Source organism: Actinoplanes sp. NPDC051470 (assembly GCF_040682035.1).
Taxonomy (GTDB): Bacteria; Actinomycetota; Actinomycetes; order Mycobacteriales; family Micromonosporaceae; genus Actinoplanes.
The window spans coordinates 257,734-303,929 of sequence record NZ_JBFBAA010000009.1 but is presented as its reverse complement, the minus strand read 5'-3'; the positions used below and the strand labels follow the sequence as shown (position 1 = coordinate 303,929).

Sequence of the window (46,196 nt, the reverse complement as noted above, 5' to 3'; positions counted from 1 at the left end):
TCCTGTGGGGTACGCGCGTCCCGGCCGCCGACATTCACCGACAGGTCGGGCCGGGGCAACGCCGCCTTGTCGAGCTTGCCGTTGACGGTCAACGGAAGCTGCTCCAGAACCATCACCGCGGCCGGAACCATGTGCTCGGGCAACCGCTCCCGAAGATACGCCCGCAGAACGCTGACAACCTGACCACCGGCCCGCGTACGCAACGGATTGTTCGCCCCCCGATGACGTCCCGGCCGATAAGCGCCAACCGCCACGCCCCCGAACACCGCATCGAACGCGCCGCTGTCGTCATCACCGGTCCAGGTCAGCACCGCACGACCGGCCAGCTCGAACGGATCCACACCATCACCGTGCAACCGGGCGTTACGAATGCCTCGAACCCGGGTTCGTTCCGGCCAGACCAAACCCGGATACCAGTCCACCACCGGCAGATCCCCGCACTCCGTGACCGCATCGCGGTGCAGCACCACGTCATACCGATACGCCGACAACTCATTGACGTAACCACCCGGCTTCAACCTGATCTCCACACCACCCGCGAACCCGGCGAAGAAATCAGGATCGAGCAACAACTCCTTCTCCACCGCCACGGCCTGATCCACCGCCCGCCGCAACCGATCACCCGACAACCGCCGCGACAACACACCCTCATGGAAATGCCGCAGCAACCGAAGATTCCGCACATCACCGACGAAAATCCGGCCACCCGGAGCGAGCAACGTCAGGGCCTGCCGGAGCACCCGGCTCAGATAGGCCGCGTCGGGGAAGTACTGCACCACCGAGTTCAGCACGACCGTGTCGAAGTGGCCTGACGGCAGACCGGTCACGTCGTCGGCCGGCTGCGCGCGAAGCTGGACACGATCGCCGACCTGGGCGCGCAACCGCTCGATGACCACCGAGGACAGGTCGGTCGCCCAGTACTCGTCGGCCTTGTCCACCAGCCTCGACATCAGAAGACCGGAACCGACACCGATCTCCAGCACCTTCCCGCCACCGAACTCCACCACAGCGGCCACCGCATCGTCACGCCACTGCCGCATCTGATCCAGGTCGATCGGCTCACCCGTGAAACTGCTGTTCCACCCGGCGAAATCAGCCTCGTCACGCCCATACAACCGGTCGTAGATCTGCTGCCACTCACCGACCTGCTCGGCATCACCCCCGACGACCGCGCTCTCACCCACCACCACATACGCGTCCAACCGATCCTCACGCGCGACCACGACAGCCCGGTCGACCAGCGGATGACCCGCCAGCACCGACTCGATCTCCCCCGGCTCGATCCGGAACCCACGGATCTTCACCTGATCATCCGACCGGCCCGCGAACTCCAGCTGCCCGTCCCGGCCCCAGCGCACGATGTCGCCGGTGCGGTACATCCGCGCGCCGGGCTCGCCGTACGGGTCGGCCACAAAACGCTCGGCGCTCAGCCCAGGACGGCGGAGGTAGCCGCGGCCCACCCCGGCCCCGCCGATGTAGAGCTCACCCGCCACACCGGGCAGGGCCAGCCTGAGCCGGTCGTCGAGCACGTAGACCCGGCTCTCGATGACCGGCCGGCCGATCGGCACGCGGGTGCCGGCCGGGTCGAAGTCGGCCGAGAGGGTCGAGCAGGCGGTCGCCTCGGTGACGCCGTACGCGTTGACCATGTGGCGCCCGGGCGCCCAGCGGCGGACCAGTCCCGGTGGGCAGGCCTCGCCGCCCACGATCAGGGTCAGCAGGTCCGGCAGTGGCACCTCGGGCACGGTGGCCAGCACCGAGGGCGGGATCAGCGTGTGCGTGATCCGGGCCTGTTCGAGCAACGTGGCCAGCTCCTGACCGACCACCGGGCCGGCCGGCGCGACCACCAGCTCGGCACCCGCGCCGAAGGCCATCGTCAGCTCCATCACCATCGCGTCGAAGCTGGGTGACGAGAGTTGCAGCACCCGCGACGACGCGTCGATGCCGAACCGGCGGACCTGGGCGCCGGCCAGGGCGGCGAGCCCGGTGTGCGGCACCACGACCGCCTTGGGCCGGCCGGTCGACCCGGACGTGTAGATCACGTAGGCGGCCGAGAGGAGCGGCGCCCGCCGTCCCGGCAGCGGTTCGTCCGCCACCGGCAGGTCCCGGCCGTCCAGCACGGCGACCGGACGCGCGTCGGCGATCATCCACTCGCGGCGTTCGGCCGGATAGCCGGGATCCACCGGCAGGTACGCCGCGCCGGTCTTGAGCACGCCGAGCATGGCCACGACCAGCTCCAGCGAGCGCGGCCGGGACAGCGCGACCACGTCGCCGGGTCCGGCGCCCCGGCCGGCCAGCGCCGCGGCCACCCGCCCGGCCCAGCGGTCCACCTCGGCGTAGGTCAGGGAGCGGCCGTGGTCCGACAGTGCGGGCGCGTGCGGGGACTCCACGACCCACCGCTCGAACATCTCGAGGAACGTCACCTGCGGCGTGCGCGGATCAGTCATGTGTCAGCCCCCTATGGACCAGTCGAGAAGAAGTCGCCGGCGTTCGTGATCACTGAGCAGCTCGATGTCGGAGATCGGCCGGTCGGGCTGGTCGGCGACCGCCCGCAGGAGCAGGTGCCACCGCTCGGCGACGACGTCGATGCCGTCGCGGTCGAAGACGTCGGTGTTGAACTCGATGAAGCCGAGCAGATCCTGGCCGCGGCCGTCGGGCGCCGGGTCGGCCCGTACGCTGATCATCAGGTCGAAACGGGCCACCCCCGCGAAGACGGGCAGCTGCGCGATGGCCAGGCGCGGCAGGTCGAAGGTCATCCCGGGCGCGTTCTGCAGGGCCAGCGCGACCTGGAAGAGCGGGTGATGCGCGGCCGAGCGCGCCGGGTTGAGCACCTCGACCAGGTGCTCGAAGGGGACGTCCTGGTGGGCGTAGGCGGCCAGGTCGGTCTCCCGCACCCGGCCCAGCAGCTCGCGGAAGGTGGGGTCGCCGGAGACGTCGGTTCGCAGCACGAGCGTGTTGACGAAGAATCCGATCAGGTCGGTCAACGCGTCGTCGGTGCGGCCCGCGATCGGCGCGCCGATCGGGATGTCCGTGCCCGCGCCCAGGCGGGTGAGCAGTGCGGCCAGCCCGGCCTGCAACGCCATGAACAGGCTGACGTGACACTCGGCGGCCAGCGCGCTCAGGCGCCCGCAGAGGTCCTCGCCGAAGCGGAAGATCAGCGCATCGCCCCGGTACGAGGCCGCCGCCGGGCGGGGCCGGTCGAAGGGCAGGTCGATCAGCTCCGGCAGGCCGTCCAACGAGCGTGACCAGTAGTCCGTCTGCGTGTGGAAGAGGCTGCCGGTGTCGTCCGGGTCGCCGAGCAGTTGCCGCTGCCAGAGGGTGTAGTCGGCGTACTGCACGGGCAGCGGCGTCCACTCCGGGGCGTGCCCCGCGGTCCGCGCGGTGTACGCGGTCACCAGGTCCGTCGACAGCGGCCGCATCGACCAGCCGTCACCGGCGATGTGGTGCAGCAGCAGCATCAGAACGTGCTCGGCGTCGCCGGTCCGGATCAGCGTCGCCCGCAGCGGCGGCTCGGCGGTCAGGTCGAACCGGTAGCGGGCCAGCTCGCCCAGGTCCGTCCCGGAGCCGGCGACGGTCAGCTCCGGGAGATCGTCAAGGATGTGCTGGTGCGGCATCCCATGCTGTTCGGGGAAGACCGTGCGCAGGCTCTCGTGCCGCAGGGCCACGTCGCGGAGGGCGGCCCGGAGCGCGCCGACGTCCAGCTCGCCGGTGAGCCGGAGGGCCAGCGGGATGTTGTAGGTGGCGCTCGGGCCTTCGAGACGGTGCAGGAACCAGAGCCGGCGCTGCGCGAACGACAGCGGCACCACCTCGGGACGCGACCGCCCGGTCAGCGCCGGACGGGCCGGGCCGGCCCGGGACAGCTCGGCGGCGAGCGCGGCCACGGTCGGCGCCTCGAACAACGTACGGATCGGCATCTCCACGCCGAGGGTCGCCCGGACGCGGCCGGCCAGCCGCGTCGCCAGCAGGGAGTGCCCGCCCAGCGCGAAGAAGTCGTCGTCCACGCCCACCGTGGTCAGCCCGAGCACCTCGGCGAACAGTTCGGCCAGGATCTGCTCGTGCGGGGTTCGCGCGGACCGGGCCGTCACTCCGGTGGACAGCTCCGGTACGGGGAGCGCGCCCCGGTCCAGCTTCCCGTGCGCGGTGAGCGGCAACCGGTCCAGCGGCACGACGGCGGCCGGGATGAGGTACGCCGGTAGCCGTTCCCGCAGGCGCCGGACGAGGTCCGCCGGATCGGCCGTCCCGGTCACGTAGGCGACCAGGCGATCGTCGCGGGCGATGACCGCGGCCTGGTCGACCAACGGGTGCTCGGTCAGCGCCGCCTCGACCTCGCCGGGCTCGACCCGCAGACCGCGGATCTTCACCTGATCATCAGCCCGCCCCGCGAACTCGACCTGACCATCCGCCGCCCACCGCACCACATCACCGGTGCGATACATCCGAGCCCCAGCCGGACCAAACGGGTCGGCCACAAAACGCTCACCGGTCAGCCCCGGACGGTTCAGATACCCCAACGCCACACTCGCACCGCCGACATACAACTCGCCGGGGACGCCCGGGGGTACCCGCCGCAGACGCTCGTCCAGCACGTAGGCCCACGTACCGACGATCGGACGGCCGATCGGCACACCACCACCGACACTCAACCGGTCCGACAACGTCGTACACACCGTGGCCTCAGTCAACCCGTACCCATTGACCATCAACCTGCCCTCCGCCCACCGCTTCATCAACGCCGGCGGACAGGCCTCCCCACCGACCAGCAGAGTGCGCAGATGCGGCAGTTCCATTGCGGGCACGGTCGCCAGCACCGACGGCGGGATCAACGTGTGCGTGATCCCGGTGGCCAGCAACGAACCCAGCTCCGCGCCCACCACCGGACCAGCCGGTGCCACCACCAACTCGGCCCCCGCACCAAAGGCCATCATCAGCTCCATCATCATCGCGTCGAAACTCGGCGAGGAAAGCTGCAACACCCGCGACGACGAGTCCACGACCAGGCGCCGCGCGTTCGCCGCCGCCAACGCCGCCAGCCCCTGATGCGGAACCACCACACCCTTCGGCACACCCGTCGACCCCGACGTGTAGATCACGTAGGCGCCGCCGCGCGGGTCGATCTTCGCCAGGGGTGCGTCCGCCCGGCCCGCACCCGGGAACGGCTCCGTGACCGTCAGCGCCGCACCCGCGGTCATCAACGCCACCCGCTCGGCCGGAAGCTCCGGATCCACCGGCAAATACGCCGCACCGGCCTTCACCACACCCAGCAGCGCCACGATGAGGTCGACCGAACGCGGCAACATCAACGCCACCACGTCACCCGGCCGCACCCCGGACTCCACCAACGACCACGCCACGGCGTTGGCGGCCTCGTCGAGCCGCCGATAGGTCAGGCTCCGGCCGGGGTCCGACACCGCGATGCCGTCCGACCAGCGCCCGACGAGCTCCGGCAACGTCGCCGGGGGCACGTCGGCCCGTTCCGGGCGCTCCCATCCGGCGAGCCGGTCCCGTTCCCGCGGCAGGAGGATCTCGGCCGCGCCGATCCGCTGGTCGGGATCGGTCACCAACGCCTCGAGCAGCATCACGTAACGGGCCGTCAACGCCTCGACCGTGTCCGCGTCGAACAGGTCCGTCGCGTACTCGGCCGTCGCCTTCAGCCCGCCACCCCGGCGCTCGCCGACGAAGATCGAGAGGTCCATCCGGGACGTGCCCATGTGGATCGAGCCGAACTCGCATCGCATGCCCGGCAGGTCGACCTCGGCCGGCCCGCTGTTCTCGACGCTCAGCATCACCTGGAACAGCGGCTGGTGCGCGGTGGACCGGGCCGGGTTCAGCACCTCGACCAGGTGCTCGAAGGGCACGTCCTGATGGGCGTACGCGGCCAGATCGGTCTCCCGCACCCGGCCCAGCAACTGCCGGAACGACGGGTCCCCGGAAACGTCCGTGCGGAGCACCAGCGTGTTGATGAACAGCCCGACCAGGTCGTCCATCGCCTCGTCGGTGCGACCGGCGATCGGCGACCCGATCGGCAGGTCCGGGCCGGCGCCGAGACGGTGCAGCAGCGCCGCCAGCCCGGCCTGCAGCACCATGAACAGCGACGCGCCGTTCGCCCGCGCCACCTGCACCAACCGGGCGTGCAACCGCGCATCGATCTCGAACCCGACCGTGGCGCCCCGGTACGACGCGATCGCCGGACGCGGCCGGTCGAAGGGCAGCCGGATCTGCTCGGGGACACCGGAGAGCTTGTCCGTCCAGTACTTCACCTGGGTGGTGAGCAGGCTTTCGGCATCGGACCGGTCGCCCAGCAGATCCCGCTGCCACAGCGTGTAGTCGGCGTACTGCACCGGCAACGGCACCCACCTGGGCGCCGCCCCCGACACCCGGGCGCGGTAGGCCGTGGCCAGGTCGGCGGTCAGCGGGCGCAACGACCAGCCGTCCCCCGCGATGTGGTGCAGCAGCAGCATCAGCACGTATTCGTTCTCGGCGGCACGCACCAGCGTCGCCCGCAACGGCGGCTCGGCGGTCAGGTCGAACCGGTGCCCGGCCAGCTCCCGCAGGTCCACATCGGAGCCGACGATCGCCAGGTCCGGGATATCGTCGACAACGCGCTGATAGGGCACGCCGTCGTGGTCGAGGAAGACGGTGCGAAGGCTCTCGTGCCGGGCGGCCACGTCCCGCACGGCCGCGCGCAGGGCCGGCACGTCCGGCTCGCCGGTGATCCGCACGATCGCCGGCATGTTGTAGGTGGCGCTGGGTCCTTCCATCCGATGCAGGAACCAGAGCCGGCGCTGCGCGAACGACAACGGCACCACCTCGGGACGCGGCCCCCGGGTCAACGCCGGACGAGCATCCCGCGCCCGGCCCAGCTGCTCCGCGAGACGCTCCACCGTCGGCGCCTCGAACAACATCCGGATCGGCATCTCCACACCCAGCGTCGCCCGCACCCGGCTGGCCAGACGCGTCGCCAGCAACGAATGCCCGCCCAACGCGAAGAAATCGTCATCCACCCCGACCACGGAGAGCCCGAGCAGCTCGGCGAAGAGGTCGGCCAGGATCTGTTCGCGCGGGTCCCGGGCGGCGCGGCCGGAGGACATCGCGGTCAGGTCGGGCTGGGGCAGGGCCGCCCGGTCGAGTTTGCCGCTGAGGTTGAGCGGAAGCCGTTCGAGCGGCACGATCGCGGCCGGAACCATGTAGTCGGGCAGTCGCTCGCGCAGGTACGAGCGCAGCGCGGTGATGACCTGGCCGCCGGCGCGGACCCGGAGCGGGTTGCCGGCCAGCGGACGCCGGCGCCGTCCGGGCTGGTAGGCGCCGACCGCCGCGCCCCCGAACAGCGCATCGAAGGCACCTGAATCGTCATCACCGGTCCAGGTCAGCACCGCACGACCGGCCAGCTCGAACGGATCCACACCGTCACCATGCAACCGGGCGTTACGAATACCTCGAACCCGGGTTCGTTCCGGCCAGACCAAACCCGGATACCAGTCCACCACCGGCAGATCCCCGCACTCCGGGACCGCATCGCGGTGCAGGACCACGTCATACCGATACGCCGACAACTCGTTGACGTAACCACCCGGCTTCAACCTGATCTCCACACCGGCGGCCAACCCGGCGAAGAAATCGGGATCGAGCAGCAGCTCCTTCTCCACCGCCACGGCCTGATCCACCGCCCGCCGCAACCTGTCACCCGACAACCGCCGCGACAACACACCCTCATGGAAATGCCGCAGCAACCGAAGATTCCGCACGTCACCGACGAAAATCCGGCCACCCGGAGCGAGCAACGTCAGGGCCTGCCGGAGCACCCGGCTCAGATAGGCCGCGTCGGGGAAGTACTGCACCACCGAATTCAGCACGACCGTGTCGAAGTGACCTGACGGCAGACCGGTCACGTCGTCGGCCGGCTGCGCGCGAAGCCGGACGCGATCGCCGACCTTGGCGCGCAACCGCTCGATGACCACCGGCGACAGGTCGGTCGCCCAGTACTCGTCGGCCTTGTCCACCAGCCTCGACATCAGAAGACCGGAACCAACACCGATCTCCAGCACCCTCGCGCCACCGAACTCCACCACAGCGGCCACCGCATCGTCACGCCACTGCCGCATCTCGCCCAGGTCGATCGGCTCACCCGTGAAACTGCTGTTCCACCCGGCGAAATCAGCCTCGTCACGCCCGTACAACCGGTCGTAGATCTGCTGCCATTCGTCCACCTGCTCGCCGCCGCCACCGGATACCACCGCCTCATCCGGCACCACGTAGGCGACCAGCCGTCGATCACCGGGACGGTCCTCACGCACGACCACCGCTGTGTGCTCCACCAGCGGATGACCCGCCAGCACCGACTCGATCTCCCCCGGCTCGATCCGGAACCCACGGATCTTCACCTGATCATCCGACCGGCCCGCGAACTCCAGCTGCCCGTCCCGGCCCCAGCGCACGATGTCGCCGGTCCGGTACATCCGCGCGCCGGCCCCGTCGAACGGGTCCGCCACGAACCGCCCCGCACTCAACCCCGGCCGGTTCAGGTAGCCGCGCGCCACGCCCGTACCGCCGAGGTACAGCTCGCCCGGCACGCCCAGCGGGACCGGTCGCAGGTGGTCGTCCAGCACGTACGCGCGGGCGTGCGTGACCGGGGCGCCGATCGGGGGCAGCGGCGCCGTCTCCGGCCCGGCGAACCACGCGGTGGCGTAGACCGTCGCCTCGGTCGGGCCGTAGATGTTGGCGATGCGCGCGCCTGGCCAGGTCCCGCGGATGTCGTCGACCATGCGAGCGGTGAGCGCCTCCCCCGCGACCACCACGCCCTCGGTGCCGACCCGCAGGTCGCCGTCGTGGATCAGGCTGGCCAGGGCGGACGGGACGGCGCTGATCAGGGTGCCGGACCACGGACGCTCGGCCAGCGCGAGCAGGTCCTCGACCAGCTCGATCCGGCCGCCGCAGGTCAGCGGGGCGAACATCTCGAACACGGAGACGTCGAAGGTGAGCGAGGTGGCGGCCAGGACGTGCCGGAGCAGGTCCGCGCCGACCCGCTCGACCGCCCAGTCGAGCAGGTCGGTGACCCCGCGATGGGAGACCACCACACCCTTGGGCCGGCCGGTCGAGCCCGAGGTGTAGATGATGTAGGCGGCGTGCGCCGGCGTCAGTGGACCGCGGCGCTCGTGGTCCCGGATCGCGCCGGGATGCTGGGCCGCGGTCGCCGTCACCGTGCCGGGGTCGTCGAGGAACAACGCGTTCTCCCACCGGCCGCTCACCGAGCGGGTGGTCAGCACCAGGGCGGGCCGAGCATCCTCGACCAGGAAGGCCAGCCGGTCGGCCGGATAGTCGAGGTCGACCGGCAGGTAGGCGCCGCCCGCCTTGAGCACGGCCAGCAGCGCCGCGATCAGCTCGGCGTCCCGCGGCAACGCGACCGCGACGACGGTCTCCGGCCCGACGCCGAGGTCGATGAGCAGCCGGGCCCGCCGGTTCGACCGGGCGTCCAGATCGGCGTACGTGATGCCGGTGTCGCCGGCGGTCACCGCGAGCGCGTCCGGCGTGCGGGCGACCTGGGCGGCGAACCGGTCGAGGAAGACGGCTGGGGCGGCGTACGGGCGCCCGCCGTTGCCGAGAGCGAGCAGCGTCTCCGGCTCGCCCGGCCGCAGCAGGCCCAGCGCCGACACCCGCCGGCCCGGATCGGCGGCGGCCTGATCGAGCAGCAGACCGAGCCGGTCGGTCCAGGTGGCCACGGTCGTCTCGTCGTACAGGTCACTGTCGTAGTTCACGGTGACCGTGAGCCCGTCCGTCCCCGGGTTCTCGGCGACGCTGAAGGTCAGGTCGAACCGGGCCACTCCCGCGTCGACGAGCGAGCTCCGGACCGCGACGCCCGGCAGCTCGACCGGGGTGCGCGGGGTGTTCTGCAGGGCGAGCATGACCTGGAACAGCGGCTGGTGGGCGGTCGACCGGGCCGGGTTCAGCACCTCGACCAGGTGCTCGAAGGGCACGTCCTGATGGGCGTACGCGGCCAGATCGGTCTCCCGCACCCGGCCCAGCAACTCCCGGAACGACGGATCCCCGGAAACGTCGGTCCGCAGCACCAGCGTATTCACGAAGAACCCGACCAGATCATCGAGCGCCTCGTCGGTACGACCCGCGATCGGCGACCCGATCGGAATGTCCGGCCCCGCGCCCAGACGATGCAACAACACCGCCAACCCGGCCTGCAGAACCATGAACAGACTGACGCCGTACGCACGGGCCGTGCCGGCCAGGCACCGCTGCCGGTCGCCGCTCCAGGCCGAGGTGTGCAGGGCGCCGCGGTGCCGCGCCGTCGCCGGTCGGGGGCGGTCGGCGGGCAGGTCGAGGCGCTCGGGCAGGCCGCTCAGCGCCGCTTTCCAGAAGGCGATCTGCTCGCTGATCAGGCTGTCCGGGTCGTCCTCGGCCCCGAGCAGGTCCCGTTGCCAGAGGGTGTAGTCGGCGTACTGCACCGGCAGCGGCGGCCGGTCCGGCGGTTCGCCGGCGGCCCGGGCCCGGTACGCGGTCAGCAGGTCGCGGGTCAGCGGTCCCACCGACCAGCCGTCCCCGGCCACGTGGTGGAGGAGCAGCAGCAGCGTCTGCTCGCCGGGGGCGGTCCGGAACAACCGTGCGCGCAGCGGTGGCTCGGTGGCGAGGTCGAAGACCCGCCCGGCGTACGCCCGCAGCCGCTCCGCCAGCTCGGCGGCGGCTACGTCCTCGACGGTCAGATCCGGTACGGCGTCGAGGATCCGCTGACCGGGCACGCCGTCCGCGTCCGGCAGCACGGTCCGCAGGCTCTCGTGCCGCCCGGCCACGTCGCGCACCGCCGCGCGCAGGGCGTCCACGTCGACGCGACCGGTCAGGCGCAGAGCGAGCGGGATGTTGTAGGTGGCGCTCGGACCGTCGAGACGGTGCAGGAACCAGAGCCGGCGCTGGGCGAACGAGAGCGGCAGCGGATCGGGACGGCCGCGCGGTGTGAGGGCGGGGCGCCGCGCCCGTTCCTCGTCCAGGTGCCGGTCGAGCGCGGCGACCGTAGGCGCGGCGAACAGCGTCGCGATCGGCACCTCGGCGTCCAGGAAGGTCCGGATGCGCCCGATCAGCGTGGTGGCCGACAGGGAGTGACCGCCGAGATCGAAGAAGTTCGCCGTACGACCGACGTCGGGCACGCCCAGCACGTCGGCGAAGAGCCCGCACAGGATCTGCTCGCGCGGGGTGCGAGCCGCCTCCCCCGTACCCTCGCTCGGGGTCTCGGGCTTGGGCAACGCGGCCCGGTCGAGCTTGCCGTTGCGGGTCAGCGGCAACCGGTCGACCTTGACCAGCGCCGACGGCACGAGGTGGGCCGGGAGCCGCTCGGCGAGCCATCCCCGGATCTCCGCGGCGCCGCCGGCCGCCACCAGATACCCGGCCAGACGCGTGTCGCCGGGAGCGTGCTCGTAGGCGACGACCGCGGCCTCGGCGACGTCCGGGTGCGTGAGCAGGCGTGCGGCGACCTCGCCGGGCTCGATCCGGAAACCGCGGATCTTCACCTGGTCGTCCGCGCGGCCGGCGAACTCGAGCTCGCCGGTGTCGGTCCAGCGGGCCCGGTCGCCGGTGCGGTACATGCGCGCGCCGGGTGGCCCGTACGGGTCGGCGACGAAGCGCGCGGCGGTCAGCCCGGGCCGGCCGAGGTAGCCGCGGGCCAGACCGGGGCCTGAGACATAAAGCTCGCCGGTGACGCCCGGCGGCAGCGGCTGGAGCGCGGCATCCAGCACGTGGGTGCGCAGGCCGGGCAGGGCCGTGCCGATCAGTCCGGCGTCCCGGCCGGCCGCGTCCGGGTCGATCGCCGACCAGGTCACGTGGACGGTGGTCTCGGTGATGCCGTACATGTTGATCAGCTGGGGCCGACCGGCCGGGTGCCGCCGGAACCACGGTGCGAGCCGGCCACGGTCCAGCGGTTCACCACCGAGGACCACGTACCGCAGAGCGAGCCCGTCCGTCGCCCCCTCGATCAGCTGGTAGAAGGCCGACGGGGTCTGGCTGAGCACGGTGACCCGCTCGGCGCGCAGCAGGTCGAGGAAGGCTCGCGGCGATCGGCTGGTCTCGTACCCGACGACAACGAGCCGGCCGCCGTGCAGCAACGGTCCCCAGATCTCCCACACCGAGAAGTCGAACGCCACCGAATGGAACAGCGTCCACACGTCGTCGGCGTTGAGGTCGAAACGGTGCCGGGCGCCCGCGAACAGCCGGACCACGTTGTCGTGCGTGACCACGACGCCCTTGGGCCGCCCGGTCGATCCGGAGGTGTAGATGACGTACGCGGCCCCGTCCGGCCGCGCCCCTGCTCCGGGCTGTTCCTCGCCGTCCGTCCCTTCGTCGCCGGTCAGCACCAGGCAGGCGCCGGCGTCGGCGACGATGAAGGCGGCCCGGTCCGGCGGCTCGCCGGGGTCGATCGGCAGGTAGGCGGCGCCCGTCTTCAGCACCGCCAGCAACGCCACGATCAGGCCGGCCGAGCGGGGCATCCGGATCGCGACGAGCCGTTCCGGGCTGGCTCCGGCGGTGCGCAGGCGGGCGGCGAGCCGATCGGCGCGGCCGTCGAGCTCGGCGTACGTGTAGCGGGTGGATCCGTCCGTCACCGCGACCCGGTCCGGGGTGCGCAGGGCCTGCGCCTCGAACAACTCGGTCAGGGTGGTCCGGCGCCCGGCCGGTGGCGTGCTGGGCGGCGGCGAGGGCTGGTCGGTGAGGGCGACGGCGGCCAGCGGATCGTCCCGCTCGACCACGTCCGCCAGCCGGTGCACCACGGCGAGGAAACGCTCCTGGTGTACGGCGAGGCTGTCCGCGTCGTACAGGTCGGTGCTCGCGTCGAAGTCCAGCCGCGACCGGCCGCCTTCCGCGCGATGCAGCGCCACCGCGAGATCGGTGACCAGCTGCCCGGCCAGCGGGTGCGCGGTCGCGGGCCGCCCGGCGAAGGTCAGGTCGAGCCGGGCCGGCATCAGGTTCACGATCGGGCCCACGTAGGTGCCGATGTCCTGCGGCAGGGCCAGGTCGCGGCGCAGGTCCTCGCCGCGGTACCGCTGGTGGGCCGCGGCCTGCCGAGCAGCGGCGGAGACCCGGCGCAGGAACTCCGCCGCGCGCATCCCGGGGCGAACCGGAAGGCGCAGGGGCAGCAGGTTCGCCACCCGGCCGGGCATCGCGCGCAGCTCCGGGCTGGTGCGTGCGCTCAGCGGCAGGCCGAGCAGCACGTCGTCGCCGTCGCCGAGCCGGTGCAGGTGCACGGCCAGCGCCCCGATCATGAGGAAAGCCGACCACTCGGCGCCGGCCCGGCGGGCGATCCGGCCGAGCCGGTCGTTCTCCGCGGCCCCCAGGTGAAGGCTGCGGCGCAGGTGGCCGTGCGGCGTCCGGGCGGGCACCCCCGCGAACCGGGTCGCCGCCGGCCGGTCGGCGAGGCTTCGCACCCAGTGGTCGCGATCGGCGGCGAACCGGCCCGAGTCCCGGTACCGCTGGTCCTCGCCGACCAGCTCCCGCAGCGGCCGGAAGGTGGCCGGCGGCACCGGCTGCCCGGCCGCCAGCGCGGTGTAGACCCGGGCCACCCGGGCGGCGATCAGCGTGATGCCGAAGCCGTCGTTGATCAATTGGTGGTATCGGTGGTACCAGAAGACGCGCGTGTCGCCGTCCACGAACAAGGCCTGTCCGAACAGCGGGTCCCGCCCGGGATCGAGCGGCCGGTTCAGGTCGGCGCGCATCCACTCCTCGGCCGCTTCCCGCGGGTCGGCCGCGCCGCCGACCCCGATCACCGGGAAGTCCCAGTCATCGGCGGGGACGGGCAGCTGCACCGGCCCGGCGTCGCCGTCGGCGAACCGCACGTGCAGGGCGTCCGCCTCGGTCACGGCAGCGCGCACCGCGGACTCGAACAGCGCCGGGTCGATCGGTCCGGCGATCTCGACGTACTCAGCGCCCCGGTAGACGGGGTTGTGCGGGTCGAGGCGCTGGGCGTACCAGACCCCGCGCTGCGCGGCGGTCAGGGCAAGGCCAGGGAGCGTCACTGATACCACCGATTCCTCGATCAAGCCCCCATGGCCTCGATCAGGCTCTTGGGCCGCATATCGGTCCAGTTCTCGTTGATGTGCTCGAGGCAGGCGTCGCGGTTGTTCTCGGGGAACGTCACGGTCCAGCCGGTCGGCACGTCCATGAAGGTCGGCCAGAGCGAGTACTGGCCTTCGTCGTTGATCAGCACCACGAAGGTGCCGTCCGGGTCCTCGAACGGGTTGGGCATCCGGTTTCTCCTTCGGTGAGGGCCCGCTACCAGTCGGCGGAGCGGGCGTCGTGCATGTTGACCCCGAGATGGGTCTTGCCGAGGTAGTCCAGGCAGTCCACCGGCTTGGCCGGCATCACGGCGCAGAACCAGGACTCGCGCAGCAGCCGCTCGACGGTGCCGCCCCGGCGCAGCCCGGCCGCGCCGCAGACCCGGCTCGCGGTCGTCGCCAGGTCGCTGAGCAGCTCGCCGACCACGTACTTGGCGGCGTGCACCCCGGCGTTCGCCTCGACCGTGCCCCGGGCCTCGTCGACCACGGCGCACGCCTCGTACACCAGGGCACGGGCAGCCCGCAGCGACGCGGCCGCGCGCCCGACCCGGCGGCGCAGGTCCGTGTCGTCGGCCCGGCCCGCGGCGGCCGCGACGATCTGGTCGAACAGCGAACGGGCCAGGCCGAGATAGACCCCGGTGTAGCCGGCGACCATCCAGTGCGGCTCGCGGACCAGCTTGAACAGCGACATGCCCTCGATGCCCATGAACAGCCGGTCGCGGCCGACCTCGACGGCGTCCAGGGTCATGTCGGCGGTGCTGGTGCCGTGCATGGCCGTACCGGGCCAGATCTCGCCGAACCGGACGCCGGGGTCGGCGCCGCTCACCACGAAGTGCGATATCTCGTGGTCGGCGTCACCGTCGGCCTGCCGGGCCGCCACCACGAAGTAGTCGGCGACCCCGGCCAGCGAGACGAACGACTTGTGTCCCTCCAGGACGAACCCGTGGTCGGTGGCGCGGTAGGTGGTCCGGAGGCCGCGCAGCTTGGCGCCGGAACCTCGCTCGGAGGTGGCCGAGGCGAACATCCGCTGGTGGTTGACGACCTCGTCGAACACCCATTCGCGGAAGGCGGCGCCGGCCCGGGAGGCGGGGGTGCCGGCCGACTCGCACAGCGCGCCGATCGCGACGCTGTGCATGTTCAGGCCCAGGGCGGTGGGCGCGTCGGCGGTGGCCAGCAACTCCAGCACCCGGGTGTAGTCGTGGAAGCCGAGGCCATCGCCGCCGATCGCGGACGGCACGACCAGGCCCAGCAGGCCGGCCTCGCGGGCCAGCCGGTAGCTGTCCCGGCAGTCGGCGCGGCCGTCGTCGACCGCGTCGACCAGGCCGGTCAGCCGGGTGGTGAGTTCCTCGGTGCGTTTGAGGGTGTCGTCGAGGCTGGTGTCGGGCATCTCCGTCCCCGTTCCTGTTCGGTCGGTCGGTTCCGGTCCGGTCGTTCAGTTCCCGACCGGCAGGCCGAGTTCCCGCGCGACGGTGAGCCGCAGCAGGTCGTTCGGACCGGCGTAGGTGAGGCCGGCCAGGGCGGTGGCGGGGTCGGCGAACAACTCGGAGTCCTCGAGGTAGGCCCGCACCCCGGCGAGCCCGGCGGCGGACTGGGTCAGGGCGGCGTGGTCCTCGGTCACCGACACCTTGACCATGGCGGCCTCGGCGGTCAGCGAACGCATCGGGACACCGGCGTCGAGCCGGGCGGCGAGTCCGTAGACCAGCTCCCGGGAGCGGTGCACGCGCAGGGCCATGTCGGCGATCCGGGCGGCGGCCAGCTGACTCGCGCCGAGGCGGCGGCCGAACTGCTCGCGGGTCCGCGCCCAGTCGACAGTCCGGTCGAGCAGCCGCCGCATGGTGCCGAGGGCGTACGACAGAAGCAGCGCCCGCTCCCAGGCCGTCGTGGTGGCCAGCACCGACAGCCCGGCGCCCTCGGCCGCGACCAGCCGGTCGGGGCTCAGCTCCACGTCGGTGAAGTCCAGCACGCCCATCGGCACCTCGCGCAGCGCCGACTTGGCCAGCGGGGCGCTCCGGGTCACGCCGGCGCCGGCGAGCGGGACCAGGAAGGCGGACAGCGCGAACGGGCTGCGCCCGGGGACCGTCCGGGCGAAGACCAGGGCCTGCCCGGCGAGGGGCGCGGCGGTGATGAAGGATTTGCGGCCGTTGAGCAGGTAGCGGCCGTCCGCGCGCCGGTCGGCCCGGGTGGTGATGCCGAGCGGGTCGCTGCCGCCGCCCTCCTCGGTGGACGCGTGACAGAGCAGCACCTCACCGCTCTCCACGCCGTCGAGCAGGTGCCGCTGGTGGTCGCCGAGCAACCGGCGCAGCGGGGTCAGGATGCCGAACAGCTGCGAGGCGACGGCGTACACCCACCCGGCCGGCAACCCGCCGAGCCCGAGGCCCTCGATCGCGGCCACCGCCTCGGACGACCGGCCCAGTTCGAAGATCCCCAGCCGGGCGATGCGGGGCCAGGCCACGGCCAGGTCGGACTCGCCGTCCTTGGCCAGCTCGCTCCCGGCGGCGCGGAACTTCTCGACGACCTCCGGCACGCCGGTCATCGCGGCGCCGGCCATCGCCGGGGCGGGCATCGCGGGGCCGGTCATCGCGGGGCCGGGTCGAGCCGCACGGCGACGAGCTCCCAGAGGTGTCGCGGCGACCGGAAATGGGTGGCGACGATCTGGGACTCGGGGATCTCCACGCCGGTCTCCTCGGTGATCGCGGCGACCACGGCCATCACCGCGAGCGAATCGAGCAGGCCGGCCTCGAGCAGCGGGGTGTCCGGCTCGATCAGCACGCCGGGTTGCGCCGGCAGACGGCCGGCGATCAGGACGCACATGTCGTTCACGGAAATCACGGTTCTCCCCCGGGAAAGGTGGCGGCGGCGAGCGCACGGCGGTCGGTCTTGCCGTGCGGGGTGGTCGGGAAGCGATCGAGGGGCACGACGCGGTCCGGCAGCATCCGGCGCGGCAGCACCCCGGCCAGCCCGGTCAGCACGACCTGGGCCTCGGCCCCGCGGACGTACGCCCACAGCTGCCCCGCGTGCGGCCCGGTCTTCTGCACCACGACGCCCTCGTCGACGCCGGGCACCGCGCGCAGGGCGGCCTCGACGTCGGCCAGCTCGATCCGGATGCCGCGCCGCTTCACCTGGCCGTCACGGCGGCCGAGCAGCAGCAGCCGCCCGTCCGGCAGCCGGCGGGCCCGGTCCCCGGTCGGGTACGCGCGCTGCCGGGTGCCGTCCGGGAAGAGGACCGGCCGGGCCGGGTCGCGCAGCGTGCCGTCCTCCAGATAGCCGCGCAGCACCGACGGTCCGCTGACGAAGAGCTCGCCCTCGTCCGCGGGTCCGCCGGCCTCATCGAGCAGAACCGCCGCCATGCCGGGCAGCGGCCGGCCGATCGTGATCGGCTCGTCCGTGGTCCATTGTGGTGGGATGCGTTCCCAGGTGCAGACGTTGGTCTCGGTCGGGCCGTAGAGGTTGTAGAAGGCGGCGCCGGGCAGCAGCCGCAGATAGTGCGCGAGCAGGTCCGGTGCGAACGGCTCGCCGGCGAACGCGGCGATCCGCAGGTCGGCCGGTGGCCGCTCGGCCAGGCCCCCGCGGTTCAGCAGCAGGTGATAGAGCGTGGGAACGGCGTAGAAGACCGTGATCCGCTGCTCGGCGAGCCAGGCCACGACGTCGCGCGGGAATCCGCGCAGATGTTCGGGCAGCTGCACGGCGCAGGCGCCGGCCAGCGCGGTGGCGAAGATGTCGAAGGTGCTCAGGTCGAAGGTCAGCGGCGACTGGGCGCCGACCCGGTCGTGCGGGCCGAGCCGGAACTCGGCCGCCACCCAGCGGACGAAGTGCAGCACGTTGCCGTCGTTGAGCAGCACACCCTTGGGCACCCCGGTGCTGCCCGAGGTGAACAGGACGATGCCACCCTCCCCGGCCGGGCCGGGCTCGCCGAGGGCGTGGCAGTCGAGCTGGTCGCCGACCCGGGTGGCCGGCGGCGCGTCGGCGGCGAGGGCGAGCCGGGCCCCGGACCGGGTCAGCACGTGGCTCAGCCGTCCGCCGGTCACCATCCGGGTCAGGCGAGCCGGCGGGTCGCCGGGCTGCAGCGGGGCCGCGACCGCGCCGAGCCGCAGCAGGGCGAACAGGGCGATGGTGGCGTCGGCGCCGTGGGACATCATCAGGCCGACCCGGGTGCCGGCCCGGATGCCCAGGGCGGCCAGCCGCCGCGCCGTGCCGTCGACCGCCTCGGCCAGCTGCGCGTAGGTGGTCGTCCGGCCGCCGTCCACGACGGCGGGACGGCTGGCGTGCTCGCGGCCGGCGGTGGTCAGAATGTGGTCGAGACGGTCACCTGCCGGCACAGTATTGCCCCCGTTCACGGACGTGCGAATACGACGGCGAAAAGCAGTTCAAAGGAATTGGCCGACCGCCCGTGACATTCACGTGAGGCGATGAGTTGACCATGGCAAAATTAGCCCGGACGCCTCCGCTCAGCAAAGTGACGCAGATCACATGCGCATTTCGCGGGTCCGGCGTCACAATGCCCGTCCCGGTCAGCCTCCGGGGCGGCTCTATTGACCTTTTGCTGAGCGGCGGCAAGCCTGAGGTTCCGGCGCCGTCGGTCGACGGTTAATTCCTGGTGCGATACCGGTCAGCCGGTTCGCCACGGAAATGTCGCCATGAAATAGCGCGTGAAATCCCTCGTACGTCAATGTGCGAAGGGCGACGCCGCGCAACCGTCCACGCTCCGACTCGGGGGAAGCATGATCCCATGGGTGTGAAGGTTCCCGCCGCGCCGCACCTCTACGCCGTGCCCTATCTGCCGATCGGCGGCATTTTCGACGACCGCGAACTGGCCGCCGTCCGAGAGGTGCTGACATCCGGCGCCACCCTCTCGCAGGGGGTCTGGCGGCCGCGCTTCGAGGAGGCCTTCCGGCGCTACACCGGGACGCGGCACGCGTTCTCGGTCACCAGCGGCACGGTCGCCCTGCACCTGGCCATCCACCTGCTCGATCTGCGGCCGGGCGACGAGGTGATCGCCACTCCACAGACCTATCAGGCGACCATCCAACCCCTGCTCGACTACCAGGTCACGGTCCGGTTCGCCGACGTGCGGCCGGACGATGCCAACATCGACCCGGACCGGGTGGCCGAGCTGATCAACGAACGCACCCGGGCCGTGCTGCTGGTGCACTACGGCGGGGCCGTGGCCGGGATGACCTCCATCATGGACCTGGCCCGGCGCCACGGCCTGCTGGTGCTGGAGGACGCCGCCCACGCGCTGGGCTCCACCCTGGACGGGCGACGGGCCGGTTCGCTGGCCGACATCGGCTGCTTCAGCTTCCACTCCAGCAAGAACATCACCACGCTCGGCGAGGGCGGGATGGTCACGTTCGACCGGGATGACTGGGCCGAGCGGCTGGAACGCCTGCGCAGCAACGAGGCGGACGCCGTCCTGCGGCCCGCCCGGCACTCCTTCGGTCTCTCCGAAGCGCCGGTGGCGGGCGCGCTCTACCCCGGCCACGCCTACACCCACGACTACGTCCGGATCCGCCGGGCCGGCACCAACGCCACGCTGGGCGAGCCCGCCGCCGCCTTCGGCCTGGTGCAGATGGACCGGCTGCCCGACCTCCTGGCCCGGCGGCAGGCGATCGCGGGGCGGCTCGGCGAGGTGCTCGGCCGGTTCCCCGAGGTCCGGCCCCAGCAGGTGACGCCCGGCAGCACCCACGCGTACCACCTGTTCACGTTCTTCGTCGATCCGGCCGCCATCGACCGCGACGCGCTGATCCGCGAGCTCGGCGCGGCCGGGGTGCAGACCTACCTGCGCTACTTCCCGCTGCACCTGCTTCCGGAATGGCGGGCCCGCGGCCACGGCGCCGGCGAGTGCCCGGTCGCCGAGCGGCTGTGGTTCGGCGAGCACATGAACCTCAGTTGCCAGCCCGGCCTCTCCGACTCGCAGGTGGAGATGCTCGGCGACGCGCTGGACCGCAGCCTTCGCAAACTCGTCCGGTGAGGAGTACCCGTGAAAACGTACGACCTGATCGTCGTCGGCGCCGGCCCGGTGGGCCTGGCGACGGCGTGGCACGCGGCCCGTCGGGGCCGTTCGGTCCTGGTCCTCGAGCAGTACGACCCGAGCACCGGCCGGGGTAGCTCCGGCGGCGCGGAACGCCAGTGGCGGTTGCAGTACGCGCAGGAGGATCTGACCCGGCTCACGCTGGAAGCCCTCCCGTACTGGCGCGAGTTGGAGCGGGCGGCCGGACGCCGGCTGATCCACGCGACCGGGAGCCTGTGGTTCGGCGACATCGACCAGGCCACCAACGAGGGCCAGATCGCCGGCGCCGCCGCGATCCTGGAGCGGGTGGGCGTCGACTACGAGTGGCTCACCGCCCGGGAGATCGAGAAACGGTACGGCTTCGCCGGGCTGCCCGCGGCGTACGAGGGCTTCTACCAGCCCGACGGCGGGATGATCGACGTCGGCGGAACCCGCTGGGCCCTCCACGAGCAGGCGCTGATCGCCGGGGCGGAGGTCGTCACGCGACGCCGCGTCATCGGGCTGTCACCGGACCGGACGGGCGTGACCGTCCGCACGACCGACGCCGCCTACCGGGCCGAGCGGGTCGTGGTCGCCGCCGGAGCGTTCGCCGGTCCGCTGCTCGCGCCCCTGGGCATCACCCTCGACGTCGAGCTCCTGGAGATGACCAGCTGCTCCTTCCGGCTCCGCGACCCGGCGACCGAACTGCCCACCTGGTTCGCGTTCGAGCGGGCGACCGAGGAGGACACCAACCTGTTCTACGGTTTCGGCCGCAACCCGTGGGCGGCCGACGACCTGGTGCGCGCCGGGCCGGACTTCGAGGACCGGACGCTGCCGGGGCCGTACGACGCGGGCCGGGTGCCGGACCCACGGCACCTGGAACGGGTCACCGGGTGGATCGCCGAGCACCTGCCCGTCCTGGTCCCCGAGCCGGTCGAGCCGCGCACCTGCCTGATCGCCCTGCCGCACGACCCGGGCCGGCAGTTCTACCTCGGGCCCGTCCCCGGCGCCGAGCGGATCGTGGTGCACAGCGCGGGCTGGGGCTTCAAATACGTGCCACTGTTCGGGCGGGCCTGTGCCGAGCTCGCCCTCGACGGATCCACCGCATTCGACCTGGACCGCATGGCGTTCGCCGGTGGTCCGCCGACCAGGAAAGCAGAGGGCTGAGTGCTACGCATCATCGACGGAGACGCCGTACGCGATCTGTACCCCATCGCCGACGCGGTGCCCGACATGGCCGCCGCGCTGATCGACTTCAGCGCGGGTACGGCGTACCAGCACCCGAGAGTCACCCTGGAGCCGCCGGGCCACGACGGTCGGGTGCTGGTCATGCCGGCCGCCAGCGGCGACGTGCTCGGGCTCAAGCTGCTGAGCATGTTCCCGCGGGCCGGCGAGCGGGGCCTGCCCGGCGTGCAGGGGCTGGTGATCCTGCTGGACGCGGTGCACGGCGAGCCGCTGGCGGTGATCGACGGTACCGCGGTGACCGAGATCCGCACCGCCGCGGTCACCGCCCTGGCCACCGACCGGCTCGCCCCGGCCGGCGCCCGCACGCTGGGCCTGATCGGGGCCGGGGTGCAGGCCCGTGGCCACCTCGTCGGCCTGGCCAAGGTCCGGCCGTGGGAGTCGGTCAAGCTCTACAGCCGCTCGCCGGACCGCTCGGCCGCCCTGGCGAAGTGGGCCCAGGACCGCGACATCGACGTCGAGGTGGTCGGGTCGGCCCGGGCGGCGGCACAGGGCGCGCAGGTGATCTGCACGGTCACCTCGGCCAGCGAGCCGGTGATCGCCGACGAGGACGTGGCCGGCGGCGACGTGCACGTCAACGCGATCGGGGCGTTCGGCCCGACCTGGCGCGAGCTGCCGTCGGCGCTGGTCGCCCGGTCCCGGATCGTGGTGGACAGCCGCGGGTCGGCGCTGCGCGAGGCCGGCGACCTGATGATCCCGCTGGCCGAAGGGGTGATCACCGAGGAGGACGCGAGCACCGAGATCGGTGAGATCCTGGCCGGCACGCGACCGGGCCGGGAGGGCGGCGAGGTCACCACCTTCGTGTCCCTCGGCCTGCCGATCGAGGACGTGGTGGCCTGCGACGCCATCTACCGCCGGGCCGTCGAGCAGGGGGTCGGGCACGAGGTCAGGTTCCCCTGACCGCGCGCGAACGGCCGGCCTTCCGTCCCCGGGGCGCCGGCCGTTCGGCGTTGTGGCGACGGGTCAGACCAGCACGCCGAGCCGCTCCTGAACCAGCTTGGCCACTCCGGCCCGCTGCTCGGCGAGGTAGAAGTGGCCGCCGGGAAAGGTGCTCAGGTCGAACTCGCCTCGCGTGTGCTCCCGCCAGGCCGTCGCCTCCATCGGCGTCACCTTCGCGTCCCCGTCCCCGACCAGCACGCTGACCGGGCACCGGAGCGGCTCGGCGGCGGTGCAGACGTAGCGGTCGACGGCACGGTAGTCCGACCGGATCGCCGGCAGCGCGAGGCTCATCAGGTCGTCGTCCAGCAGGAAGCCCTGATCGGTGCCGCCGAGCAGGCGCAACTGGGCCAGCAGTTCCTGATCGCTGAGCGAGTCGACCGGCTCCCGGCGGTTGCGCGACGGCGCCAGCCGGGCCGAGGCGAACAGCCGGACCGGCGCCGTTCCCGCGGCCTCCATGAGCCGGGCGAGCTCGAAGGCCACGGTCGCGCCCATGCTGTGCCCGAACAGCGCGGTCGGCGTCACGCCGGCCACCGGGCGCAGGGCCTCGAACACCCGCCGGGCCAGCTGCGGGATGTCCTCCAGGCAGGGCTCGCGCAGGCGGTCCTGGCGGCCCGGATATTGGATCGCGAGCACGTCCACGGCCGGTGCCAGATCGGCCGAGAGCGGCAGGAAGGTGCTGGCCGAGCCGCCCGCGTGGGGCAGGCAGATCAGGCGGACCCGAGCCTGCGGCGCGGGATGGAAGTCGCGGACCCACCGGCGGTCGGTCACGGGACGCGCGAGCCTTCCTCGTCGTCGGAGCCCTCCCCCAGGGTCATCGCGGCCGCCGCGTCCAGGCTCTCGATGATCCAGCTCTGCAGGCTGCCGTGCACCCGCTCAGCGGCCGCCTGCCAGCGGGCCAGCCGCGCCTGTTCCGCCTCGATGCGGGGCAGCGGCACCTTGGGCGGGATCGGCACACCGCCGGTGCGGGCGAGCTTGATCTGGCGGCGCAGCTCGTTGCGCGACCATCGGCGCTCCTCGGCCTGCGCGAGCCAGACGTCCTGTTCCGTGTCGGAGAACCGGGCGACCTCGGCGTGGTGCTGGAAACTCAGGGCCGAGCGCCGGCGTCCGAGGTCGAACCGGCGGGCCACCCAGGCGTAGTTGCGGATCGTCTGGTATTCGAGGCCCGCCGCGTCGACCGCGCGCCGGTAGCGGTCGGCGTACTGGCTCTCGCCGTAGACGATCCAGTCACCGAGGCACCAGGCCGAGGAGTCGTAGACGTCGGCCAGCCGCTGCCCGGCCCGCTCCCAGCCCTCGTAGGTCAGGTCGGGTGGCAGGCGCAGCCCGACCCTGGTGATCAGCACGGTGCTCGGGTCCGGCGCCGGCGCGGACACCGCCCGCATCGCGTCGCGGCCGGGTGAGGACCGGGTCGACGGCGGTGCCGCCGTTCTGACGCTCGTCGCCTTGATAGGCACGCTCAACCTCCATGGATCGTTACTGGATGCGCGAGGCAGGCATGCGACGACTCTGGTTACGCCCGCACTGCCTCTCATCGATTGCCCGTTCACACGGCCGGACCGGCGCGGGCCGGTGATCGCGCCAGGATCGACCGGCGCGCGACCGGCTGGTCCTCAGCCGGCGACGCCCGTCGCCGGAAGGTCGGCGCGCGAGGCGCCGGGGCATGCCGGAACGGTCACGGCGCTGCTAAGGCCTTCGGACAACATTTCAGAACGCATACCAGTCTCCCCGTGATTAACCGGCACAACAGAGTGAACATTAACCACTACAGGGCGCAATGTCCATGGTCGTCAAGCACGCCCGGAACACATCGGACGGACATCAACTCCCCCGATTTGCGAAATCGATCCAACCGTCGAGTGAGCGCACCGACCGTCGCCGTGGGCACGGCCCGAGCCGTCTCCCGTACGCCGACGAGCGGCGCCTGATGGCCTCCGACCAGCGCCGGAGCGGTTCGGCGATCGATCGGCTTCGCTCGGCACCTCGCCCGCCCGAGGGGGCGGAGCGGGCCACGGCACCGAGGGACGTCCGCCTCGGACAGATCTCGCCGACGAATCCGACCATTCATGAACGGGGCCGCGTAAATTGATTCTGCTGCGCATTCCCGGGCATTTACCGGAAGCATTCCCGGTCGTCAGTGAATTGACTACCGATACCCATTGGGCGCCTGTTCCATGCGGGACGGTGCTGGTCGCGGCCCACCTGGGCGCGGGACGCCCCGGGATCCGCCGGTGCGCGACGGAGCATTTCGCGCACTTCGGATGCAAGTTGCATGGTGCGCGCGGCCATGCTCCATACGTCCGAATCCTGCGGTTACGCGCGGCGGCGGAAAGCGCCGGCCGGGAGCGGGCCGGACACCGAGTATCCCGCCGGCGGGACATCTGGTGGAGCGGGTCAACCGGCCGAGGCGGCGAGCTCCCGGATCGTGGTGTGCTCGAACAACTGGGTCAGGGTCAGCCCCAGGCCGGCCGCCTCGACCTCGGCCAGCACCCGCAGGATGCGCAGCGAATCCCCGCCCAGGCTGAAGAAGTCGTCGTCGACGGTGACGCTGTCCAGGCCCAGGACGCTCTTCCAGATCCGGATCAGGTGCTGCTCGGCCGCGCTCGGCTCGTCGTCCTCCCCGGAGTCACCCGAGAGCCTCGGCAGATCCGCCTCGTCGAGGGTGGGCAACCGGAGCCGGTCCAGTTTTCCGGTGACCGTCCGAGGCAGCCCGCCGACCGTGACGAACCACGACGGAATCATGTACGCCGGCACCACGTCCCGCAGGTAGGCGACGAGCCCGCGCGGGGTCACCTGGTCACCGAGCGCGCTGACCACGACGTACGCGGCCAGCCGGACGCCGTCGGGCACCGGCACCGGGACCACCGCCGCCTCCCGTACGCCGGGATGGCTGAGCAGCGCCTCCTCGACCTCCACCGGTTCGATCCGGAACCCGCGGATCTTGATCTGGCTGTCGGCCCGGCCGAGGAACTCGATCGCCCCGTCCGGCCGGCGCCGGCCGAGGTCGCCGGACCGGTACATCCTGGCCCCGGGGACGCCGGCGAACGGGTCCGCGAGGAAGCGCTCCGCCGTCTGCGCCGGGCGCCCCAGATATCCGCGAGCCACGCCGGCGCCGCCGATGTAGATCTCGCCCTCGGACGCCGGGGCGCCGTCGTCACCCAGCACGTACACGTGGGTGTGGCGCAACGGCCGGCCGATCGGGACACTCCGGTCGCTCGCGTCCAGCTCCCGCAGCGGGAAGGCGGTGGCGAAGGTCGTCGTCTCGGTCGGCCCGTAGACGTTCGCGACCTCGCCGTCCGGCCGGTCCGCACGCCGGCCGGCCAGCCGCCGGGCCCGCTCGACCGACATGGGTTCGCCACCGATCAGCACCTGGCGCACCGAGTCCAGCGCGGCCGGGTCGCGGTCGATCAGTTCGTGGAACAGCGGCGTGGTCAGGAACATCGCGGTCACCCCGCGACGGCGCAGCAGCTCGGGCAGGTCGGCGAGCGTCTCCCGGCCCGGCGGCGCGAGCAGGAGTCTCGCGCCGCTGAGCAGCGCCCCCCAGATCTCGAAGGTCGAGGCGTCGAAAGCGGTCGGCGACAGGTGCAGGAATGTCTCGCCGGGCTCGAACCGCAGATACTCCTGGTCGCGCACGAGCTGCACGATGTTGCCGTGAGTCACCAGCACGCCCTTGGGCGTGCCGGTCGAGCCCGACGTGTACATCACGTACGCGACGTCATCCGGGTGGCCCGGTGCGGGCCTGACCTCGTCCGCCGGCCCGGACCGCAGCGACGCCAACGTGATCACCGGCCGGCCGGCCTCACCGGCCCACGCGGCCGCCTGGTCGGCCACCACGAACGGCGCCCCGGCGTCGGCCAGCAGCATCGCCAGCCGCGACGGCGGATATTCCGGGGAGAGGGGCAGGTAGCCGCCGCCGGCCTTGAGCACGGCCAGCGACGTGATCACCGAGTCGAAGGACCGGCCCAGGTGCACCCCGACGACGACGCCCCGGCCGACGCCGCGCCGCCGCAGCGCTGCGGCCAGCACATCGCTGCGTGCCCGGAGCTGGGCATAGGTCAGGCGGCCGGCGGCGCTGTCGAGCGCCACGGCCTCCGGACCGGCCTCCGCGACCGCGTCGAACGCGGCCGGGACCGTCGGGAACGTCATGCGGCCTCCCGTGCCTTGGGCTTGAGGACGACGGGAAGGCTTTCGACGCCGTTGAGGAAATTGGAGCTCAGCCACCGGACCGGCCCGGAGGGGACCACCGCCGCGACCGACTCGCGCAAGGTGGTCAGCATGGCCCGCAGCTCCACCTTGGCCAGATGGGCGCCGAGGCAGAAATGCGGTCCGTGGCCGAAGGTGATGTGCCGGTTCGGTGACCGGTCCAGAATCAGCTCATCCGGCCGGTCGAAGACGTCCTCGTCGCGGTTGGCCGACACGTTCCACATGGTCACGATGTCCCCGGCCGGGATCGTGGTGCCCCTGATCGGCACGTCGGTGGCCGCCACCCGGCCGACGTGGATGGCCGGCGTGGTCCAGCGCAGAATCTCCTCGACCGCCTGCGGGACACCGGCCTCGCCGCTGACCAGACGGTCCCACTCCCCCTCGTGCTCGATCAGCGCGAGCAGCCCGGTCGTCATCGACAGTCGAGCGGTCTCGTCGCCGCCGATGATCAGGTTGTAGCAGTTCAGCACGACCTCTTCGGCGGTCAGCGGGCGATCCTCGACCAGGCCGGTGGCGAGCAGGCTGACCGCGTCGGCGCCCGGGGAGTCCCGCCGCTCGGCCGCCAGGCGGGTGTAGTAGAGCAGAATCTCGCTCTGGGCCAGGCGGGACTCCAACGACTGCTGTTCGCCGTGCTCGGTCTCCAGCGCCGACCGGGTCAGCCCCAAGATCCGCGGACGGTCCGCCACGGGCACGTCGAGCAGCTCGCAGATCGCGGCCAGCGGGATGACCGAAGCCACGTCCTCGGCGAAGTCGCACTCGCCACGCTCGACCGCGGCCGCCACCACGCCGGCCGTCGCCCGCTCGACGTAATCGCCGACGACGCCGAGGACGCGCGGGCCGAACCCGGTCTGCATGAGCCGGCGCAGCGAGGTGTGCCGACGGCCGTCGGTCACCACGAGCATCCGTCCGCCGGCCGAGTCGCCGCCGCGCGTCAGGGTGCCGAGCATGTTGCCGCTCATCGACCGGAACCGCTCGGCGTCCCGGTAGGCCGCCATGACGTCGCCGTGTTTGCTCAGCACCCAGAATCCGGGGGCGGCGCCGGCCGGCGGATGGCGCCAGACCGGGGCGCCCGCGCGCAGCCGGCGCCAGAGGGCGGAGAGATCGTGGTCGCGATGCACGGCCGGGTCGAGCAGGTTCACCCGCGCCGGGTCGTCACTGGGGATCGGGGTCCGGGTCAGCACACTCGTCCTCTCAGCCGCGATGCGACGGGTCACTCCGGACGCAACAGCTCGGTCACCAGCGTCAGGAGGGGATCCGGCGCGTCCAGGAAGGCGAAGTGGCCGCCGTCGAGCACCTCGTACGAGACCTGGTCGCCGTACGCGGACCAACCGTGCATCTGCTCCGGCCGGATCTCCGCGTCCGCCGCCCAGTGCAGCACGACCACTCGGGACGGCAGGATCACCGGCTCGGCCCGCCGGTAGACCCGGTTCGACTCCAGGTCCTGGCGCAGCACGTCCAGCATCATGCCGAGCACCAGCGGATGCGGTTCGCCGCCACGGGACCGGGTCAGCGCGGCCAGCTCCTCGATGAGCTGGTCGTCGCCGAGGCCGAGGTACCGGTCGAACGGGCAGTCGTGCGGCGCGACCTGCGCGGAGACGATCAGCGCCCGGGGCGCCGGCAGACCCTCCTGATGCAGCCGGCGGGCCACCTCGAAGGCCGGGAGGGCGCCCGCGCAATGGCCGAAGAAGGCAAAAGGCCGATCGAGGTACGGCAACAGCGGATCCACCAAGGCCTGAGCGAGTTCTTCGTACGTGCCGAAATGCGGCTCACGGAATCTGTTCTCCCGGGCCGGCAGCTGCACGGGACAGATCTCGACATCGTCCACCTGGTGTGGCCAGCTCGAGAACATGGACGCGCCACCGCCCGAATAGGGGAAGCAGAAAAGGCGGGCGCGGGCGGTCTCGGACGGATCTCGCAGCAGGCACGGCGGCGAGTTCTTTCTCGGTGCAGGCGCGCGCATTCAGCCCAACCCTCCGGCGTATGGCCAGTCAGCTGTCGAGATTTCGCCGCGCTTTACCCGGAGAACGGGGAAGACAATGGAAACCGGCGGCGATCGTCAATGACGATGGGGCGTTCTGCCACCCATCGACGACAATCGTAGTTACCGGCTTCGGCCATGGTCAACGATCGTGGGACGGGCCCTCCAGCGCGGGCCGGTTCGGCCGCGGGTCGTCGAGGGCGGTCTGTTCCTGCGCGAACCGGGCGAGCGTCTGACCGAAGACGCCGTGCACGATCCCGCAGGAGCGGCACATGAGGTTGCTGTCCAGACGCCCCGTGGCGCAGTGCGCGCAGGCCCCGTTGTCACGCGGGTCGTGGTAGGCGGCCAGCGCCTCCGCCAGAGCGTGCGCGACCGGCGGGCGGATCGTCAGCCGTTCGGTGGCGCCGCGCCAGCCGATCTCGAGGGCGCCCAGCTCAGGCGCGTCGGGGTCGAACTGGTCGATGCGGTTGACGAACTCCTGGAGGATCCGCAGAACTTCGTCCGGGCGCGTTCGGGACATGCGACGACGTTATCCCGTACCGCCGCGGGCCGGACCGGCAGGGCGACCCGCGTCCCGCCGGCGGGACCGGCCCGGCGCCGCGGCCAGACGCAGGCCCGCGTCGATGCGGCCCAGCAGTTCCTCGATCCGCGCCGGAGGGACGAGATCCTGGTCGTAGGCGACGGTGACACCCGTGCCGAATCCCGGGAAGTCGATCGTGTAGTCGCAGGTCACCGGGTCGCTGGCCTTGTCGGTGGACCACCAGCCGCCGACCCTGACGGACCGGAGTCCGGCCAGCTCGTCGTACACGTGGAAGTCGGTGAAGTTGAAGACGACGTCGTAGGCCCGCCGGCCCAGATTCTGTTCGATCAGAGCCAGCGGATAGCGGCGGTACGGCATCGCGGCACGCTCACCCGCGAGAGCCGCCCGCGCCAGATCCGCGTGGTCGGCCGTGACCGGGCCGATCCGCAACGGGACGGTGTTCAGGAACAGCCCGACCAGCCGGTCCGCGCCGTCCACCTCGGGTCGCCCGTTCATGACCAGGCCGGTCACCACATCGCTCTCGTTCCGCGTCCACTCACCGAGGGCCCGGCCGTGCACGGCGATCAGCAAACTCTTCAGTGGCACGCGGGCGGCGGCCGCGGATCGGCGCAAGGCCGCCAGGAGCTCCGGTTCCATCCGGAGCGCCGCGTACCCGTCGGGATTCGCCGAACCCGAGAACCGCGAGCGGTCCAGCAGCAACGGCGGCAGGTCGGCCCGCTGCTGCCAGAAGGCGGCGGCCTCCGGCACAGCGGCGGCGGCCCTTTCCGCCTCGACGAACCGGGCGAGACCATCCTCCGGCAGCGGCGGGAGACCGGCGTCGCCGTCGTTCAGCTCCGCGTCGTACAGGGTGAGCAGGTCGACCAGCATCCGGGCGAAGCTCCAGCCGTCCATGACGGCGTGGTGGATCGCCACGGTCAATCGGAAGGACCCGGGCAGCGCCACCACCTGACATCGCACGAGCGGGGCGCGGTCCCAGTCGAACGGGGTGTCCAGCTGATGAGCGCGCCACCGGGCGACCAGCTCGTCGGCCGCCACCTCATCACCGTCGGACTGATGCCGCAGGTCCAGCGGGACCTCGGCGGTGGTCCAGATGACCTGCATGGCGTCGTCGTACGTCGCGAGGTCGAAGGAGGTGCGCAGGGCCGGATGCCGGTCGGCCAGGCGCCGGAGGGCGGAGCGGAACCTCTGCTCGTCGAAGGTGGCATCGACCCGCATCCCGATCAGGTCGTTGTACAGGGCCGTGTCGCCGGCCGTCTCGCACAGGTAGATCATCCCGACCTGGAGGGCCGAGGCCGGCGACACGGTGACCTCCCCCGGCCGCGGAGTCGCGCCGGTCCGGTCGGGGCCGGCCGACGGATCCTCGCCGCCGGAGTGTGGCTCCTCGGACGAAAGGTATTCGGCCAGCTCCGCCGCGTTGGGATAGGTGAGCAGGTCGATGAGCCGAACCGGCAGGCCGCGGTCGACCGCCGCCGCCACGACCCGCAGGGCGATCAGCGAATCACCGCCCATCGCGTAGAAGTCGTCCTCGGCGGCCACCTCCACACCCAGCTCGGCGGTGAAGAGCCGCCGCAGGAGGTCCACAACCGACGCGTCGGCCGCGACGGCGCCCGGCCGGGTCGGAACGTCGATCGACGAATCGAGGTGGGGCATGAGCGTCTCCTCGGAATGCGGAGCGTCGGCCGGCCTTCGGCGGACGGGTGTCACTCGACCGGGGCGGTCTGTCGCAGCCGTGCGATGAGCTGGGCCAACTCGGCGATCGTGGGGTTCTCGTAGAAAGCGCGGGGAGAAACCTTCACCTCCTGCTCGGTGGCGATCCGCTCGGTGATCGCGGTGGCCATCAGGGAGTGGCCACCGAGCTCGAAGAAGTCGTCGTCGGCGCCGATTCCCTCGACCGCCATCAGGTCTCCCCAGAGTTCGGTGAGCCACCGCTCCAGGTCGGTCGCGGGCGACCGGTACTCGACGTCGGAGTCCGGCCGGGAATGGCTTCGCCGGGCCGACAACGACGCTCGATCCACTTTGCCGTTCGGGGTGAGCGGCAGCCGATCGAGCCGGAAGTACACGCTCGGCAGGGAATACCGCGGCAGGGACCGGGCCAGGTACTGGCGCAGGTCGGGCAGCTCGGTGTGGGATTCGCAGACCACGAAGGCCGCCAGCCGGCGTCCGGAGGGCTCCTCCTGCGGGACGACCGAGCAGTCGAGCACTCCCGGATGGCTTCGTAGCGTGGTCTCGATCTCACCGGGTTCGACCCGATAGCCGCGGATCTTGACCTGATCGTCCACCCGCCCGAGGAACTGCATCGTCCCGTCCGGCAGCAGGCGCCCCAGATCGCCGGTCCGGTACATTCGCGCCCCGGGTTCACGCCCGGCCGGGTCGGGCAGGAACCGCGCGGCCGTCACGGCCGGCTGCCCGAGGTAGCCGTTCGCCACGCCCCGGCCGGCGGCGTAGATCTCGCCGGCCTCGCCGGGCGGCACCGCTCGCAGCGCATCGTCGAGGACCCGGACCTCGGTGGCCGGCACCGGCCGGCCGATCGGCACGAAGTCCGTCCCCACCGGGGCGGTCATCACGTGGCAGCAGGTGAAGGTGGTGTTCTCGGTCGGGCCGTAGCCGTTCACCACCCGCAGTCCCGGGTGGGCGGCGAGCATGCGATTGACGTGGGACGCGGACAGGACGTCCCCTCCGGCCACCAGGACTCGGAGGCTGTCGAGACCTTCGCCCGCCCGCTCGGCGACCTGGTGGAAGAGCCCGGCCGTCAACCACATGGCGGTCACACCATGCTCGCTCACCGCCTGCCGGATGCTGGTCGGGGTGGCGTCACCCGGCGGATGAACCGCCAGCCGGGCACCCCCCAGCAGCGGTGCCCACAGTTCCAGGGTCGAGGCGTCGAAGGCCAGCGGCGCCAGCTGAAGCATCGCGTCGCCGGTCGTCAGCGTCAGGAAATCGCTCGGCCCGACCAGGCGCAGTACGGCCCGGTGTGGCACCGCGACCCCTTTCGCCTTCCCGGTCGAGCCGGAGGTGTAGGCGACATAGGCCGTGTTCTCCGCCGTGACCATGGCCATGGGCGCTGTCGCCGGGTAGTCGCGCGCGTCACGCTCGGCCTCGTCGATGATGATCGCCGTCACGTCGCCGGGCAACCGGCGTGCGAGGGCCCGGCTGGTCAGCACCCGTTCGGCCCGGACGTCACGGAGCATCGCGGCGGTGCGCGGCGCCGGGTTCTCCGGTTCCAGCGCGACGTAGTGACCGCCCGCCTTCAGCACCGCGAGCAGGGCGACGACGACGGTCGCCGACCGCTCCAGGCAGATACCGACCGGTGTCTCGACATCCACGCCGAGCGCGTGGAGCCGATGGGCCAGCCGGTTGGCGCGGGCCTCCAGTTCGGCATAGCTCAACTCGCGCGAGCCCGCGCTGACCGCGACCGCGTCCGGGGTGGCCCGTGCCTGGTCGGCGAACCTGCTGTGGATGGTCGCCGGCGCGCTCTCGACCCACTGCGCCGGCGCCGGCCGGGCGGGTGTTCCCTGAGCCTGGATCATGCCTCTTCCTTCTGGTTCCTGCTCAGCCACCCGCGGGCAGCGATCAGCCATCACTTTTCCGTATCGGAAGACCATTGACGACAATCAGCTCGGTCGGAGATCGCCGGAATATGGGAAGTGCCGCGAAAGGCGAACCGCGGTCCGGCCGCATTTGCCGATTATTACATCAGCCGACGCCTTTAATAGACCTCCGGGACGCATTTGGCTCGATGCAACCGATCCGCCCGCTCGGGTACGGTGGGATGGCCAAAGCTAACGGGGAGGCTTTCGTGACCAGACTGACGACTTTGCGGCCGGCCGAAACTTCGAACGCCATTGGCCCGGTCCGACCAACCGAAAAGATCATGGTCACCAGAGTGGGACTGCGGTTTCCTTCCACGATCGACTACGACGAGTGGGAAACGGCCGGCCGGCGGCTCTCCACCCTGGCCACCTCCTCGGCCTGGTGCCTGGGCGACTGGTTGATCTTCGGACAGGACCGCTACCACGACCGCTACCGCCGCACCGTCGAGACAGCGGGGCTCGACTACCAGACCCTTCGCAACTACGCGTGGGTCGCCCGCCGGTTCGACCTGTCTCGCCGGCGAGACACGCTCAGCTTCCAGCACCACGCCGAGGTCGCCGCGCTTCCGGCGGCCGAGCAGGACTACTGGCTCGCCCGAGCCGCCGAGCACGGCTGGTCACGCAATCAACTCCGTCAGCACGTACGCGGCCACCGGGACCAGGTCACCAGGAACGCGCCCGCGCTTCCTCAGCTGAGCGTCCAGGACGACCAGCTCAATCGCTGGCGCGCGGCGGCCAGCGAGGAGGAGTGCTCGCTGGAGTCGTGGATCGTCCAGCGACTCGATGCCGCAGCCTCCGACATCCTCGGTCAATAGTCTCCGGCTCGAGCCCGCCGGCCCGGCCCGCGGCCGCTCACTCATCGACCATGACCATCCGGGACCGGTGGCGCCGGCCGATGTCGTCCAGGTACTCGAACTCGAGGCGCTCGAGCGCCGCCTCGATCGCATGCGCCATCTCGGGGTGGCTCGCCGTGTCGCCGCACAGCAGGTCGAGCTGGTAGGTCATCACGCCGTGATCCAGCCGGTCCCCCGGGCGCACATAGGGCCGGTAACCGGTGATGCCGGGAATCCTCCGAACGTCGGCCGCGCCGTGCACGCCCAGGAACACCGCCGATCCGACCGGCGCCGGGACGTTGTACTGGAAGTACACCCGGTCCGGCCGCAGCAGGGCCGGCGGTTCCGCGAGGCCCAGCGCGGACAACGCCGCGAGCCGGATCAGATCGACGCCGCACGAGCGCCGCGCCAGCTCGGCGATGTGCCCGCCGAGACGGCCGTTGACCTCGATGACGTGCGGACCGTTCGGGGTCAGCTTGATCTCGGTCTGGGTGATGCCCGTGGTCACCCCGAGGGCCGTCACGGTCGCGGTCGCAAGAGCGATGAGCTGAGCCTGCTCCGGAGCGGACAGGTGCGACGGCCAGAAGTGCCCCGTCTCGCGGAACGGCCGACGCAGTGGATGTTTGCCGGTCACGGCGATCGGCCGGGTCCCCCACGGCCCCGAGAGACTCTCCACCGAGACGTAGTCCCCGTGCGGCAGCTCCGGCCGGCCGACCAGCATCTCCTCCACCACCCAGCGGTCGCCGCCCGCCGCCGCGGGTCCGAAGATCCGCGAGTGCACCTGATCGGCGTCGGCCGGGCCGAGCACGGGGTAGGTCGAGCGGCTGGCCTGCCCGCGAGCCGGCTTCACGACCGCCGGGAAGCCGACCTGGCCGAGCGCGTCCGTCCACTGTCCGGGCTCGGCGATCAGCCGGCTGCGTACGTTGTCGGCGCCGGCGGCTCGTTGCCGCTCACGTTGCTGGTGCTTGTCGGTGAGCCGGTCCGCGGTCGGCCGGCTGTGCCCCGGCAGCCCCAGCGACTCGGTGAACGCCGCGGCGCACCGCAGCATCTGCTCGGCATAGGTGACGACGCCGCGTGGTCGCAGGGAGGCGACCCGGGCGACGTCGGTCGCCTCGTCCCCGCTGAGGTCGACGACCCGGCCGAGTTCCGCGAGGACCGGGCGCACCAGCCGCACGTGTTCGGTGTCCGGCACGGCGAACACCAGGGGCCCGAGCCCCGCCAAGGCCGGACCGAGCTCACCCGGGGACGCCGCGCCGCGGTCGTACACGACCAGCAAGGGTGCGGGATCAGACATCTGCTCGATCCTCTCCATGGATATGATGCGCGACATTCTTCCGGACATCACGTCCGAGCATCGTTGCCATTGAGCGTCCGGCCGGGCAATAGTCATGTCAGAAAGTCGGATTGTCCCGCCGGCGAGACACGAAGCTACCATTCCGATCACTCCTCGACCGGCGCTTCCACGCACGCTGCGCCCCATCAATGGAGAGCCCGAAGTCATGGACACCGTCGAAGTTTCGGCCAAGCTCATGAAAGACCCCGAAATGTTGACCACCGGCCATCCCGACGTGGTCGTCTGCGACGCCGAAGAATCGGCGGAGATCATGCGTATCGCCACCGATCTGACGTCCGCCCATAAGGCGCGGCTGGACGCGGCTGAGGTCGATCGCCGCTTCGACGACCCGCTCTTCCTGGTGTCGGCGGAGACCGCGGCCCGGCGGATCAGCCCCGCGCTGGTCCACCGCATCGTCGACTTCCGGGTCTCCGGAAGCACCTCCGGCGTGCTGGCCGTGCGAGGGCTGCCCGTCGACCGGCCGCTGCCGGACACGCCAGGGTCCGGGGCGCACCACGGACCCTGGCAGGAGCTGGCCGTCAGCTCGGCGGTCCAGCTGATGGTGATGTCGCTGCTGGGCGAGGTGATCGCCTACGCCGACGAGAAGCGGGGCCGCCTCATCCAGGACGTCTGTCCCGTCCCGGGCGCCGAGCAACGGCAGGAGAACACCGGCAGCACGCTGCTAGAACTGCATACCGAGGACGGCTTCCACCCGCACAAGCCCGATTTCCTCAGCCTGTTCTGCCTGCGTGGCGACCAGGAAGGACGGGCGCTCACCGTCGCGGGAGGCGTTCGTGCGGTCCTTCCGGCCCTCCCCGCGCGGCACCGCGAGGCGCTTCGCCGGGCCGCCTTCCACATCCGGCTCTCGTCGTCGTTCGCCGGCACCGGGCCGGCCCGTTACTGCGCGCCGCTGCCGGTGCTGTCCGGCCCCGTGGAGGATCCGGAGCTGTGCATCGACCTGCACGCCATGGAGGCGCTCGACGACGAGGGCGCGGCGGCACTCCGGGCCCTGTCCCGGCTGCTGCTGAGTCGGCTCACCGCGATCAGTCTGAGCCCCGGCGACCTGCTGGTCGTGGACAACCGGCTGGCGGTGCACGGGCGCACCGGTTTCGAGCCCCGCTACGACGGCGCGGACCGCTGGTTGCGTCGCTGCTATGCCGTATCGGACCTGCGTCCCTCCGCGAACAGCCGGCCGCCTCGATCGCGGGTGCACCACCCGTTGTGAATAGGCGTCCCAGACGATATTGATTGACACTGGTAATCAGGCTGACTAGCCTGGCCGAAAGTATGCCGGGAGGGACCTTTATGGGATCTCAGCGAGCACTTCTCACTCCTCAGATGACGCATTATTCTGAGAAACTCTACGAAGATGGAACTTTCCGCTGGCTTCCTTATCTGATGTATTTTCATCCGGCTGGCTATCAATCCGACGTGGTGAATACGGACAGCCTGGGATTCCGCATCTCACATGGCCGCGACTCGTCCGCCTCACCCGGTGGGCAGATGCCTTCCGAGCCGGTGAATCTGCTGGTCGGCAGTTCCTCGGTGTTCGGCGTGGGAACCACCCGCGACGAGGCCACCCTGCCGTCCCGGTTGTGGTCCCAGCACGCGCCGAGCCGGCCGTGGCTCAACTTCGGCGGCCGCAGCCACAACTCGACCCAGGAACTGCTGCTCTTCCTGCTCTACCGGCACCTGCTGCCACCCGTCGAGGAGATCGTCATCGTCTCGGGGTTCAACAACCTGTCGCTCGCCCGGCTGCCGGCCGACGTGCAGGGTGACCACGGCGCGTTCTTCCTCTGCAACGAGTACTTCGAGAAGATCGCCGAACTGCGCAAGCCGCCGAAGAAGTCAGGGGGCCCGTTCCGGCGCCAGCCGCCCGCGCCGGCCGCCGCCGACGCTCACACCACCGACCCGGCGCAGCAGATCGCCCACGCCACCGAGCTCACCGTCCGCCATCTCGGCAGCTGGCAACTCCTCGCGCGGGCGCTCGGCGCCCGCCTGTCCTACGCGCTCCAGCCGATGGCGCCCTGGGTGCGAGCGGAGCCCGCGCCCGAGGAGGCGAGGCTCTTCGACGAGCTCGATGAGCTGTTCAGCTTCACGGAGATGTTCGGTGACGTCATCGCACCGCAGGTGGGCCGGGCCTATGCGGCCGCTCTGGAAGCCGGGTGCGAGAAGGAGGGTGTGCGGTTCCTCGACCTCAACGTCGTGCTGGCCGGCGACGCGGACCCCGACGAGTGGATCTTCGTCGACCGATGCCATTTCACCGACGCCGGCCACGACAAGGTCGCCCGCCTGCTCGCCGAGCATCTGGACCTGCACTGATCAGGAGGTAGGACCGTGTCATTCCTGCGACGGCTGATCGGGCGGCTCTTCCGCCGTAAGCCCAAACCCAAGAACGACGCCTCGATCTATCCGATGTTCTGACCCGGACCGACGCCCACCAGGAGGCCCGATGAGCTCGCCGCCCGCCGATGCTCTTCGCGTGGCGTACCAACGAGCCTGCGATCCGGAGTACTTCATACCCGACGGACCGCTGGTCGACAGCCTCCACGCCGAGTTCGCCCGCCCCGGGCCGGGCCAGGGCGCGGAATCCGCCGACGAGCCCTGGTCCCCGGCCGGGAGCCGGCAACAGGTGTCCGCGTGGTCGGCGGCGCGGGCGGCGCGCTATCTCGCGCTGGCCGAGCAGACCGCGCCTGACGCGGTACCGTCCCTGGTCCGCCGGGCCGCGCTCGGCTGCATGCCGCTGGGGCTGGTTCAGGGCGCGTGGCTGCAATGGCTGAGCAGCCCCGGCCGCGCGGACGATCCCGTCTCGCTGCGTCTGCTGGCGCTGTACGCCTCCGACATCGGCGTGGGGCGGCCCCACGACTCCCGGGGCAGCGCGTACCTCGCCATGCTTCGAACCCTGCGCCAGGCCGAGTACGCCGTGCCCACCGCGGCGGTCGCCCTCGACGACCGGATCGGCGAGCCCGCGTTCCACCTGCCGGCCGTCCTGATGACCGCGAGCCGCCGCCCGGAGGCCTTCCGGGCGGAGCTGATCGGCGCGGACCTCTGCGTGCGGGCGGTGGGTCTGCTCCCGGCTCTCACCCTGATCCGGCACCACCACCCCGACTGCGCGGCCTGGACCGCCCTCGACGGTTCGAGCGCGCGGCAGGAGGGCGAGCCGGCCGCCGTCCAGCGCTCCCTGGCCGTGGTGGAGGAGCTGATCGCCGGCCGCCCCGCGATGGCGGCCGGGGCGCGACAGGGCTTCCGCTGGGCGTTCGAGGTCCTGTCGGCCTGGGACGACAACCTGTTCGCGGAGCTGGCGGCGGCCCGGGATCCCACGTACGAGATGGCCGAGCTCCTGCGCGCCCGGTCGGCCGAGGCGGTCATCTACCACCATGACTACCTGTTGAGCGGCCGGCCGCTGACGCAGTGGCTCGCGGAATCCCGCACCGACCCCCATCCCCTGCTGACGGCGCTCGCCGGGAGCCGGTTGGTCCGGCCCGGCGACGCCGACCGGAGCCCGCTGCTGAACGGGTTGATCGGCGAACGCGGACCGATGTTCCGGATCTTCTCGCCGCCGGACCTGACCGTGCTGCGGAACTGGATCAACTCGCTCCCGGCGGGCGGCGGCGCCGCGACGGGGCCGGGGCCGGCCGGGCGGTCACATCCGCCGACGCTGCCCGCGCCGGCCGAGCCGCTACCGGGACCCGGGCCGGCCGACCTTCGCGAGGCATTCCACCGGCTGCTGCACCGCACCGGGGATCCGGGCACCCATCGCTTCGCCCGCGGCTACGTCCAGGGCTGGCTCGCCCGCAGCGCGCACCGGATGGGTGACGGCGACTCGCCCCTGCCGGCGCGCTGGCCCGAGGAGGGACTTCGCGGGTGGCTGGGCGAGCAGCACGATCGGCATGCCCGGTCGTTCGATCAGACCAGCGACGACCCGTTGCCCTCCCGGGCCGAGGTCGTCGAGTCGACCGTACAACTGGCGCCGTTGACCTTGATCGACGGATCCTGGCTGCACGGTTTCACCGACGCCGGCCTCGCGTCCTCCCCGGTCGGCTTCGCGCTCTTCGACACCTACTGGGACGAGCTCGGCAACGGTGTGCCGACGTTGAACCATCCGATCATCTACCGCGAGGTGCTGGCCGAGATGGACGCCACCCCGCCGGCGACCGCGTCGATCGAGTTCGCTCGCTGGCCGCGTTTTCTCGACCGCTCGTTCGAGCTGCCGGTCTACTGGCTCTCCATCGGGCGCTTCCCGAGGACGTTCCTGGCCGAGGTTCTCGGGCTCAACCTCGCCATGGAGCTGTCCGGGGTGGGCGGAAGCTACCGGCGGGCCCGCATCGCGCTGCGAGCGCACGGGTTCAGCACCCGGTTCGTGGACATCCACAACACGATCGACAACGTCGCCACCGGCCATTCCGCGTGGGCCGCCAAGGCGATCGACACCTATCTGAGCACGTTGCCCGCGCTCACCGGCGGCGAACGGGACGAGGTCTGGCGGCGGGTGCGGATCGGCTTCCGGTCGCTCAACCCGCCGGACGGCCGGGCCGCCCGCCGCGCCGAACGCCACGCCCGCAAGCTGTCCGAGCTCGGCTGAGGAGTATGCCCGTGTCCAACCTCGTCCTCGGCCTGTCAGCGTTCTACCACGACAGCGCCGCCGCGCTCGTCCGGGACGGGCGGGTGGTCTCGGCGGCGCAGGAAGAACGATTCACCCGCCGGCGCCACGATCCGGCCTTCCCGCGCCGGGCGGTGGACTACTGCTTGCGGGAGTCCGGCATCTCGCTCGAGGACGTCGACGCGGTGGCGTTCTACGAGGATCCGGCGCTCAAGTTCCGGCGGGTCCTCGCCACCTATCTCGGCGCCGCACCCGGCGGGTTCGCCTCCTTCCGGGACTCGGCGCCGCAATGGCTGGGCTGGAAGCTGAGCACCCTGCGAACCGTGCGGCGGGAACTGGCCGGCGCCGGCCCGGTTCCCCCGATCGAGGTCCGCCGGCATCACGAGTCCCACGCGGCGTCGGCGTTCTATCCGAGTCCCTATCCCCGTGCGGCCGTGCTGTGCATCGACGGCGTCGGGGAATGGGCCACCACCACCATCTGGCACGGGACCGAGGACGGCCTCCGACAGCTCGCGGAGCTCCGCTTTCCCCACTCGCTGGGCCTTCTGTACTCGGCCTTCACCTACTTCTGCGGCTTCAAGGTGGACTCCGGCGAGTACAAACTGATGGGACTGGCGCCGTACGGCACGCCTCGTTACGAGCGGGTGATCCGCGAGCGGCTCATCGACATCCGGCCCGACGGCTCCTTCCGGCTGAACCTGCGGTACTTCGAGTTCCTCCGGGGGCAGGTGATGACCGGCCGGGGGTTCGAGAGCCTCTTCGGTGGTCCCCGCCGGCAGCCGGAGAGCCCGCTCACCCCGCGGGAGTTCGACCTCGCCGCGTCGGTGCAGTCGGTCACCGAGCAGGTGGTCGACCGGCTGGCCCGGACCGCCCGCGACCTGACCGGTGAACGGACGCTGTGCCTGGCCGGCGGCGTAGCCCTCAACTGTGTCGCGAACGGCAAGCTGGTCGACAACCAGATCTTCGACGAGATCTGGGTGCAACCGGCGGCCGGCGACGCCGGTGGGGCGCTGGGCGCCGCGCTCTCGGTGTCCGCGGCGCGGGGAGGATCGCGCGACCACCTGGCCGGGGGCGGCGACGGCATGTCGGGAGCGCTGCTCGGCCCGGCGTACGCCGACGACGAGATCGAGGCCTATCTGCGGGAGAACCGGATACCCCATCGGCGGTGGGAACCGTCCGCCCAGGCCACCGAGGTCGCCCGGCACCTGGCGGCCGGCCGGGTCGTGGGGTGGTTCCAGGGGCGGATGGAGTTCGGGCCTCGGGCGCTGGGGGCGCGCTCGATCCTGGGCGATCCACGCGACCCCGGCATGCAGTCGGTGATGAACCAGAAGATCAAGTTTCGGGAATCGTTCCGTCCGTTCGCCCCGTCGGTCCTCGCCGCGGACGCGAAGGACTACTTCGACCTGAAGCAGGAAAGCCCGTACATGCTGATCGTGAGCCCGATCGCCGAGGCCAGGCGGATCGCGGCGGACGGACCCGCAGCGACCGGTCTGGAACTGCTCCGGCGGCCTCGCTCGGACATTCCCGCAGTCACCCACGTCGACTACTCGGCCCGGGTGCAGACGGTGGCCGAGGAAACCGACCCGGCGTATCACCGGCTGCTCCGGGCATTCAAGGAGGCAACCGGTTGCCCGGTCCTGGTGAATACGTCGTTCAACGTGCGCGGCGAGCCGATCGTGAACACCCCGCACGAGGCCTACACCTGTTTCATGCGGACGAACATCGACATGCTGGCGCTGGGCCCGTTCCTGCTCGACAAGGCCGAACAGCCGGTGCCCGCGGGCGACGACGACTGGCGTGCCGACATTCCGATGGACTGATCGCCACCGTACGGATCAGCTCGGCCTCGAGAGATCATGGAGCGGGACATGCGCCGGATGATGCTGGGCGTCCTCTATTACCTTCTGCTGACACCGATCGCATTGCTCATACGATCGGTACGCGATCCGTTGCACCGCCGATGGGATATGAATAAGGCGACCTATTGGAGCCTGATTACCGCCTCCGAGGACAAATCGAGGACATTCGCGCAACGCGCCGACAATGATTGTTGAGTTAGGTTGGAAGCATCCGGACGGTACCTCGGAAATTGTCGGTACCCGTCTTCCGTACATCGAGAAAGGTCGTGAAATGACGGAGCAGAACGACGTCTACGAACCCCCGGCCCTGACTGACCTCGGCGACTTCGAGGAGCTGACCCTCGGCACCTGGTTCGGCCTCAACTGGGACTTGTCGCAGTGGTTCTTCGCACCGTTCTGAGTCACCCGGTAAGGAATTGATCGGGCCGCGGTGAGGCCGACCGGCGTTTGCTCCGGCGGCTTCACCGCGGCGTCTGCCGTCAGCGTCCGAACTGGAGGAGAAGTGCGGTTTGTGGTCCTGGCCGACACCGAACGCGCCGCCGGCCTGGCCGAGATGGCGGCGCTGGGCCTGGGCGCCGACGCTCAGGTCGTCATCCATGCCTCGGGCCGTCCATGGATCCTGGGCGACTGGCGGAGCGACGAGGCCGTGATCGTCAGCGCCGGAACCCGTCGTCTGGCGCTGTTCGGCAACACCCGCGTGTCCGTCCCGGCGCTGACCGGCGAGCTGGCCCGGGCCGGCACGCCCGCCGATCTCGACCGGGTGTTCCGCCCGCTGCGGGGCAGTCCGCACCTGCTGGCGTCCTTCGACGGCCGCACCCGGAGTCAGGGTGCCCTGTCGACGGCCCGGCAGATCTTCTACACCACGGTGGACGGCCTCACGGTCGGTGGCAGCAGCCAGCGGATCCTCGCCGGCCTGGCCGGGACGGGACCGCGGACCGAGGCGCTGGCCATGCGGTTGCTGTTCCCCGGCGCGCCCTGGCCGCTCCAGCAGGACACATTCTGGGCGGGGGTGGAGACACTGCCCGCCGGATCCTGGTTGGACGTGCGGGACGACGGCAGCCACCGGGTTCACCGATGGTGGTCTCCTCCGGATGCCACATTGTCCCTGCGGCCGGGCGCGGAGGGCGTGCGAGCGGCTCTGGTCGGGGCGGTGGAGGCGCGGCCGCACGGCACGGCGATCAGCGCCGACCTCTCCGGTGGCCTCGATTCCTCCATCCTGTGCTTCCTCGCGGCGTCCACCGGCGCGGCCCTGGTGACCCATCACCTGCTGCCGCTGGATCCGGCCAACGACGACACCCGATGGGCGCGCTGGGTCGCCGGGCAACTGCCGCGGGCCGAACATCGCTACACGTCTCCGGACGACGGGCCCGCCTGGTTCGAGCATCCCGACGTCATCGACGCGGCGGCGCTCACCGACGGCCCGATGGCCTGGCACCGCAACCGCGTCCAGCTGGCTCACACCGCCCGCGCGATGGCCGCCGAAGGCTCACGACTGCATCTGACCGGCGTCGGCGGTGACGAGCTGTTCTCCGCCGGCCCCGTCGTCCTGTGGTCGCGCTGGCGCGAGAACCCCCGGCGAGCCTTCTCCGCCGTGCGCCGGGCCCGGGTGATGAACCGATGGCGCTGGCGCGATCTCGCACCCGCTCTGGTGGACAACGGCCCGTTCGACGCCTGGCTGGCGCGCGCCGCGGACGGTCTCACCGCTCCGCCGCTTCGCACCGCCGGCCTGGGCATGAACTGGGGCGGCGAGCTCCGGATGCCGCGCTGGAGCACGGCCGGAGCCACCGACGCGGTACGCGAACTGATCCTGGCCACCGCCGGGCGCGGGGTCGAGCCGTTGCATCCGCACCGGGCCCAACATCAGCTCCTCGACGCGGTGCTGGCCACCGGCGGCGCGCTGCGGGAGGCCAACACCGCGCTCTCGCCGACCGGAGTCCGGTGGGAGGCGCCGTTCCTGGACGACCAGGTCGTCGAGGCGGCGCTGCGGGTCTCGGTCGGTGAACGCGGAATGCGAGGCCGGTACAAACCGGTGCTCGCCGCCGCGGTCCGCGGCCTCGTCCCGGACCGGCTGGTGGAGCGGCGCAGCAAGGGCGAGTTCAGCGCGGAGGCCGAGAGCGGCCTGCGCCGCAGCCGGCGGATGCTGGTCGACTGGTGCGACGATCTGCACCTGGCCCGGCTCGGGCTGGTGAACGCCGACGCGCTGCGCTCCGCCCTGCTCGGCTCCCATCCGCACCGCCACGACCTCATGCCGTTCGAAAGCACCATCGCGTGTGAAAGCTGGCTGCGGCTGAACTCGGCCGGAGCACCGGCCGGCCGGAGCACGACAGGAGGCCGGAGATGACGCTCACCATGCGGTCCGACGTCAGCGCCACGGACACGGAGGACGGGCTGGTCCTGCTGGATCAGCGCTCCGGCCGGTACTGGCACCTCAACCGCAGCGGCGCGGCGATGCTACGGATGCTGCTCGACGGGCGCACCCCGCAGGAGACGGCAGCCCGGATAGCGCAGAGCTCCGCCGTCACGGAGTCGGCGGCACTCACCGATGTGGAGCGTCTGATGGCTCTCCTGCGGAAAGCGAAACTGGTGACGTCGCGATGACGGTGCCGGTCGCTCCGGAAGAATCGGTCCCGCTGCGCTGGCACGAGCATGTCACCGCGCGGGTGGTCGTCGTCGTGGCCTGGGCCCTGACCAAGGCGCCGCCGCGCCGGCTGCGCCGCGTCCTTCAGCTCATCAGCCGCGGCGCACGACCGGCCGACGCCGGCCGCGCCACGCGAGCACGGCAGGTGGTCGTGACGGTCAGCGCGCGGTGCGCCGCCGGCCACGGTTGTCTGCAACGCTCGGTCGCCATCTGCCTCTGGTGCCGCGCGACCGGGTACTGGCCCGACTGGTACACCGGCGTGCGTACCCGCCCGTTCCGGGCGCACGCGTGGGTTGAGGCCGGTGGCAGCGCGGTCGGCGAAGCCGAGGACATGACGCTCTTCCACCGGATGCTGGCGGTCCGGCTCACCCGGCGATGAGCGGCGGGGGGACCCGGGCTCACCGCTCGGCGCTGCCCAGTCCCGCCTCCCGGGCCAGCGCCGCCGCCCTCGCCCGGTGTCCGGCCTTCAGCTTGGCGATCACCCGCCAGACGTAGTTGCGCACCGACTTCTCGGTCAGCACGAGGTCCTTGGCGATCCGCTGGTTGTTCCACCCCCGGGCGAGCCGGTCGAGAACCTCGAGCTCCCGCTCGGTGAGGTCGGCGAGTGCCGCCGGTCCCGGTCCGAGGTGCCGCGCGGAGAAGAACGCGGTGAGGCGGGCGGCGACCGCGGGGCTGAACACCGCGCCGCCCTCGGCCACCACGGTGATCGCCCGGAGCAGCTCGGACGTCGACGCCCCCTTGGTGAGGTAGCCCTTCGCGCCGGCCCGCAGGGCATCGAGGATCGCGTCGTCGGTGGTGGCGTGCGAGACGGCAAGCACCGCCGGCCCGGTTCGGGCGACGCTTCGGATCAGCGAGAGCCCCGCCCCGCCGGGCAGACCGGGCTCGACCACGAGCACCTCGGCCGGCGACCGCATCCCGGAGAGCAGCCGCAGAGTCTCGTGCACCGACCGTGCCTCGCCCGCCAGCTCGATGTGCGCCACGCCCGCGAAGGCGGCTCGGATGCCGGCCAGGGACGCCGGGTGGTCGTCCACGACGACGACCCGGACGACGGACCGTGCGGGCAAGTCAGGACCAACGAATCATGGTCTCGGCCAGTTCGCGTCGCAGGCCCGAGGGATCGGCGTTGAACGACCGGGCGACCCGCGAGCGCACCTCGGGCGCCTTCTCCTGGCTCAGCTTGAACATCGCCTCGGCCGCCGTGACCCTGATCCGGAAGGCGCCGACCCCGGGCCCGATCTGCTCGAAGTACGACAGCGAGGTGGTCGGATCCCAGCCGGTCCCGAAATCGCGCTCCAGGATCCGCACCGTCTCCCGCACCACCCACAGGGTGGCGTCCAGCCCGGTGATCAGCTCCACCGTGCCATGCACGTGCAGGGCGGTGAAGTTCCAGGTGGGGGCGGCCGGCGAGGTCTGATAGACGGTCGGTGACACGTATCCGTGCGGGCCATGGAAGACGAGCGTGACCGGATCCTCCGCGGCCAGCGCCTTCCAGTGCGGGTTCGCCCGGTTGAGGTGCCCCAGCAGCGTGGTTCCGACCAGGCCGGTCTCGCCCGTGCCGGCGGCCAGGGTCGTCTCGTCGGGGATGACCGGCAGATGGGTGACGAGCGGGCCGTCCGCGCCGTTGCCGACGAGCATGGCGAGCGGGTGACCGCGCATCAGGGCCAACGCCCACGACGGATCGGGCGTGCGGTACAGCTTAGGAACGAACACGGTGTCCTCCGTCCGCGCCGGCCGCCGCCGGGATGTTCGGCTCGGCGCTCGACGCGCTCACCGACTCGACGATGTCCCACGCCCGCACGGCCAGATTCGACAGCAGGGATGATGAGATCCCGTGGGTGTGCTCGGTGCCGCCCTGGAGGTAGATGCCGACCGGGCTGCCCGGACGGGTCTCCACCCGGTAGTCACGGCCGACGCGCAACCGGCCGCTGCTGTCCTGCTTGTACATGCCGGCGATCCCGCTCAGCAGCGGCGACGGATCCATCGGCCGGTAGCCGGTGGCGTACACGGCGATGTCCACGTCCAGCTTCGTCACGGGATCGCCGGGCGCCCGCACCAGTGACAAGCTGACCCGGTCCCGGTCGGACCGGGCCGCGATCACCTGGAACATCCGCTTGAGGTGCAACCGTCGCCGGCCGGTGACCGACTCCTGGTAGGCGCGGCGGTACAGCTCCTCGATCAGAGCGAGATCCACCACCGAGTAGTTGGTGTTCGCGTGGTACGCGTCGAGCTTCTCCTTCACGACCGGAGCCGCCTCGAAGAAGTCGTCGATGGCGCCGGCGTCGAAGATCTGGTTCGCGAACGGCGAGTCGTCGGCCACGCTGTACCCGTACCGCGGAAGGATCGCGAAGACCTCCGCCTGCGGATAGCGCTCGTGCAGGTGGGCGGCCGCCTCGGCGGCGCTCTGCCCGGCGCCGACGACCGCGAAGC

At 71.6% G+C, this 46,196-nt stretch carries 32 protein-coding genes (1 of these 32 running past the window's edge); 13 read left to right on the top strand and 19 right to left on the bottom strand.

Annotated elements, in window-relative coordinates:
- The 7 genes from AB0M54_RS18885 to AB0M54_RS18855 all read right to left on the bottom strand — a co-directional run.
- A partial coding sequence (locus tag AB0M54_RS18885; protein ID WP_364472698.1) for an amino acid adenylation domain-containing protein occupies window positions 1-2,444 on the bottom strand: 2,444 nt, incomplete at its 3' end.
- Between the two features lie 3 nt (window positions 2,445-2,447).
- On the bottom strand, window positions 2,448-13,994 hold the full coding sequence (locus tag AB0M54_RS18880) for an amino acid adenylation domain-containing protein (protein WP_364472696.1): 11,547 nt from the start codon (window positions 13,992-13,994) through the stop codon (window positions 2,448-2,450).
- A 20-nt stretch (window positions 13,995-14,014) separates the two neighbouring features.
- Complete coding sequence (locus tag AB0M54_RS18875; protein WP_364324897.1) at window positions 14,015-14,224, bottom strand: MbtH family protein; 210 nt, start codon at window positions 14,222-14,224, stop codon at window positions 14,015-14,017.
- Window positions 14,225-14,250: 26 nt separating this feature from the next.
- The gene (locus tag AB0M54_RS18870) at window positions 14,251-15,420 is read right to left on the bottom strand and encodes an acyl-CoA dehydrogenase family protein (RefSeq protein WP_364472694.1); all 1,170 of its coding nucleotides are present in this window, start codon (window positions 15,418-15,420) and stop codon (window positions 14,251-14,253) included.
- 45 nt (window positions 15,421-15,465) lie between these two features.
- A complete protein-coding gene (locus AB0M54_RS18865; RefSeq protein WP_364472692.1) occupies window positions 15,466-16,611 on the bottom strand; it encodes an acyl-CoA dehydrogenase in 1,146 nt (381 codons plus the stop codon).
- Window positions 16,608-16,862, bottom strand: coding sequence for an acyl carrier protein (locus AB0M54_RS18860; RefSeq protein WP_364472690.1), 255 nt, complete (start codon window positions 16,860-16,862; stop codon window positions 16,608-16,610). Before AB0M54_RS18860 ends, AB0M54_RS18865 begins: the two co-directional genes overlap by 4 nt.
- Complete coding sequence (locus AB0M54_RS18855) at window positions 16,859-18,349, bottom strand: amino acid adenylation domain-containing protein (protein ID WP_364472688.1); 1,491 nt, start codon at window positions 18,347-18,349, stop codon at window positions 16,859-16,861. The genes AB0M54_RS18860 and AB0M54_RS18855 overlap by 4 nt, the downstream gene beginning before the upstream one ends.
- 410 nt (window positions 18,350-18,759) lie before the next feature.
- On the opposite strand from AB0M54_RS18855, the gene AB0M54_RS18850 reads away from it, so the two are divergent.
- From AB0M54_RS18850 to AB0M54_RS18840, 3 genes are read left to right on the top strand one after another with little or no spacing between them, the layout of a single operon-like run.
- Window positions 18,760-20,001, top strand: a complete 1,242-nt coding sequence (locus AB0M54_RS18850; RefSeq protein ID WP_364472686.1) for a DegT/DnrJ/EryC1/StrS family aminotransferase — start codon at window positions 18,760-18,762, stop codon at window positions 19,999-20,001.
- 9 nt (window positions 20,002-20,010) lie between these two features.
- A complete protein-coding gene (locus tag AB0M54_RS18845) occupies window positions 20,011-21,186 on the top strand; it encodes an FAD-dependent oxidoreductase (protein ID WP_364324880.1) in 1,176 nt (391 codons plus the stop codon).
- Window positions 21,187-22,161: an ornithine cyclodeaminase family protein gene (locus AB0M54_RS18840; protein ID WP_364472684.1), complete on the top strand. Its 975-nt coding sequence runs from the start codon at window positions 21,187-21,189 to the stop codon at window positions 22,159-22,161.
- A gap of 63 nt (window positions 22,162-22,224) precedes the next feature.
- Here the strand turns inward: AB0M54_RS18840 and AB0M54_RS18835 are convergent, their stop codons facing one another.
- From AB0M54_RS18835 to AB0M54_RS18800, 8 genes are all read right to left on the bottom strand, one after another.
- A complete protein-coding gene (locus AB0M54_RS18835) occupies window positions 22,225-22,968 on the bottom strand; it encodes an alpha/beta fold hydrolase (protein WP_364324874.1) in 744 nt (247 codons plus the stop codon).
- Entirely contained in the window at window positions 22,965-23,651 is a 687-nt protein-coding gene (locus AB0M54_RS18830; protein ID WP_364324871.1) for an LmbU family transcriptional regulator, read from the bottom strand. The genes AB0M54_RS18835 and AB0M54_RS18830 overlap by 4 nt, the downstream gene beginning before the upstream one ends.
- A 937-nt stretch (window positions 23,652-24,588) precedes the next feature.
- Window positions 24,589-26,340: a non-ribosomal peptide synthetase gene (locus AB0M54_RS18825; protein WP_364472682.1), complete on the bottom strand. Its 1,752-nt coding sequence runs from the start codon at window positions 26,338-26,340 to the stop codon at window positions 24,589-24,591.
- On the bottom strand, window positions 26,337-27,578 hold the full coding sequence (locus AB0M54_RS18820; RefSeq protein ID WP_364472680.1) for a cytochrome P450: 1,242 nt from the start codon (window positions 27,576-27,578) through the stop codon (window positions 26,337-26,339). The genes AB0M54_RS18825 and AB0M54_RS18820 overlap by 4 nt, the downstream gene beginning before the upstream one ends.
- A 29-nt stretch (window positions 27,579-27,607) precedes the next feature.
- The gene (locus tag AB0M54_RS18815; RefSeq protein WP_364324862.1) at window positions 27,608-28,357 is read right to left on the bottom strand and encodes a thioesterase domain-containing protein; all 750 of its coding nucleotides are present in this window, start codon (window positions 28,355-28,357) and stop codon (window positions 27,608-27,610) included.
- Window positions 28,358-28,517: 160 nt separating this feature from the next.
- On the bottom strand, window positions 28,518-28,895 hold the full coding sequence (locus tag AB0M54_RS18810) for a hypothetical protein (RefSeq protein WP_364324859.1): 378 nt from the start codon (window positions 28,893-28,895) through the stop codon (window positions 28,518-28,520).
- Between the two features lie 9 nt (window positions 28,896-28,904).
- Window positions 28,905-30,566 (bottom strand): condensation domain-containing protein, encoded by a 1,662-nt coding sequence (locus AB0M54_RS18805; RefSeq protein ID WP_364472678.1) that lies wholly within the window; start codon window positions 30,564-30,566, stop codon window positions 28,905-28,907.
- 50 nt (window positions 30,567-30,616) lie between these two features.
- Window positions 30,617-32,443 carry a non-ribosomal peptide synthetase gene (locus AB0M54_RS18800; RefSeq protein WP_364324853.1) on the bottom strand — a complete coding sequence of 609 codons (1,827 nt, stop codon included), beginning with the start codon at window positions 32,441-32,443 and terminating at the stop codon, window positions 30,617-30,619.
- Between the two features lie 356 nt (window positions 32,444-32,799).
- On the opposite strand from AB0M54_RS18800, the gene AB0M54_RS18795 reads away from it, so the two are divergent.
- Window positions 32,800-33,321 (top strand): LmbU family transcriptional regulator, encoded by a 522-nt coding sequence (locus AB0M54_RS18795; protein ID WP_364324850.1) that lies wholly within the window; start codon window positions 32,800-32,802, stop codon window positions 33,319-33,321.
- A gap of 37 nt (window positions 33,322-33,358) precedes the next feature.
- Here the strand turns inward: AB0M54_RS18795 and AB0M54_RS18790 are convergent, their stop codons facing one another.
- Window positions 33,359-34,633 (bottom strand): ATP-grasp domain-containing protein, encoded by a 1,275-nt coding sequence (locus tag AB0M54_RS18790; RefSeq protein WP_364472676.1) that lies wholly within the window; start codon window positions 34,631-34,633, stop codon window positions 33,359-33,361.
- A 205-nt stretch (window positions 34,634-34,838) separates the two neighbouring features.
- On the opposite strand from AB0M54_RS18790, the gene AB0M54_RS18785 reads away from it, so the two are divergent.
- The 9 genes from AB0M54_RS18785 (at window position 34,839) to AB0M54_RS18745 (ending at window position 44,148) form a co-directional block, all read left to right on the top strand.
- Entirely contained in the window at window positions 34,839-35,897 is a 1,059-nt protein-coding gene (locus AB0M54_RS18785; protein WP_364472674.1) for a TauD/TfdA family dioxygenase, read from the top strand.
- A gap of 278 nt (window positions 35,898-36,175) precedes the next feature.
- Window positions 36,176-36,994, top strand: a complete 819-nt coding sequence (locus AB0M54_RS18780) for an SGNH/GDSL hydrolase family protein (RefSeq protein ID WP_364472673.1) — start codon at window positions 36,176-36,178, stop codon at window positions 36,992-36,994.
- Between the two features lie 130 nt (window positions 36,995-37,124).
- The gene (locus AB0M54_RS18775) at window positions 37,125-39,254 is read left to right on the top strand and encodes an iron-containing redox enzyme family protein (protein WP_364472671.1); all 2,130 of its coding nucleotides are present in this window, start codon (window positions 37,125-37,127) and stop codon (window positions 39,252-39,254) included.
- 11 nt (window positions 39,255-39,265) lie between these two features.
- The gene (locus AB0M54_RS18770; RefSeq protein ID WP_364324835.1) at window positions 39,266-41,092 is read left to right on the top strand and encodes a carbamoyltransferase; all 1,827 of its coding nucleotides are present in this window, start codon (window positions 39,266-39,268) and stop codon (window positions 41,090-41,092) included.
- A gap of 48 nt (window positions 41,093-41,140) precedes the next feature.
- Complete coding sequence (locus AB0M54_RS18765; RefSeq protein ID WP_364324832.1) at window positions 41,141-41,326, top strand: hypothetical protein; 186 nt, start codon at window positions 41,141-41,143, stop codon at window positions 41,324-41,326.
- A gap of 76 nt (window positions 41,327-41,402) precedes the next feature.
- Window positions 41,403-41,531 carry a lasso RiPP family leader peptide-containing protein gene (locus AB0M54_RS18760; RefSeq protein ID WP_364472669.1) on the top strand — a complete coding sequence of 43 codons (129 nt, stop codon included), beginning with the start codon at window positions 41,403-41,405 and terminating at the stop codon, window positions 41,529-41,531.
- 102 nt (window positions 41,532-41,633) lie between these two features.
- Window positions 41,634-43,472, top strand: a complete 1,839-nt coding sequence (locus tag AB0M54_RS18755) for an asparagine synthase-related protein (RefSeq protein WP_364472667.1) — start codon at window positions 41,634-41,636, stop codon at window positions 43,470-43,472.
- The gene (locus AB0M54_RS18750; RefSeq protein ID WP_364472665.1) at window positions 43,469-43,729 is read left to right on the top strand and encodes a lasso peptide biosynthesis PqqD family chaperone; all 261 of its coding nucleotides are present in this window, start codon (window positions 43,469-43,471) and stop codon (window positions 43,727-43,729) included. The genes AB0M54_RS18755 and AB0M54_RS18750 overlap by 4 nt, the downstream gene beginning before the upstream one ends.
- Window positions 43,726-44,148, top strand: coding sequence for a lasso peptide biosynthesis B2 protein (locus AB0M54_RS18745; protein WP_364324820.1), 423 nt, complete (start codon window positions 43,726-43,728; stop codon window positions 44,146-44,148). The genes AB0M54_RS18750 and AB0M54_RS18745 overlap by 4 nt, the downstream gene beginning before the upstream one ends.
- 19 nt (window positions 44,149-44,167) lie before the next feature.
- Here AB0M54_RS18745 and AB0M54_RS18740 read toward each other — a convergent pair whose 3' ends face one another.
- The 3 genes in view from AB0M54_RS18740 to AB0M54_RS18730 are tightly spaced (at most 1 nt apart) and all read right to left on the bottom strand, a layout consistent with a single transcriptional unit that may run on beyond the window.
- The gene (locus AB0M54_RS18740) at window positions 44,168-44,833 is read right to left on the bottom strand and encodes a response regulator transcription factor (protein WP_364324817.1); all 666 of its coding nucleotides are present in this window, start codon (window positions 44,831-44,833) and stop codon (window positions 44,168-44,170) included.
- A 1-nt stretch (window position 44,834) separates the two neighbouring features.
- Entirely contained in the window at window positions 44,835-45,479 is a 645-nt protein-coding gene (locus tag AB0M54_RS18735; RefSeq protein WP_364324814.1) for an FMN-binding negative transcriptional regulator, read from the bottom strand.
- Window positions 45,466-46,196, bottom strand: the 3' portion of a protein-coding gene (locus tag AB0M54_RS18730) for a SidA/IucD/PvdA family monooxygenase (RefSeq protein WP_364324812.1). The gene runs 622 nt beyond the window's last position; only the last 731 of its 1,353 coding nucleotides appear in the window; its start codon lies off the right edge, out of view; its stop codon occupies window positions 45,466-45,468. The genes AB0M54_RS18735 and AB0M54_RS18730 overlap by 14 nt, the downstream gene beginning before the upstream one ends.

Bases quoted from the DNA above. Each gene is read 5' to 3' on its own strand.
- AB0M54_RS18800 (WP_364324853.1), bottom strand. From the start codon at position 32,443: ATGATCCAGGCTCAGGGAACACCCGCCCGGCCGGCGCCGGCGCAGTGG.
- AB0M54_RS18745 (WP_364324820.1), top strand. From the start codon at position 43,726: ATGACGGTGCCGGTCGCTCCGGAAGAATCGGTCCCGCTGCGCTGGCAC.
- AB0M54_RS18865 (WP_364472692.1), bottom strand. From the start codon at position 16,611: ATGACCGGCCCCGCGATGCCCGCCCCGGCGATGGCCGGCGCCGCGATG.
- AB0M54_RS18765 (WP_364324832.1), top strand. From the start codon at position 41,141: ATGCGCCGGATGATGCTGGGCGTCCTCTATTACCTTCTGCTGACACCG.
- AB0M54_RS18870 (WP_364472694.1), bottom strand. From the start codon at position 15,420: ATGCCCGACACCAGCCTCGACGACACCCTCAAACGCACCGAGGAACTC.
- AB0M54_RS18815 (WP_364324862.1), bottom strand. From the start codon at position 28,357: ATGCGCGCGCCTGCACCGAGAAAGAACTCGCCGCCGTGCCTGCTGCGA.
- AB0M54_RS18810 (WP_364324859.1), bottom strand. From the start codon at position 28,895: ATGTCCCGAACGCGCCCGGACGAAGTTCTGCGGATCCTCCAGGAGTTC.
- AB0M54_RS18790 (WP_364472676.1), bottom strand. From the start codon at position 34,633: ATGTCTGATCCCGCACCCTTGCTGGTCGTGTACGACCGCGGCGCGGCG.
- AB0M54_RS18780 (WP_364472673.1), top strand. From the start codon at position 36,176: ATGCCTTCCGAGCCGGTGAATCTGCTGGTCGGCAGTTCCTCGGTGTTC.
- AB0M54_RS18825 (WP_364472682.1), bottom strand. From the start codon at position 26,340: ATGACGTTCCCGACGGTCCCGGCCGCGTTCGACGCGGTCGCGGAGGCC.
- AB0M54_RS18875 (WP_364324897.1), bottom strand. From the start codon at position 14,224: ATGCCCAACCCGTTCGAGGACCCGGACGGCACCTTCGTGGTGCTGATC.
- AB0M54_RS18750 (WP_364472665.1), top strand. From the start codon at position 43,469: ATGACGCTCACCATGCGGTCCGACGTCAGCGCCACGGACACGGAGGAC.
- AB0M54_RS18785 (WP_364472674.1), top strand. From the start codon at position 34,839: ATGGACACCGTCGAAGTTTCGGCCAAGCTCATGAAAGACCCCGAAATG.
- AB0M54_RS18850 (WP_364472686.1), top strand. From the start codon at position 18,760: ATGGGTGTGAAGGTTCCCGCCGCGCCGCACCTCTACGCCGTGCCCTAT.
- AB0M54_RS18775 (WP_364472671.1), top strand. From the start codon at position 37,125: ATGAGCTCGCCGCCCGCCGATGCTCTTCGCGTGGCGTACCAACGAGCC.
- AB0M54_RS18805 (WP_364472678.1), bottom strand. From the start codon at position 30,566: ATGCCCCACCTCGATTCGTCGATCGACGTTCCGACCCGGCCGGGCGCC.
- AB0M54_RS18760 (WP_364472669.1), top strand. From the start codon at position 41,403: ATGACGGAGCAGAACGACGTCTACGAACCCCCGGCCCTGACTGACCTC.